A 55,395-nucleotide genomic window follows, 5' to 3' on the forward strand; every position below is an offset into this window, starting at 1 on the left:
GGTCGACCACGCAGGCCGCGAGGTGATCGACCCCCACCTCCGCACCGACCCCGGCCGGGCCGCGCCCGCTGACGGCCAGCGCCGAGCCGGGGCGGCCCACCCGGCCGGGCCGCTCGGGGCCCAGCTCCTCCAGCAGCCCCGAGCGGATGAGCTCGTCGACGAGGGTCGACACCGCCGCACGGGTCAGACCGATGCGGGAGGCGACCGCAGCCCGGGACAGCGGCCCTTCGGCGCTGACGGTGTGCATGACCCGGGCGAGGTTGCGGCGACGCATGCCCTGCTGGGTGTCGGGCAGCGCCCGTCCGGGACGGGCGGGGTGCGGCTCGTGCAGCGGTGCGGTCATGCCTCCGTCGTCCTCGGTCGGTGTCCGGCGGCGGGAGCCCGCCGCCGGTCTGCCGGCGGGTGCCCGCCGGTCCGGTCAGCAGGTCAGCAACCCCGCTCCAGCAGCGGGGCCGCGTCGGAGAGTACCCCGGAGATCCTGGTCAGCGTCTCCTCGTCCCGCTCCACGGCCTCCAGCACCGGTCCGTCGGCGGTGTTCCAGCGGCGGGCGACCGCGGCCGGGGACTCGCCCGTCAGCAGGCCCGCCGCCTGCGCGGCAGCGCCCAGGGCGACCAGTTCCTTGGCCTGCGGGACCTGCACCGGCCGTCCCGACAGCCGCCGCACCGTCTGCTGCCAGGCCGTGCCCCGGGCGCCGCCGCCGATCAGCAGCAGGGGAGTGGTCCGGTCGGCGTCCTGGTCGAGGACCAGGTCCAGCGCGCCGAGCAGGGAGTGGACGGCGCCGTCGTAGGCGGCCTGCAGCAGCTGTCCGGCGGTCGTGTCGTGACGCAGGCCGTGCAGGAGCCCGGAGGCGTCGGGCAGGTTCGGGGTGCGTTCGCCGTCCAGGAAGGGCAGCAGGGTGACGGTGGTGCCGGGCTCGACGGCCTCCCGGTCCCGGCCGAGCAGGGCGGCGACACGGTCGACGGCGAGGGTGCAGTTCAGGGTGCAGGCCAGCGGCAGCCAGTCGCCGTGCGCGTCGGCGAAGCCCGCCACGGTGCCGGAGGGGTCGGCGGGGCGGTGCCGCGACACTGCGTACACCGTGCCGGAGGTGCCGAGGCTCAGCACGGGCGTGCCGGGCCGCAGCCCGAGGCCGAGCGCGGCGGCGGCGTTGTCACCGGTGCCGGACGCGACCAGGGTGCCCTTGGAGAACGGCAGGTCGTGGATGTCGCGCACGGTGCCCGCCACCTCGCCGGGCTGCACCACCCGGGGCAGCAGCGCCGGGTCCAGCCCGACCCGGGCGAGGATCTCCTCGTCGTAGGCCTCGGTCGTCGATGCCCACCAGCCCGTGCCCGAGGCGTCGCCCCGGTCGGTGGTGCCCTGGCCCGTCAGGCGCTCGGTGAGGTAGTCGTGCGGCAGCCGCACCGCCGACACCGACCGCGCCGCCTCCGGTTCGTGCTCGGCCAGCCAGGCCCACTTCGTCACCGTGAAGGAGGCGCCGGGCACGCTGCCCGTGCGCTCCGCCCACGCCTTCGGGCCGCCCAGCTCGGCCACGAGCCGCCGGGCCTGCGGGGCCGAGCGCACGTCGTTCCACAGCAGCGCCGGGCGTACGGGCTCGCCCTCGGCGTCCAGGGTGACGAGGCCGTGCTGCTGGCCGGCGACCGAGACGGCGGCGGCCTCGCGCGCCGCCTCCCCGCACTGGTGCAGCGCCGCGCGCAGGGCGTCCCACCACTGGCGCGGGTCGCTCTCGCGGCCCGCCCCCGAGGACACGGTGTGCGGCGCCTGGCCGCTCGCCACGACCCGACCGGTGGCCGCGTCGACGACGAGCACCTTGGTGGACTGGGTGGACGAGTCCACACCGACGACGAGCGGACCCTCGGCTGCTGACATCGGCTCTCCCTAACTTTTTTCGCGGCTCATGGGATCTGACCTGCGGTTTCAATGTTTTTACGGGGCCCGCGACCCAGGTGTGACATCGGTCGGGACCCCCTGTCCCTTCCCAGGGACGCTCGGGCATACTAATTTGTAAACCGCCATGACGAAATAGTCGCAAGCGAGCAAGGAGCCGCGGCATGAACTACCAGCCCACCCCCGAGGACAGGTTCACCTTCGGCCTGTGGACCGTCGGCTGGCAGGGACGGGACCCGTTCGGCGACGCCACGCGCCGCGCCCTCGACCCGGTCGAGACGGTGCAGCGCCTGGCCGAACTGGGCGCCCACGGAGTGACCTTCCACGACGACGACCTGATCCCCTTCGGGTCCTCCGACACCGAGCGCGAGTCGCACATCAAGCGCTTCCGGCAGGCGCTCGACGCGACCGGCATGACCGTGCCGATGGCCACCACCAACCTCTTCACGCACCCCGTCTTCAAGGACGGCGCGTTCACCGCCAACGACCGCGACGTGCGCCGCTACGCCCTGCGCAAGACGATCCGCAACATCGACCTGGCGGCCGAGCTGGGCGCGAAGACCTATGTGGCCTGGGGCGGCCGCGAGGGCGCCGAGTCGGGCGCCGCCAAGGACGTCCGTGCCGCCCTCGACCGCATGAAGGAGGCCTTCGACCTCCTCGGTGAGTACGTCACCTCCCAGGGCTACGACATCCGCTTCGCCATTGAGCCCAAGCCGAACGAGCCGCGCGGCGACATCCTCCTGCCCACCGTCGGCCACGCCCTGGCGTTCATCGAGCGCCTGGAGCGCCCCGAGCTGTACGGCGTGAACCCGGAGGTGGGCCACGAGCAGATGGCCGGCCTGAACTTCCCGCACGGCATCGCCCAGGCCCTGTGGGCGGGCAAGCTCTTCCACATCGACCTCAACGGCCAGTCCGGCATCAAGTACGACCAGGACCTGCGCTTCGGCGCCGGTGACCTGCGCTCCGCGTTCTGGCTGGTCGACCTGCTGGAGAGCGCCGGCTACGACGGCCCGCGGCACTTCGACTTCAAGCCGCCGCGGACCGAGGACCTCGACGGCGTGTGGGCGTCGGCGGCCGGCTGCATGCGCAACTACCTCATCCTCAAGGAGCGCGCGACCGCCTTCCGCGCCGACCCGGAGGTCCAGGAGGCCCTGCGCGCCTCCCGGCTCGACCAGCTGGCGCAGCCCACGGCGGCCGACGGCCTCCAGGCGCTGCTCGCGGACCGTTCGTCCTTCGAGGACTTCGACGTCGACGCGGCCGCCGCGCGTGGCATGGCCTTCGAGCGGCTGGACCAGCTGGCCATGGACCACCTGCTGGGGGCGCGGGGCTGACCCACAGGTGAGAGGTGTCCGGCACGCGCGCGTGCCGGACACCTGTCGGCCCCTCGGAGACGTTGTGGCGGGCGCCACGTACTTCACCGCCGGCTCTTCACCGTCGGCTCTTCACCGTCGGCTCTTCACTGTCGGCCCGCGCTTCACTGCCGTCTCGCGCAGATGCGGAGCGGCCGGCCGAGTTCCCGGGCACGCCTGCCCGCCGGAGGCGCGCACGCCACCTCTGCCCGCAGAGAGCGTGCGCGGCCATCCGTGCCTGCCGGGTGACGTGCGCCGCGGGCGCACGGTCTCGAACGTCGCCGGCGCCCTCCGCGCCGCTGCTCAGCCGGCCTCCTCGTCCATGGCCGTGGCACCTTCCGCCGCGGCCAGTGCCGTCGCCGGGTCCGGGGCCGGGCCCCCGGCCGGCACCCAGTGGCCGTCCTCCTTCCGGTACGGCCACCAGCGGCCGTCCCGCGCCAGGCGGAGCTGGTGCCCCGTGCCGACGACGGTCCACCGGTTGCCCGCCGCCCGCAGGCAGGGCCGTTCGTCGTCCTCCCACGCCGACTCCAGGGCGGCACGCGCGCGTGCCTGAGCCTCTTCGCCGGGCGTCCACTCCTCCTCGAGCACGGACAGCCCAGCCTGCCCTCCGGCCCGCCAGGCCCGGACGGCGCGCTCGAGCTGCGCCCTGCTGCGCCCCGAGCCCTTGGCCAGCCGGTCCAGCACCGCACCGTCGCAGGGTCGGCCGTCCGGCGCACCCGCGGCGAGGCGTACGGCGTCCTGAGCAACGGTCGGCTCGCCGTCTGTGAGGGGATCCCCCGAGGGTGTCCCGAGCGCCCCGGCGAGCCGGCTGTGAGCGGCCGCGGCGGTCTGCGCGGCCAGGAACTCCAGCGCCGCCGGATCGACTCCGGGCGCGGGGGCCGCCTCGGTGACCAGGGACGGCGGGAGCCCCGGCTCCGCCGGCGGATCGGGCAGCGGAGGCAGCGGAGGCAGGACGCACGCCGCCGCATAGGCCTCAGCGGCGTCCACGCCGTCCGGCGCGGACGGCTCGTCGGCGTCCGCTGCCGTGTCGCGGGCACGCAACTCTCCGAACAGGGCGCGCTCGTCACGACCGCGCATCAACAGCAGCACGAACGGATCCTGGTCCAGCAGCCGCGCCACCAGGTGGCAGAGGGCCGCCGTGTGCCCGCAGTGGTCCCAGGCGTCACAGTCGCACTCCGGTTCCAGATCCCCGATCCCGGGCAGCAGTTCGATCCCGGCCGCCGTGGCGTCCTCGACGAGGTGGGGCGGCAGGTCACGGTCGAGCAGTGCGGCGAGGTGACCGGACCGTTCGACGGCCACGTCCAGGAACCGGGCCCACTCGTCGTCGGACAGCCGCTCCAGCAGGACGTCCGCGCGGTGCGCCGAACCGTCCGGGTCGTGCACCACGGCCGTGATGCGGCCCGGGCGCACCGACACCGCGCCGACGGCTCCCGCACGGGCGAGCCGGCGGCCCGTCCGCACCTGCTGTGCGTCCAGCGCCGTGTCCTCCAGCGCCTTCAGCCAGGCGTGACCCCACCAGGTCCGGGCGAAGCCGCGTCCCGGCGCGGGTGGCAGCGCGGCGAACGTCCGCTCCGTGTCGATGGCGTGGTCGTTCATCGGGTTCCTCCTCGCAGCTCCACCAGGTCGGCCAGTTCCGCGTCCGTCAGTTCGGTGAGCGCCGCCTCGCCCGCCCCCAGGACCGCCTCGGCCAGGTTCCGTTTGCGGTGCAGCAGGTCGGCGATGCGGTCCTCGATCGTGCCCTCGGCGATCAGCCGGTGCACCTGCACGGGACGGTTCTGCCCGATGCGGTACGCGCGGTCGGTGGCCTGCGCCTCGACCGCGGGATTCCACCAGCGGTCGTAGTGCACGACGTGCTCCGCGCGCGTGAGGTTCAGCCCGGTGCCCGCGGCCTTCAGCGACAGCAGGAACACCGGCACGTCACCGTCCTGGAAGCGCCGGACCATCGCCTCCCGCTCCGTGACCGGTGTGCCGCCGTGCAGGAACTGCGTCCGCACCCCGCGTGCCGCCAGGTGCCGTTCGATCAGCCGTGCCATCTGCACGTACTGGGTGAAGACCAGGACACTCGCGCCCTCGGAGAGGATGGTGTCGAGCAGCTCGTCCAGCAGTTCGAGCTTCCCGGAGCGGCCCGCGATCCTCGGCCGCTCCTCCTTGAGGAACTGCGCCGGATGGTTGCAGATCTGCTTCAGGCCGGTCAGCAGCTTCACGATCAGGCCCCGCCGGGCCATGCCGTCCGCACCGGCGATCTCCGCGAGCGTCTCGCGCACCAGGGCCTCGTACAGGCCCGTCTGCTCCCCGGTCAGCGACACGGCCCGGTCGGTCTCGGTCTTCGGCGGCAGCTCGGGTGCGATGCCCGGGTCCGACTTGCGGCGGCGCAGCAGGAAGGGGCCGACCAGCCGGGCGAGCCGCTCGGCCGCCGCCGGGTCCCGGCCGCTCTCCACGGCCTGTGCGTGGCGGGCGCGGAAGGTGCCCAGCCGCCCCAGCAGTCCCGGCGTCGCCCAGTCCAGGATCGCCCACAGCTCGGACAGGTTGTTCTCCACGGGAGTGCCGGTGAGCGCCACGCGCGCGCGTGCGCCGATGGTGCGCAACTGCCGGGCCGTCGCCGAGTACGCGTTCTTCACGTGCTGGGCCTCGTCCGCCACGACCATGCCCCACCCGACGTCGGCGAGCCGCCCCGCGTCCAGGCGCATCGTGCCGTACGTGGTCAGGACGAACCCGTCGTCGGCCAGGTCGGCCAGATCGCGGTGTGCGCCGTGGAAGCGGCGCACCGGCGTGCCGGGCGCGAACCGCTCGATCTCCCGCTGCCAGTTGCCCATCAGCGAGGTGGGGCACACAACCAGCGTCGGTCCGGCGGTCGCCGGGTCGGTCTGCCGGTGTAGATGCAGGGCGATCAGTGTGATCGTCTTGCCGAGTCCCATGTCGTCGGCCAGGCAGCACCCCAGCCCCGACGACGTCATGTGGGCCAGCCACCCCAGACCGCGCAGCTGGTAGTCGCGCAGCCGGGCGTCGAGTGCGGCCGGCTGCTCCACGGGCTCCCGCGCCGCCGGATCCGTCAGCCGGTCCCGCAGGGCCGCCAGCCATCCCGACGGCCGGACCTCGACCCGGTGGCCGGCGACCTCGGTGGAGCCCGTCAGGGCGGCGCCCAGCGCCTCCACCGGCGTGATCTTCCTGTCCTGCCACGACCGGGCCCGGCGCACCTCGCCGGGATCGACCAGGACCCACTGGTTGCGCAGCCGCACCAGGGGCCGGTTCGCTTCCGCCAGGCGGTCCAGCTCAGCGCGCGTGAGCCGCTGGTCGCCAAGCGCGAACCAGGGATCGAAGGCGAGCAGGGCGTCCGCGGACAGGACCGACCGGGTGTCCGCCGGGGCGGCGCCGGAGCCCTCCGTGTCGTCGGGCGGCCCGATGGCCACCCCGGAGACCACCCCGCGCGCCGCCTCCGCGGGCCAGTGCACCTCCACTCCGGCCGTGGCGAGCACCCGGGCGGCCTCTCCGAGGAGCTCGGCGACCTCCTCGTCGGCGAGGTCGACGGAGTCCGGCACTGTCGCCGAGAGCAGTGGCGTCAGCGCCGGCCAGGAGCGGGCCGCGCGGCGCAGGGCGAGCAGGACGTCCGTACGTGCCCGAGGGCCGAACGCGCCGTCCGCGGCGCCGGATCCGGCCCATACCTCGGCGGCGTCGGCGACCCGCGCGGGACCGCTCACGCTGTGCACCTGCAGCACCGCGCGGAACCGCGGCTCCGCGCCGCCGTCCGGCCCGGCGTGGTCCAGTCCCGGCACCTCGACGCGCAGGGAGATCCGCACCCCGGCGTCGTGGCCCGCGGCGACCTCGGCGGCCCACGCCCGCTGCTCCGGGACGTGCTGCGGGTCCGGTGCGGCGTAGGCCGGTCCACTCGTGACCAGGGATGCGGCGGGTGTGCGGGGCAGGGCGTCGGCGGCCGCGTCCAGGAAGGCGCGCAGCAGCCGCTCCTGGTCGGGCAGCAGCAGGCGCTCGGTGTCCTCGAGCGGGACGGCGTGCGCCTCGGGCGGCATCGAGGCGGCCAGCTCCCGGACCCGATCGATGTCCTGGCCGCGCAACGGAGCCGCGCGCCAGGCGTCGTGATCCCCGGCGGACAGTCCCGGCAGCAGCAGGCCGCGCGCCGTGAAGTGCAGGGCCAGCAGGGCCGCCGCACCCCAGAACACACAGGCGCGATGGCCCTGCTCGGTGACACGCGCGCGCGTGAGCACGGGCAGGGCCGCCCGCACGGGAAGCAGGACCGCGGGCACGGTCACCGGCTCGACGCCACCGTCCAGCGGCAGGACGACCGTCAGGTCCTCCACCGGCGCGCCGGGGACGGCCGGGGGAGCGCAGCCGTCGGGACGCCAGAAGGCGACCCGGCCGGCGCGGGCCGGGTCCGCCGGCAGGAACACGGCACAGCAGCGGGCCAGTTCGGAGATCTCGGTCGGTGTTGCCAGGACAGTGCTGTGCACAGCGATACCGATTCCTCAAATTTGACTACTGGGATGGAGTCGCCGAGGGTACAGCACCGCGACGGCGCACCGGGAACGCCGCAGCGGTGACGTATGCCACCGCGCCGAGCCGACGCTGCCACCGTGCGGCCCCATGGTTGCCACCGCGCGGCCCCATGGTTGCCACCGCGCGGCCCCACGGTTGCCGCCGCGCTGTCGTGGGGTGCTGCCAACCCCCCGTGACCGCGCGGGGCTGCCCCCCTAAGCACCCGGGGGCTGGCGCCATGGTCCGCACAGGCCCTCTCTTCGTACGTTTCCTCAGGTCAGGCCGTTGCCGAGAGAGAGCCGGAGACCCCACCATGCCCCAGCCCGCCGCAGCCGTCGCGGACGGTACCGAAGCAAGAACCGGTGGCCCGTCCGCCGGCAGCGAGTTCGCCCCCCTGCTGCGCGCGGTCAAGGACCAGGGCCTCCTGGGACGGCGGTACGCCTGGTACGCGCGTGTCATCGCGGTCAACGCGCTCGCCCTGGCCGGCGTGGTCACGGGCCTCGTCCTGATCGGCGACTCCTGGTGGGCGCTGCTCCTGGCGCCGCCGCTCGCCGTGCTGTTCGCCCGCACGGCATTCATCGGCCACGACGCGGGCCACGCGCAGATCACCGGCGACAAGTCCGTCGGCCGGCTCATCGGACTGGTGCACGGCAACCTGCTGCTCGGCCTGAGCTACTCGTGGTGGAACACCAAGCACAACCGGCATCACGCCAACCCCAACCACATCGACAAGGACCCGGACGTCGCCGCGGACGTGCTGGTCTTCACCGGTGAGCAGGCCGGCGACCGCGAGGGCTGGCGCGGCTGGCTCACCCGTAACCAGGCCTGGCTGTTCTTCCCGCTCACCCTCCTCGAAGGCGTCGCCCTCAAGGTGCACAGCTTCCAGGACCTGCGCCGGCAACCGCCCCGGGAGAGGGCGCTGGAGGGGGCACTGCTCGTGGCCCACGTCGCGGCCTACACCACCCTGCTGCTGACCGTCCTGTCCCCCGGGAAGGCGCTGGTGTTCGCCGCACTCCACCAGGCGCTGTTCGGACTGCACCTGGGCCTGTCCTTCGCGCCCAACCACAAGGGCATGGAGATGCCCGACCCGAACGGCGAACGGTGGGGGCATCTGCGCCGCCAGGTGCTCACCTCACGCAACATCCGCGGCGGAGCCCTGACCGACTGGTTCCTCGGCGGACTCAACTACCAGATCGAGCACCATCTGTTCCCCAGCATGCCCCGCCCGCACCTGCGGCTCGCCCAGCCCCTGGTGCGCGCCCACTGCCGGGAACTGGGCATCGCCTACGCGGAGACCGGCCTCGTCGACTCCTACCGGCAGGCACTGCGCCACCTGCACGAGGTGGGGGAGCCGCTCAGGGCACAGTAGACGCACAGTGGACATGGAGCGGGCCGCGGCCCGTAGGGGTGCGGCTCAGGGATCTCTCAGGGGCGTCTCGGGGCCGCGGGTGGAACCGCGGGGGTCCCGGGGCCGTTTCCACGACAGAGAGCGGCAGCAGTGGCCGCGAAGGAGGCGACAGATGTCGAAGAACGCGAAGATCGCCGCAGGGGGTGTGGCGGTCGGGCTGATCCTGCTGATCTGGCTGCCCTGGTGGGCCGCGCTCCTGATAGTCCTGGGAGTCCCGGCCGCCGCGTACCTCACGCTGGACCCCTCGCAGCGACGCCGGCTGCGCCGCGTCGCCCGCAAGGAGCTCGGCCGCTGAGGCATCACCGACCCGGCGTGTCCCCGTCCAGGGCACACGAGTTGGCCACATCGCCGCCCGCGAGCCTGCCCATGGTCCGGTCCGCGGGCGGCGTGGTGCCGTGCTCCACCACGCCGCCAGTGCGTCGAACGCCGACCGGTAGCAGGGCAGGAGGGGCCGCAGCCGGTCCGGACAGGTGCCGTACCGTCCGTCGACGTGCGCGCCGCCTTGGATCGTGTAGCAGCGGTGCAGCCGGCCCCGTCCGCTCGCGTCGACCATCCGCGTCCACGTCCGAGTCCGCCGCCCTGGGCAGCAGCGCGCCCAGGTCGCCGTGCAGCGTGTTCAGTGGCCTGCCGATCGACCCGGTCGGCCCCACCCGGGCCACCGCCCGGTGGACGGCGGCGGGCCGGGAGGCGTAGTCGTACACCGCGTCGGAGGCGCACGGCGCCAGGTCCACGGACGCGAACCGCGGGGACGGCACGGGGCAGGGGAGCCCGGAGCCGCCCCATCGGCGGATCAGCTGGGGCGTACTGCCAGCCTGTCCAGGGCCTGGAGCAGACCGGGCAGTTCGGCGCCCCGGCCGACCGGCAGCACCTCGCCGGGCTCCTCGTCGAGGAGGACGAAGGCGATGTCGTCGGTGCGGGCCACCATGGACCAGCCGGGGCCGTCGGCCCGCAGGGTCCGTGCGTCACCGGGCGCGAAGGACGAGCGGACGCGGCCGAGCGGCGGCGGCGAGTCCACATACGCGCGGGCTTCTGCCAGGACGCGCCGGACGCCGCGATGCCCCGCGGGCCCGGCCCCGTCGGCCCCCTCCGGCGAGCCGCCGTCCGCCGCGGCTCCCCGGCCCCCACCGGCACCGCCGTCCACCTCTGGTTCCTCGTCCGCCCCGGTTTCCTCGCCCGGGTCACCCGGAGCGGAGAAGGCGTCGTCGCCGATCTGCTCCCGCCATATCGCCCACTGCAGCGCGATCTCGTCGGCGCCCAGCCGGCGCTGTGCCGGCCCCCAGACACTGGTGTCCGGGGGCGACAGCAAGGGGCCGTCCGAGGCATCCGGCTCGGGGTCGTGCGGCGCGGGTACCCCGGGTGCCGCGACGGCGACCGCAAGGGGCCAGCCCGGCAGCGCCGCGACGACCGTGCGCTCGTCCGGCGACAGGTCGTACTCCATGCCGCAGTCCCAGGAGGCAATGGCCACGGCGACCAGCGACACGTCGTCGATGGCGACCGTCCAGCGCGCCCCGGTGCCGTCCTGACCGAGCACCAGACCGTACCCCTCGGCGAGCGGTGCGAGACCCAGCGCCGCGCAGGCCTCCGGGTAGTCGTCGCCCAGCACACTCGGGAACTGCGCCGGTGTCAGCAGTACCGCCGTGAGCACATAGAGCGCGTCGTCCTCGGCGGCGACGGCTTCCTCGTCCGTCCCGGCCATGCCAGCCTCCCTCTTTCGTCCAACGGCGCGCACCCTAGTGCGAGTGGAAGGCTGTTGTCACGACTCGGGTGACCTCTCGGACCTGCAGTTTTCCGCCTGGAGGGGGGCGAAACGGCCCCTGTTCGCGCAGGGTTTCAGGCCGCCGGAAGCCCCAGCAGCGCCCGCGCCACCGCCCGCGGCGACTCGTCCCGCTCCCGGGCCAGCGCGATCACCGCACGGCAGGCCAGCTCGCTCACCCCGAAGGAGAGCGCCTCCGGCGACACCCAGGAGGCGGCCTCGTCCATGCGTTCCTGATCGTCCTCCGCGCACGCCGACACATAGGCGGCAGCGGCCTCGAACAGGTTGTGCGCGCGGTCGTGGCCGCTGCTGCCGCCCTCCGCGCGCACCGAGGAGACCACTCCGGCGAATGACTTGCGGAGTCTGCCGAACATGCGGGCCCCTTCCCCTGAGCGGAAACCGGCACAGATCGTTCATCTGCTGCCACTCACAGTAGAGTTGGAGCTGCGGCGGCAGAAGAGGCACGGCGGGACGAAGCAGAGGCGGGCTTCGGTGTGCCCGCGGCATCGGGGCGCTCGTGCGCCGCGTGCGGACTCCTGGCCGCCACCACTGCGCCTCATGGCACCGATGGTTCAGCCGGCGGCGTCGTCCAGTGCGTCGATCGTGGCGCGCAGCCAGGCGAGTTCCGCCTCCGTGGTGGCGCGCGCGACGGTGAGGATGCCGCGCCGGAACGGGTCGTCGAGCTCCTCGGCGCGCACCGGCCGATCCCCGTCGTAGAAGAAGCTCGAGGGCGTCTCCAGGAAGGCCAGTCTGCGGCGCAGCACGGCGGACTGGGCGCCGGGATCGGCCAAGTGCCTGAGGAAGGCCAGGACGGTGAACCAGCGGTTCTCGTCGGTGATGTCGCGCTGGACGGGTTCGGCGAGCCGACGGTGCAGCTCGCGCCTGCCGTCGTCGGTGAGTGTGAGGACGTGGCGCGGGGCCGCCACGGCCCCCGGTTCCGTGGCCCTCTCGAGCAGACCCGCCTGCTCCAGCCGCTTGATCGCCGGGTAGAGCGTGCTTTCGGCGACCGGCCGCACGTGTCCCGTCAGCGCGGTGATGCGCTTGCGCAGCTCGTACCCGTGCAGGGGGGCGTCGTACAGGAATCCCATGATGGCCAGCTCCAGCATGCCCGCATTGTCTCCCATCCGCGTGGTACGGCGGCTCGGTGGTACACCGATATTGATATACCTCGGAAGCGATGTATTCTCTGGAGACCAGCCGGCAGGCAGGCGACGCCATGAGGGAGGGGCCACATGAGACAGGCCGAGTTCGACGCGAAGGGAAGCCGCATCCGCTGGACGGAGGTGCCCGGAGCGGAACCCGCGCGGGTCTACGTCCACGGGCTGGGGTCGATGTCGTCCGTGTACCACGCGCACATCGCGGCCCGGCCCGAGCTCGCGGGCCGGCGCAGTCTCTTCGTCGATCTGCCCGGACACGGCATCAGCGACCGGCCCGAACACTTCGGCTACACCCTGGAGGAGCACGCGGACGCGCTGGCGGCCGCGCTCGACGCGGCGGGGCTGACCGGCGCCGAGCTGATCGCGCACAGCATGGGCGGCTCCGTGGCGATCGTGCTCGCCCACCGCCGGCCCGAGCTGGTCTCGCGGCTGGTCCTCGCGGAGGCCAACCTCGATCCGTTCCCGCCGGTGACGGCGGGCAGCAGCGGCATCGCCGCCTTCACGGAGGACGCGTTCGTCCACGACGCCTACGCGCGCGTGCTGGGCACTGTCGGGCCCCTGTGGGCGGCGACCATGCGACTGGCCGATCCGCGCGCACTGCATCGCAGCGCGGTGGGGCTCCGGCGCGGCTCGGATCCCACGATGCGCACGATCCTCGAGGGCCTCACCACTCTCGACCGCCTCTACCTCCAGGGCGAAGACAGTGGCGAACTGCCGGGCAGGACCGGTCTGGAGGCGGCCGGAGTACGCGTGGTGACCGTGCCCGGCGCGGGCCACAACATCATGTTCGACAACCCCGACGTGTTCGCGGAGGCCGTCGCCGGACGGCTGTGACGGGTGGCCCGTCGCTCCTGCAGGGGCCCGGCCGCCCCGTCGGCGTCAGTCCTCGCGCACGGCCAGCGTCAGGAAACGGGCGTCCTCGTCGACGTACGACGTCATGCGCCACCCGGCACCGGCCAGCAGCGGCCGGAGATTGGGCTCCGCACGCAGGTCGCCCGGTGTGATCTGCCGCCCCTGACGCGCCGCGAGCGCCGCCCGGCCGATCGGGTGGAACAGCGCCAGCAGGCCACCGCGCCGCACCACGCGCCGCAGCTCCCGCAGATTCTCGGACGGCTGCGGCAGGTGCGCGATGAGACCCGCGGCGAACACGGCGTCGAACGCCCCCGACCTCAGCGCCAGCGCGCCGACGTCGGCGAGCAGCAGGTGCCCGTCCTTGTCCCGGCCGGCCCGTGCGGCGGCCTGGAGCATGGCCGGGGTCAGATCCGCGCCCACGACCGTTCCCGACGCTCCCACGGCGGCGCGCAGTGGCGGCAGGGCGCGGCCGGTGCCGCACCCCGCGTCGAGTACGCGGTCGCCCTCGCGCAGCCCGAGCTCGGCGACCGCGGCCGCGTAGGCGGGGCCGTCGTCGGGGAATCTGCTGTCCCAGTCGGCGGCGCGGGCGGTGAAGAACTCCTGGACGTGTGTGCGGTCCTCACTCATGCTCCGCATGATCCCTCACCCGTTCGCCTCAGGTCGCGGTGCCGGCCGCAAGGCTTTCTCAGTCGGCGAGATCCCGTACCGCCACCACCTTGTCCACCGGCACCCGGACCAGGATCTCGCCCGGGACGCCGTTGCGGGCGCCGAACTCCTCGGCACGCTCCTCGCCCATGTAACGGCCGCCGATCCGGGCGGCCCAGTGCCGCAGCTCGTCCAGGTCCTCCGACAGCCGGGCCCGGCCGGTCAGCACCACGAAGCTGAACGGCGGCCGGTCGTCGTCCACGCACAGCGCGACCCGGCCGTCACGCGCCAGATTGCGCCCCTTCACGGTCTCCTTCCCGGTGTTGAACACCACGTCGTCCCCGTCGAGCACAAACCAGATCGGTGCCACGTGCGGGCTCCCGTCGGCCCGGACGGTCGACAGCTTGCCGGTGCGGGTGCCGTACGAGACGAACGCCCGCCATTCCTCGTCGGACATCTTCTGTGCCATGCCTCCATCCTCCTTGCCGGGGCAGCGGCGGTGGGGAAGGCTTGCGGGAGTCCTCCGGCAAAGGGGGGAGCCATCACAGGGGGAGACCGCATATGGCGCAGAACCCGACACTCGACTGGCTGCTCGACGACCTGACCGAACGGGTGGAGCACGTACGGCACGCCCTGGTCCTGTCCAACGACGGACTGGTCACGGGCTCCAGCACTGGACTGCGACGGGAGGACGCCGAGCATCTGGCGGCCGTCTCGTCCGGACTGCACAGCCTGGCCAAGGGCTCCGGACGCCACTTCGGCGCCGGCGGCGTACGGCAGACGATGGTCGAGTTCGACGAAGCCGTGCTCTTCGTCACGGCCGCCGGCACCGGAAGCTGCCTGTGCGTCCTCAGCGGAGCCGACGCCGACATCGGCCTGATCGCCTACGAGATGACCCTGCTCGTGAACCGGGTCGGCGAACACCTCGACGTGGACGCCCGCCAACCCGAGCGCGCTCCGTCAACTGACCTCTGACCTGCGCATTCGCTGGTTCCCGCGGAGTTATCCACAGGCTCGCACGGAGATGTTCCGCAGCGGCTACGGTTTTTCGCAGCCGAGCGCACACGGCGCCGGCCGCACATTCCACGGGGGCACGAACATGTCCGGTGACACCATCACGCACGAGGTTTTGCCCACGGTCGTACCGGCCGCCGGGAAGCGCGACACACCCTTCACCGCGAGCCGAGCGGCACGTGAACTGGGCCTGAAGCGGAGCGAGTTCGATCTGGCCGTCAGCCTCGGCCGTATCCGCACCCTCCCCGACGAAGGGGGAGGAGGCCGGCGTGTGGCGCGTGCCGAGATCGAGCGGCTGCGCACCCAGGAAGGGTTCCCGGAAGCGCTGCGCGAGCGCGTCATGACCGTCGGCACCAGCGACGCCGCGCGGATCATGAAGGTGACCGCGGCCAGGTTCACGCGTCTGGCGCGTCTGGGCCTGCTGGTACCGGTCGCGTTCTACCTCAACCGGTACCGGGCCGTCGTCTGGCTCTATCTGGCCGGTGAAGTGCGCGACTTCGCCGCCGGCCCGGAGAACGCCTCGCTGCTGAAGCGGCCCCTGCCCGAGGGGCTGCGGGACCAGTTGGAGACCGGTGTCGACCTGCGCCCCCGCAACTGGCGCGGACGGCAACTGGGCTTCCTGCTCCGCCAGGCGGCCGACGACCCCTGGGAGCGGGCGGCCGCCGTGGCCTCGCTGCTGGACCCGCTCCAGGTCTCGGAGATCGTGGGTGACCCCTACGAGCGCGCCCATCTGAACCGCCTTCGCCCTCGGCCGCCCGCCCACGGCGCACCGGGCTCGCCCGCCGCCCACCTGGCCGAGCGGATCACGACGGCCCAGGACCGGACGAGATCGACTGGCTCCGGGCCGACCTGACGCGGGCCGTGGAAGAGGCACGGACCCACCGGCCCGCACCCCGCCCCGCTCCACGGCACACCCAGCGGCCCCCCACCCACGCACAGCCCCCACAGCCGACCGGGTCACATGGGCAGCCGCAGTACCCCGAGCGGCCCGATCATCTCGGCCACCACGGCCACCAGAACCGCCACGGCCGGCAGAACAGCCACGACCGCCAGAATCGCCGTGACCACCAGAAGCACCATGACCACCAGGGGCGCCACGACCGTCTCCGGCGTTCCGAGCGATCGGCGCGGCCCGAGCCGTCCCGGCGACCCGGCCACCGGGACCGGTCGCACGGCCTGCTGGGCCGGCTCTTCCGCAGAGGCGGCGCCTGAAGCACGGCCGAGCGGTGCCTACACCGCGCGGAACAGGCCCTCCTGAACGACCGACACGAGCAGACGTCCCTCCAGGTCGTAGATGCGCCCGCGGGCCAGACCCCGGCCGCCCGTCGCGATCGGTGACTCCTGGTCGTACAGGAACCACTCGTCCGCGCGGAACGGCCGGTGGAACCACATGGCGTGGTCCAGCGACGCCATGTCGAAGCCCCGCGGCCCCCACAGCGGCTCGACCGGGAGGCGCACCGCGTCGAGCAGGGTCATGTCACTGGCGTAGGTCAGTGCGCAGGTGTGCACGAGCGGATCGTCGCCGAGCGGGCCGACCGCGCGCATCCACACGGCACTGCGCGGCTCGGCGTCCTTGACCTCCTCGGCGGTCCAGCGCAGCCGGTCCACATAGCGGATGTCGAAGGGCTGGCGGCGCGCCATGCGCTCCAACTGCTCGGGCAGCGCGCCCAGATGCGTCTGGACCTCCTCGGCGATCGTCGGCAGGGACTCCGGGGACGGGACGGTGCGGGCGGGCGGCAGCTGGTGCTCGAAGCTCCCTGGTTCAGGTTTGTGGAAGGAGGCGGTCAGAGTGAAGATCGTGCGGCCTTGCTGCACCGCGGTGACCCGGCGGGTGGTGAAGGACCTCCCGTCCCGCACCCGCTCGACCTGGTACACGATCGGCACTCCCGGCCGGCCCGGGCGCAGGAAGTACGCGTGCAGCGAGTGCACCGGGCGCTCGCCGTCCGTGGTACGGCCCGCGGCGACCAGGGCCTGGCCCGCCACCTGGCCGCCGAAGACCCGCTGCAGGGACTCGTGGGGGCTGCGGCCGCGGAAGATGTTGACCTCGATCTGCTCCAGGTCGAGCAGGTCGACGAGCCTTTCGGCCGGGTTCGTCATGGGTGGAACTCTCCTGTGCTGGGTCCGGATCGGCGCCTGCTGGTGGCCGGCCGGCAACTGCCCATGGCCGGCCGGCGCCCGTTCACAGCTGTCCGACGTCGGTCACCCGGACCACCGCACGGCCCTCGGCGTCGGACGCGGTGAGGTCGATCTCCGCGCTGATGCCCCAGTCGTGGTCGTCGTTGGGGTCGTCGAAGATCTGGCGCACGCGCCAGAGCCCGTGCTGCGGCTCCTCCTTGATCACCAGCAGCTTGGGGCCGCGGGCGTCGGGACCGGTGCCCAGGTCGTCGTACTCGTCCCAGTACTTGTCCATCGCCTCGCCCCACGCCTCGGCGTCCCACCCGGCCTCGGCGTCCATCTCGCCCAGCTCCTCGACCTGGTCGAGGGCGGCGAGTTCCACCCGGCGGAACATGGCGTTGCGGACCAGCACACGGAAGGCGCGCGCGTTGGCGGTGACCGGCTTGACCTGGTCGGCCTTCTCCTGGGCCTCCTCGGCGGTCATCTCCTCCGGGTTGGCCAGCTGCTCCCACTCGTCCAGCAGGCTGGAGTCGACCTGACGCACCATCTCGCCCAGCCAGGCGATCAGGTCCTGCAGGTCCTCGGACTTCAGGTCGTCCGGGATCGTGTGCTCCAGAGCCTTGTAGGCGCCGGCCAGGTACCGCAGCACGATGCCCTCGGTGCGGGCCAGCTCGTAGAAGGACACCAACTCCGTGAACGACAGCGCCCGTTCGTACATGTCACGGATCACGGACTTCGGCGACAACGGATGGTCGCCGACCCAGGGGTGGCTCTTGCGGTAGGTGTTGTACGCGTGGAAGAGCAGCTCCTCCAGGGGCTTGGGGTAGGTGATGTCCTGGAGGCGCTCCATGCGCTCCTCGTACTCGACGCCGTCCGCCTTCATCGCGGCCACGGCCTCGCCGCGCGCCTTGTTCTGCTGGGCGGCGAGGATCTGCCGCGGGTCGTCCAGCGTGGACTCCACGACGGACACCATGTCCAGCGCGTAGGACGGGGAATCGGGATCCAGCAGTTCGAAGGCGGCCAGCGCGAAGGTCGACAACGGCTGGTTGAGCGCGAAGTCCTGCTGGAGATCGACGGTCAGGCGGACGATCCGGCCCTCGGCGTCCGGCCGGTCGAGCTTCTCGACGATGCCGCCGTCCAGCAGCGAGCGGTAGATGGCGATCGCCCGCCGGATGTGCCGCAGCTGCTGCTTGCGCGGCTCGTGGTTGTCCTCCAGCAGGCGCCGCATCGCCTCGAAGGTATTGCCGGGACGGGCGATCACCGACAGCAGCATCGTGTGCGTGACCCGGAACCGGGACGTCAGCGGCTCCGGCTCGGAGGCGATGAGCTTGTCGAAGGTGGTGTCCGTCCAGCCGACGAAGCCCTCCGGCGCCTTCTTGCGGACGACCTTGCGGCGCTTCTTCGGGTCGTCGCCCGCCTTGGCGAGCGCCTTCTCGTTCTCGATGACGTGCTCGGGGGCCTGGGCGACGACGAAGCCCTCCGTGTCGAAGCCCGCTCGTCCGGCCCGGCCGGCGATCTGGTGGAACTCCCGGGCACGCAGCGTGCGCACACGGCTGCCGTCGTACTTGGTCAGAGCAGTGAAGAGCACGGTGCGGATCGGGACGTTGACGCCCACACCGAGCGTGTCCGTGCCGCAGATCACCTTCAGCAGGCCGGCCTGCGCGAGCTTCTCCACCAGGCGCCGGTACTTGGGCAGCATGCCGGCGTGGTGGACCCCGATCCCGTGCCGGACGTAGCGCGAGAGGTTGCGGCCGAACTTGGTGGTGAAGCGGAAGTTGCCGATCAGCTCGGCGATCTTCTCCTTCTCCTCGCGCGAGCACATGTTGATGCTCATCAGCGCCTGCGCCCGCTCCACGGCCTGCGCCTGGGTGAAGTGCACGATGTACACCGGCGCCTGCCGGGTCTGGAGCAGGTCGGTGAGCGTCTCGGTGAGCGGGGTGCGGCGGTACTCGTAGGACAGCGGCACCGGGCGCGTCGCCGAACGGACCACGGCGGTGGGGCGGCCCGTGCGGCGGGTGAGGTCCTTCTCGAAGAACGAGACGTCGCCGAGCGTCGCCGACATCAGGACGAACTGCGCCTGGGGCAGTTCCAGCAGCGGGATCTGCCAGGCCCAGCCGCGGTCGGGCTCGGCGTAGAAGTGGAACTCGTCCATGACGACCTGGCCGACGTCCGCGTCCTTGCCGTCGCGCAGCGCGATCGACGCCAGCACCTCGGCGGTGCAGCAGATGACGGGGGCGTCGGCGTTGACGGAGGCGTCGCCGGTGAGCATGCCGACGTTCTCGGTGCCGAACAGCTTGCACAGCTCGAAGAACTTCTCCGACACCAGGGCCTTGATCGGCGCGGTGTAGAAGGTGACCTCGTCCCGGGCCAGGGCGGCGAAGTGCGCACCGGCGGCGATCATGCTCTTGCCCGAGCCGGTGGGCGTCGAGACGATCACGTTCGCCCCGGAGACCACCTCGATCAGCGCCTCCTCCTGGTGGGGGTAGAGCGTGAGACCCCGTTCCTCGGCCCACGACTCGAAGGCTTCGTAGAGGGCGTCGGGGTCGGCGGTCGGCGGCAGCTGATCGATGAGGGTCACGCACCCATCTTGCCTGGCGCCCCGCCCGAGGAGGGAATCGGCTGCCGGACCGAAGATCACGACCGCTACGCTGTGGCGCCGACGTGGCAACAGTGCACCAGGACAACTGGACAGCGGCACACGAGGAATGGGGCGGGCAACGGCGATGATGGGACCAGCACACTCACTGTCGGGGGCGGCGGCCTGGCTCGGCGTAGGAGCCGCGGCCGCGGCGGCCGGACACCCGATGCCCTGGCCGGTCCTGCTGTGCGGCGCCCTGATCTGCGCCGGGGCGGCGCTCGCCCCGGACCTCGACCACAAGGCCGCCACCATCTCGCGTGCCTTCGGACCGCTGTCGCGCTGGCTCTGCGAGATCGTCGACAAGCTGTCCTACGCCGTCTACAAGGCGACACGCAAGAAGGGCGACCCGCGCCGCTCCGGCGGCCACCGGACACTGACCCACACGTGGCTGTGGGCGGTGCTGATAGGTGCCGGCGCCTCGGCGGCGGCGATCGCCGGGGGCCGCTGGGCGGTGCTGGCGATTCTCTTCGCGCACATGGTGCTGGCCATCGAGGGTCTGCTGTGGCGCGCGGCCCGCGGCTCCAGCAGCGACATCCTGGTGTGGCTGCTGGCCGCAACCAGCGCCTGGATCCTCGCCGGGATCCTGGACAAGCCGGGCAACGGCTCCGACTGGCTGTTCACCGCTCCCGGCCAGGAGTACCTGTGGCTGGGGCTGCCGATCGTGCTGGGCGCGCTGGTGCACGACATCGGGGACGCGCTGACCGTCTCGGGCTGCCCGATCCTGTGGCCGATACCGGTGGGCCGCAAGCGCTGGTACCCGGTCGGCCCGCCGAAGGCCATACGGTTCCGGGCGGGCAGCTGGGTCGAGCTCAAGGTGCTGATGCCGGTGTTCATGGTCCTGGGCGGAGTGGGCTGCGCCGGCGCGCTGAACTTCATCTGAGGCACGCGCTCGACCCGCTGCGGCACACCACCCTAGGGCGCCTGCTCACCACCCTGCCCCGCGTCCCCGTCCCCGCCGTAGCGGCGTGCGAACCGGGCGATGCGGCCCTCGGAGTCCACCGTGCGGGCTCTGCCCGTGTAGAACGGGTGGCTCTCCGAGGAGATCTCGACATCCACCACCGGGTATGTCTCGCCGTCGTCCCAGTCGATCGTCTGGTCGCTGGTCGCGGTCGACCGGGTGAGGAAGGCGTATCCGGCGGCCCGGTCGCGGAAGACGACGGGACGGTACTCGGGGTGCTTGTCCTGCTGCATGCGTACTCCTCGTGCGGCGGGCACCGGGGACCGGGCCGAGGCGGCGCCGACCGGGCACCGGGTTCAGCCCGACAGGGTGTCCTCGTCGACGACGTGCATCGCGGCCTCCTCGGCGGAGGCCGCCGCGCCGTCGATGCCCACGTCCGTGGCGACCAGCGCGCTCTCCTCGTCCTCGTGCGCGCCTTCGTCGGGTGCGACGAGACGGCCGGAGCGTGCCGCACCGACCTCGTTGTCCAGGACTTCCCCGTCGGTGCCCTCGACGTCGCCGATGCCGTCGCCGTCCGGCGCGGCCAGATCAGGCAGCTCCTCGGCCAGGCGCTGGTCCAGCGTCTCGCCCTGTTGGCGCTCCGCCGCGGTCACACCGCTGTGCTCCACGGCCCATGGCCGCTCCGGAGGGGACCAGCCACGGTCCAGGGGATCGTCGACACCGTCGTACACCAGCGTGTCCTCCGAGTCGAGCACCCCCGTGTCTTCCTTGATCTCGGAGGTCTCATCGGGCTGGTAGACGTCGTCTCCCCATCCGTCGGCGTTGTCCACGGATACCTCCAGGTGGTGGGGAAGGGCCCGTTCTCACCGCGGCCGACGGCCGGCCGCCGGAGCGCGGGGCACGGCTGTCACCCTGCACGAACCGGACGGTTCCCGGGCGCTCCCCGAGCCGCTGCCGCTTTCCAGCCTTCCACCGGTGTTCGGCACCGCGCAACGGCACGGCAGCCGCATCCCGGCCGCACATCGTCCGGTGAGGGCCCGGTACCCGGTATCGCGCCCGGTATCCGGCCCGTCACCAGGGCCGAAGCCGCGGACGCGGGCCGGGCCGATGCGGCGACCGGCCGGCGGGACGGCCTCCGCCCACCGGCCGGCCACAGGGTTTCCGCACGGGGAACCCCCACCCGCGCGCACGTGACCCCCACCACCCGCGCGCACGTGAACCTCAGCCGTGTGGGCCGGGATCTCGCCCGCGTGCACGTGACCTCCACCCGCGTGGGTCGGGACGTCGCCCGCTCAGCCGTGCCAGGACCGCCACAGTGCCGCGTACGCGCCGTCGGCCGCGACGAGCTCGTCATGACTGCCCAGCTCGCTGATGCGGCCGCTCTCGACGACGGCGATCACGTCGGCGTCGTGGGCGGTGTGCAACCGGTGGGCGATGGCGACGACCGTGCGCCCGTCGAGGACCCTGGCCAGGGACCGCTCCAGGTGCCGCGCCGCTCGCGGGTCCAGGAGCGAGGTCGCCTCGTCCAGGACCAGCGTGTGCGGGTCGGCCAGGACCAGGCGGGCCAGCGCGATCTGCTGCGCCTGGGCCGGTGTGAGGGCGAGACCGCCGGAGCCGACCTCCGTGTCCAGGCCGTCGGCGAGGGCACGGGCCCAGGCATCGGCGTCGACCGCGCCCAGCGCGGCCCACAGCTCGGCGTCGGCCGCGTCGGAGCGGGCGAGCAGGAGGTTGTCGCGCAGGGAGCCCACGAAGACGTGGTGCTCCTGGTTGACGAGGGCGACGTGGGAGCGCACGGCCTCGGCGGGCATCCGGGACAGCTCGGCGCCGCCGAGGGTGATCCGGCCGTCGCGGGGTGCGTAGATGCCGGCGAGCAGTCGGCCCAGCGTGGACTTGCCGGCGCCCGAGGGGCCCACCAGCGCCAGCCGGGTGCCCGGTGCCACCCGCAGGGACACCTCGCGCAGCACGTCGACGCCCTCCCGGTAGCCGAAGTGCACCCGGTCCGCGTGGACGTTCCTGCCGTCCGGGGCGAGCGAGTCGTCCCCCGCCTCCGGCTCGATGTCGCGGACACCGACCAACCGGGCCAGCGACACCTGCGCCACCTGCAGCTCGTCGTACCAGCGCAGGATCAGCCCGACCGGGTCGACGAGCATTTGCGCGATCAGCGCGCCCGTGGTCAACTCACCGACCCCGACCCAGCCCTGGAGCACGAACAGGCCGCCGACCATCAGCACCGAGGCGAGCACGGTGACATGGGTGACGTTGATGACAGGGAACAGCACCGAGCGCAGCCACAGCGTGTAGCGCTCCCATGCCGTCCACTCCTTGATCCGGCGCTCCGACAGGCGGATCCGCCGGTCGCCGAGCCGGTGCGCCTCCACGGTGCGTCCGGCGTCGACCGTCTCGGCGAGCGCGGCGGCCACGGCGGCGTAGCCCGCGGCCTCCGACCGGTACGCGGACGGCGCCCGCCGGAAGTACCAGCGGCAGCCGATCACCAGCAGCGGCAGCGCCAGCAGCACGGCGGCGGCGAGCGGGGGTGCCGTGACCACCAGGCCGCCCAGCAGCAGCGCCGCCCAGACCACCCCGATCGCAAGCTGCGGAACGGCCTCGCGCATCGCGTTGGCGAGCCGGTCGATGTCCGTGGTGATGCGGGACAGCAGGTCACCGGTGCCCGCCCGTTCCAGCACGCCCGGCGGCAGCCCGACCGACCGGATGAGGAAGTCCTCGCGCAGATCGGCCAGCATCCGCTCACCGAGCATCGCGCCGCGCAGCCGGACCTCGCGGACGAACACGGCCTGGACGAGCAGAGCCAGCACGAACAGTGTGGCGGTGAGCCCCAGACGGAGTTCCCGTGTGCCGTCCGAGACCCGCTCGACCAGGTCGCCCAGCAGCCAGGGTCCCGCCATGGAGGCGAGCACGGCGACGGTGTTGACGGTGACGAGGAGCAGGAAGGCCCGGCGGTGCCGACGCAGCAGCTCCAGGACGTAGGCGCGTACGGTGGCGGGGGCGCCGACGGGCAGGGTGGTCGCCGTCGTCGGGGCCGCCGGGTCGTACGCCGGTGGGGCCACGCCGATCATGCGGTCTCCTCGATCTCTTCCAGGGCGCCCCGCAGGGCGGCTTCGTCCTCGAGCGGATCCTGCGCCGCACCCCTGGGGGCGGACCCGCCCGCCAGTGGATGCCGCGCGTCGCGCCGCAGTGTTCCGTCGCTGCTGAGCACCTCGTGCACGGCGCGCTCCTCGTCCGTCTCCCGGGTCACCACCGCGCGGTACCGGGGTTCGGTGCGCACCAGGTCGCGGTGCACGCCCACCGCCACCGCCGTCCCCTCGTGGACGAGCACCACCCGGTCGGCGCGGTCCAGGAGAAGCGGCGAGGAGGTGAAGACCACGGTGGTGCGTCCGGTCCGCAGGGCTCGCAGTCCCTCCGCGATCCGCGCCTCGGTATGGGAGTCGACGGCCGAGGTCGGCTCGTCCAGGACGAGCACCTCCGGGTCGGTGATCAGGGACCGGGCCAGAGCCAGACGCTGGCGCTGGCCGCCGGACAGCGACCGGCCGCGCTCGGTGATCCGGACGTCCATCGGATCGCCGGCCACCGGCGACGCCTGGGCCAGCGCGTCCAGGACGTCGGAGCACTGGGCCGCCGCCAGCGCCGCATCGGCCGAGACATCACCGGAGGAGGGGACATCGAGCAGGTCGCGCAGCGAACCGGAGAGCAGCACGGGGTCCTTGTCCTGGACCAGGACGGCCGTGCGGGCCGCGTCGAGCGGCAGTTCGTCCAGCGCCACGCCGCCCAGCAGCACCGAGGCTCCCGGCTCGGGCTCGGCGGGGTGGCCGCCCAGCCGGTCCGCGAGACGTCCCGCCGCGTCCGGATCCCCGCAGACCACGGCGGTCAGGAGGCCGGCGGGCACCCGCAGCCCGGTCTCCGGGTCGTAAAGGTCACCGGAGAGGGCGGACACGGACGCCCCGGCCGGGGCAGAGGAGACCTCCGAGGTCCGCGCCTCGGTCGTCCGCGCCTCGGCTGTCCGCGCCTCGGTCGTCCGCGCCTCGGTCGTCCGCGCCTCGGTCGTCCGCGCCTCGGCCGTCCGCGCCTCGGCCGTCCGCTCCTTGGCGGTCCGCGCCTCGGCCGTCGGGTCCGCGGCCGCCGGTGCCGAGGTCCGCTCCAGCGACAGCACCCGTGCGGCTCGTCTGGCCGACGGGCGGGAGAAGGAGTACGCCATGGCGATCTCCTCGAAGTGCCGCAGCGGATAGGTGAGCACCATCACGGAGCTGTAGACGGTGACGAGTTCGCCCACGGTGATCCGCCCCGTACGGGCCAGGTGCACGCCGTACCAGACGACGGCGATCAGCAGCAGGCCCGGCAGCAGGACCTGGATGGCCGAGATCAGGGACCACATACGGGCACTGCGGACGGCCGCGTGCCGCACCTCCTGGGAGGCGCGGCGATAGCGGTCGAGGAAGAGCTCCTCGCCGCCGATGCCGCGCAGTACCCGCAGGCCGGCGACGGTGTCGGAGGCCAGTTCGGTGGCGCGCCCCGCCTTCTCGCGCTGCAGGTCGGCACGCCGGGTCGCGCGGGGCAGCAGCGGCAGCACCGCGAGTGCCAGCGCGGGCAGACCGGCGGCGACGATCACGCCGAGCGCCGGCTGGTAGACGAGCAGGGCGACACAGACGAGCACGATGGTGACCGCCGCCGCCGTGAACCGGGACACCGCCTCCACGAACCAGCCGATCTTCTCGACGTCACCGGTGGAGACGGCGACCACCTCGCCGGCCGCCACCCGCCGGGTCAGGGCCGAGCCCAACTGGGCGGTCTTGCGGGCCAGCAGCTGTTGCACCCGTGCGGCCGCCGTGATCCAGTTGGTGACCGCGGCGCGGTGCAGGAAGGTGTCGCCGAGCGCGTTGCCGGCGCAGGCCAGCACCAGCAGTCCGCCGGTCAGGGCGAGTCGCCTGCCGGAGCGGTCGACGACCGCCTGGACGGCGAGGCCGACGCAGAACGGCAGCGCGGAGACCGAGGCGAAGTGGAGCAGTCCCCAGGCCAGTGCCCTCAGCTGCCCGCCGAGCTGGTTCCGCCCCAGCCACCACAGGAATCGGGGACCCGAGCGCGCGTCCGGCACACCCGGGTCGGGATACGGAAGGTCTTGAATCTGCATGACGTCCCAGTGGCTCGTGTCAGGGGCGGAAGGCGGAAGGGGCCGCGAAGGGAGGCGACAAGTCGTGACAGCCTCGCTGCGCCCAGTTGTGGAAAGCAAGCGGTTTTCCGTGCGGGGGAACGGGATTGGGTGCCTCGGGCGCACCCCGTGCGCCTGTGCGCCTGCTGTGCTTCCGGGCCGACCGACATGCCCGACACATTCCAGAGAGAGGCAGATAAGGCTATTTGGACCAATGCCAAGTAGATCGCCCGTATTGTGATGGCCACCATGGGTTCATGCGAAGCGGTGGTGCAAGGCGTGTGATGGCCGCGGGCGCGGCCTGCGGTTTCTTTCTGACGGCCCTGGCCGCGTGCGGTGGTGAACGGGCCGAGGTCCGTCACGCGGACGTGCCGAGACCCGGCGGTCCCTCGGGTACCGCCCGGCCCGGCCCGTCCGTGCGACCCGCCCCGGCGCGGGTGCCCGGCATCGGTGAACGGCTGTGGCAGCAGGTGCCCGTGGGCACCCGTCAGGTGGTGGCGGTGTATGGGGAGCACGAGGACTCCCCGGACTCCACGCTCGTCCTCTACGAGAAGCGAGGGTCCGCCTGGCAGCTCGTCCGCAGTTGGCCGGCGCACAACGGCAAGCGGGGCTGGACGACGAACCACAGCGAGGGCGACGAGCGCAGCCCCGTGGGCGTGTTCACGCTCTCCGACGCGGGCGGCATCCTCGACGACCCGGGTTCGATGCTGCCGTACACCCAGGACGAGGAGGCCTTCCAGACCCCGTACTACTGGGACGAGGCGCACTGGCACGACTTCGACTACGTGATCGCCATCGACTACAACCGCCTGCCGGGCACCCGTCCCGACGACCCGACCCGCCCTCTGGGACAGAAGAAGGGCGGGGGCATCTGGCTGCATCTGGACCACGGCGACGGCACCTTGGGCTGCGTCAGCGTGCCGGAGTCCGCGATGGAGTATCTGCTGCGCAGACTCGACCCGGAGGACACCCCGGTCATGGTGATGGGGGACAGGGCCAACCTGCGGGCGTAGTCACCGGTCCACTGCCCACCGCATGTCTGCGCGCCGACGCGGCGGCGTGCCAACACGGCAATACGGCGAACGAGTTGGACCGTGCCGGACATCGGCCCGGTGTCTCAGCAGCCGCGCCCCTGGGCCGGTGCCGCGCCCACCAGTGTGTCCAGCAACCCGCCCAGCGCCTCGCGCTGTTCGCCCGTCAGTGGTGCCAGGATCTCCGCCGCGGCGGCCCGGCGCGCACTGCGCAGCTCTCGCAGGGCCGCTCGCCCGTCGTCGGTGAGTTCGATGCGGATCACCCGGCGGTTGACCGGGTCGGGAACCCGGCGCACCTTGCCGCTCGCCTCCAGCGCGTCCACGAGCGTGGTCACCGCGCGGGGCACGACCTCCAGGGCCGCGGCGAGGTCCGCCATGCGCGGCGGCTCACCGAAGTGCGCGAGGGTGCGCAGCAGCCGGGACTGGGCCGGCGTGATGCCCAGGGCGCGCTCCTCCAGATGGCGCTTCTGGATGCGGTGCACCCTCCGGGTGAGCCGCAGCAACTGCTCGGCGAGGAGGCCGTCGGGGTCGGGGCTGGTCATGCGGGAACAATATCAGGACCAGGTTCATTATGAGCATAGGTAACAATGAGCTAGGATCCGTCAGTCGTCGCCTGCCGCACGCCAGGGCAGGCGCCCGCCCACCCCCGTAGGAGCCCATGCATCCCGACCGCCAACCCACCTGGACCCCGCCCCCCGACGCCAAGGACCAGCCGCGGCAGGTCCGCCGCATCCTGCGGCTGTTCCGCCCCTACCGGGGCCGGCTCGCGATCGTCGGCCTGCTGGTCGGCGCCTCCTCGCTGGTCTCGGTCGCCACGCCCTTCCTGCTCAAGGAGACCCTCGACGTCGCGATCCCGAAGGGCCGTACCGGACTGCTGAGCCTGCTCGCCGCGGGCATGATCCTCAGCGCCGTCCTCACCAGCGTCTTCGGGGTCCTGCAGACCCTGATCTCCACGACCGTCGGCCAGCGCGTCATGCACGACCTGCGCACCGCCGTCTACGGCCGCCTGCAGCGCATGTCGCTCGCCTTCTTCACCCGCACCCGCACCGGCGAGGTGCAGTCCCGCATCGCCAACGACATCGGCGGCATGCAGGCCACCGTCACCTCCACCGCGACCTCCCTGGTCTCCAACGTCACCAGCGTCGTCGCCACGATCATCGCCATGATCGCCCTGGACTGGCGGCTCACGATCGTCTCGCTGCTCCTGCTGCCGGTGTTCGTGTGGATCAGCCGCCGGGTGGGCAACGAGCGCAAGAAGATCACCACCCAGCGCCAGAAGCAGATGGCCGCGATGGCCGCGACGGTCACCGAGTCGCTCTCGGTCAGCGGCATCCTGCTCGGCCGCACGATGGGCCGCTCCGACTCGCTCACGGCGGGCTTCGCCGAGGAGTCCGAACGTCTGGTCGACCTCGAGGTCAGGTCCAACATGGCCGGCCGCTGGCGCATGGCCGTCATCACGATCGTCATGGCCGCGATGCCCGCGGTCATCTACTGGACCGCGGGTCTCGCCCTCCAGTTCGGCGGCCCGCAGGCCTCGCTCGGCACGATCGTCGCCTTCGTCTCGCTCCAGCAGGGCCTGTTCCGCCCCGCCGTGAGCCTGCTGGCGACCGGCGTCCAGATCCAGACCTCCCTCGCGCTCTTCCAGCGCATCTTCGAGTACCTGGACCTGCCCATCGACATCACCGAGCGCGAGCGGCCGGTCCGCCTCGACCGCGTCAAGGGCGAGGTCCGTTTCGAGGACGTGGCCTTCCGCTACGACGACAAGGGCAGCCCCATCCTCGACGGCATCGACGTCACGGTCCCGGCGGGCAGCAGCCTCGCGATCGTCGGCCCGACCGGCGCGGGCAAGTCCACCCTCGGCTACCTGGTGCCCCGGCTGTACGACGTGACCGGCGGCCGCGTCACCCTGGACGGGGTCGACGTGCGCGACCTCGACTTCGACACGCTCGCCCGCGCGGTCGGCGTCGTCTCCCAGGAGACGTACCTCTTCCACGCCTCGGTCGCCGAGAACCTGCGGTTCGCCAAGCCGGACGCCACCGACGAGGAACTCAGGGCCGCGGCGAAGGCGGCCCAGATCCACGACCACATCGCGGCCCTGCCCGACGGCTACGACACCGTCGTCGGCGAGCGCGGCCACCGGTTCTCCGGCGGCGAGAAGCAGCGCCTGGCGATCGCCCGCACCATCCTGCGCGACCCGCCCGTCCTGATCCTCGACGAGGCCACCAGCGCCCTGGACACCCGTACGGAGGCGGCCGTGCAGGAGGCCATCGACGCCCTGTCAGCCAACCGGACCACGCTCACCATCGCGCACCGCCTGTCCACCGTCCAAGGCGCCGACCAGATCGTGGTCCTCGACTCCGGGCGCGTGGCCGAACGCGGCACCCACCAGGAACTGCTCGAGTTCGACGGGCGCTATGCGGGGCTGGTCCGCCGGGACGCCCGGCTGGGGCCGGCGAACGGGGACGCCGAACGGGAGCCCATGAACCAGGACGCCCAACTGGAGCCGTCCGGCTGACGAAGCCGACCGAGGCGCCGGAGCCCCGAGGCCCTCGAGACACTCGCAGGCCTCGGCCTCAGGCCTCCGAGGCGCCCGCAGGCCTCGGCCTCAGGCCTCCGAGACACCGCGTCAGGCGGCAGCGGCCGGTTCCTCCGCCGCGAGCAGCCGCCGGATGTCCCGTACGGCCGCGCGTCCGGCCCGGTTGGCGCCGATGGTGCTCGCCGAGGGGCCGTAGCCGACCAGATGGACCCGGGGATCGCCGACCGCCCGGGTCCCCTCGACGCGGATGCCGCCGCCCGGCTCGCGCAGCCCGAGCGGTGCCAGGTGACCGAGCGCGGCCCGGAACCCGGTCGCCCAGAGGATGACGTCGGCCGTGACGCTCCGCCCGTCCTTCCACTCCACCCCGTCCGGTGTGATCCGGTCGAACATCGGCCGGCGGTCCAGCACCCCGTCCTTCAGCCCCTGCCGGACGGCGTCGTTCAGCGGCAGTCCGGTGACCGAGACGACACTGCGGGGCGGCAGTCCCTGCCGCACCCGTTCCTCGACGAGCGCGACCGCGGCCCGGCCCAGGTTCTCGTCGAACGGACCGTCGCGGAAGACCGGCGGGCGCCGGGTCACCCAGGTGGTGGCGGCCGCGTACGGCGCGATCTCCAGCAGGTGCTGGGTGCCGGACGCGCCGCCGCCGACCACGATCACCCGCTGCCCGGCGAACTCCTCGGGACCGGCGTACTGGGCGGTGTGCAGCTGCCGCCCGCGGAAGCTCTCCTGGCCGGGATACCTCGGCCAGAACGGCCGGTCCCAGGTGCCGGTCGCGTTGATCAGGGCGCGCGTCGACCACACACCGTCCGAGGTCTCCACGAGCAGTCGACCCGCGGTGCCCTCCCGTACGGCCCGTACGTCCACCGGGCGCCGCACCCGCAGGTCGAAGGCGCGCTCGTAGGCGGCGAAGTACTCGGCGATGACCTCGGACGACGGCCGCGCGGGATCGGCGTCCGTCAGCTCCATCCCCGGCAGCGCGTGCATCCCGTGCACCTTGCCGTACGTGAGGGACCGCCACCGGAACTGCCAGGCGCCGCCCGGACCGGGGGAGTGGTCCAGCACCACGAAGTCACGGTCCGGCTCGAACCCGGTGCGCCGCAGGTGATACGCGCCCGACAGCCCGGCCTGACCGGCGCCTACGACGACCACCTCGACCTCGCGTGTACTGTCCACGTCAGCCCTCAACCGTGCCGGGAGCGGGGATCTTCCCGGGATCAAGGAGGATGGGGGCATGTCACATGCCTTCACCACCCGAGTGCTGAACGTCGCCTCCGGCTCACGGGAGACGGTCATCGACCTCACCCGCGACTGCGAGGCGTTCCTGCGGGAGACCGCCGACGGCCGTGACGGCCTGCTGAACCTGTTCGTGCCGCACGCGACCGCCGGGATCGCGCTCATCGAGACCGGCGCGGGCAGCGACGACGACCTCCTCGCCGCCCTGCACACCCTTCTGCCCGCCGACGACCGCTGGCAGCACCGCCACGGCAGCCCCGGCCACGGCCGCGACCACGTCCTGCCCGCCATCGTCCCGCCCCACGCGACCCTCCCCGTCCTCGGCGGCCGACTGGCCCTGGGCACCTGGCAGTCGGTCTGCCTGGTGGACACCAACAAGGACAACCCCAACCGCCAGGTGCGGCTGAGCTTCCTCGGCTGACCGGGATCGTCCTGGGGGTGGCCGCCAAGTCTCCGTACCTTGCGCCCTCGAAACGGAGAAGCCTTGCGCGGTACGGACCTGAACGACGTGATCGAACGCCCCTACGACGGATGCGGCAAGTGCCTGCTCGGCGTCCGGCGGCTCTCGATGACGAACGCGCCGTCCTGACGGCCGACGTGAGGCCGGTGGTGCAACGGCACCCCTCAACGCCGTCGCGCGGCGCGTCCTACCGGCCGTGAGAGGCCGAAACGCACCCGCCGGACTCCTTCCGAGAAGTGCACAAGGGGCTCCGCGTGCGGCCGAGGCAGCCCCGCGGCCGAGGTCACATTCTCCTGGAGATCCACGATTGCGGCCGCGCGCAGCGGCCAGGGCTCGTGTTCGACCGGCGTCTCCCAGATGATGCCGAGGCGCTGTGTGTACGCGCGCCATCGAGAGGTCAGCCACTCGTCCCTCTCAGCTGGGGTGATCGGCTCGCCGAGCCGGACGGCCATCTCGTACGAGGCGCCGCCGCCCCACCGGGAGCCCGCGTACCGGACCAGGTCCTCCTGGCGGGACACGCTCACTGTGCCGGGGTGGTACGGGACTCCGACAGCACGGGCGGCGAGCATCAACGGGCAGCCGACCTCCAGGGAGAGGAACCAGATTCCACGACAGCCGTCCCGGCTCCGGACGTATGTACGCAGATTCGTCTCCGGAAACGCGGGCAGGCCCGGGACCACAGTCGGCAGGGCCGAAGGTCGCAGATCGGTCATGACGAACGGCGTGAAGCTGACCCAGGCCGCGCCGTCGTACTCGTCCAGGACCAGCCCGTCGGGCACCAGTGGCCGGACCTCGTCCGACCGGAAGGGCCAGTGGACAAACGTCTGAGTCACCCAACCGGCTGCCAGCGCCGGAACGCGAATGCGCTGCTCCGGTGCGTACGAGACCACGTGCACCGTGTGCCCGGCCGTCCAACGGCGAAACGCTGCGCTGGAGACAAACGATCAGCCGGGCGTCGGTTGATGGGCGGCTCCCACCGCCTTCTTGTGGTGAGACGGGCAGCCTTCCGGGAGCGGATGACAGCGATGGACCCGGGTACCCACGACCTGTGAGACAGGAGTGAGGAGGACCTATGGGAATGATCAGCACGTCCTCAGCACTGACCGCGGCGACCAAGCCGCTGCTGACCGCGAAGGCCGCGACAAAAGCCGGGAAGGCTCCCGCGTGGCCTCTGACAGTCGCACGAAAGCTGGGCAGCGAGGATGCCGTCGAGGTGCTCACCCGCCAGCACCGGCAGATCAAGATCGGTTTCCTGCGCGCTGCGTTGCCGGGGCCACTGCGCCGCCGGAACTTCGAGCGGCTGATGCGCCTGCTGGCCGTACATGAAGCCGCCGAGGAGGCCCACGTCCACCCGGTCGCGCGCCGGGCGCTGCAGCACGGCCGCGAACTGGCCGCCCGCCGCCGCCATGAGGAGAAGCAGGCGAAGCAGTTGCTGGTGGCTCTGTGGCATACCGGCCCGAATGGCCGCGGGTACCTGCGGCGGCTGAACGAGGCCCGTCGTGCGGTCGCCCGGCATGCGGCGCGGGAGGAACGAGAGGAGTTCGCCGCTCTGCGCACGGCCCTGAGCGCGCCTCGGCTGCGGATGCTGGGCGCAGAGGTCAAGCTCACCCAGGCGTACGCGCCGACCCGGCCGCACCGCTGGGTCAATAATGAGGCAGCGAACAAACTGGCCGCGCCCGTCCTCGGCCCCTTCGACCGAGCCCGGGACGCCCTCCGCCACCGCGTGGCCTCCTGACGGTCAACAGGATCGGACCCTGCCGTAGGCCAGGCCGGTGCTGCGCCCCCTTGGCCGCACGGAGGCGAACCAGCTTCTCCGTCGCGGTACTTCGCTTCTCACCGCGCCGCCCGCAAACAGCCGATGTGTGTCACGGACGTACACGCCGCAGCAGCAGCTCCTTGGGTTCCGCGAAGGTCAACGGTGCCTGGTCTTCGGCAGCATGACGACGAGGGCCACGATCAGAATCGCGAACATGATGACGAACCAGGGGAAGAGATCAATGCGGCGGGCCGTCACCGTCTTCGTGGCGTTCGCCGAGGTGCCGCTGGAAGACATGCACCATGCGGCTGAACGCCTCGCTGGTGGCGTGCGGGGGAGCCCGGCGTCCCACGGCTGACCGAATGGGGTCGCGGGCCCCGGGTCAGGCCAGGTCCGAGCCGCGAAGCAGGAGTTGCGCCACCGCAATGCCGGCCACCGCGATCGCCGACCGGAACGGCCACCGGCTGTAGGCCAGGGACGGCACAGCCGTACCGGCGATCGAGATGATCCCGGCCGCCGCTGCCAAGACCCAATCCGAGGCCGCCACCGCCCCGGGCGGTCCGACGGTGAGCACTCCCACGGCCGCCAGCATCATGAAGGGGGCCAGCCAGCGGCAGGCCGGACGGCCCAGCCGCTGCGGCAGCCCCCGCACACCGGTTGCGAGGTCGGCCTCGATGTCCGGAAGTACGTTGACCAGGTGCGCGCCCACACCCAGCAACGCTCCCGCCGCCACCGCCCACCAGGCGGGCCCGGACGGTGACGGCAGACCGAGGGTGACGAAGGCCGGCAGCGAGCCGAAGCCCGCGGCATAGGGCAGCGGTGAGAGCACTGTGCGCTTCAAGCGCAGGTTGTAGGCCCATCCGCCGCCCACCACGCCCGACAGGTGGGCCGCTGCTGCTGCGGCGCCGCTCAGCAGTGACAGCGGCACGCACAGGGCCAGGGCTGTCCCGGCCGCGGCAGCCGCCATGCGGGGCGGCAGTTCTCCGGTGGCCGCCGGCTTGTCGCGGCGCCCGGAGGCGGTGTCGCGCTGTGCGTCGGCGGCGTCGTTGCACCAGCCGATGGAGAGCTGACCGGTCAGCACGGCCGCGGCGACTGCCGCCGACCCCACCGCCCCGCGGCCCGCCGCGACGGCCAGGGCTGTCACGAACACCGTCACGGCGACCGCCGGCTCCAGATGGCAGGAACGCAGCAGCGCCGGGAGGCGGGTCGTGGTGCGGGAGAGAACCCCAGATGGGTGGAGAGACACCTCTGCAAGGTAATGCGGCGTCCAGGACGAGGAAGGCATGAGCGACATGCGTGTTCCTGTGATCGTCGACCGTGTTCCTTCCACGCCGCCTACCGCGTCGTGCCGGGCAGCCGTGCCCGCCGCGGCGACCACGGTCGCCGCCGTGCGTACGGCGCTGCCGCCCTACCGTTACGCACAGGAGGAGCTCACCGAGGCGATCGGCGACCTGTGCCTGCCGCCGGGGGCGGACCGCGCCCTGCTGCGCCGCCTGCACGCCTCTGCGGGTGTGCGCACGCGTCATCTCGCCCTGCCGATCGAGCGGTACGCCGCTCTCGGCGACTTCGGGCAGTGCAATGACGCCTGGATGGCGGCGGGCCTTGAACTGGGCGAGGAGGCCCTCACCCGTGCGTTGAAGGAGGCGGGGCTGGCGCCTGCCGATGTCGACCTGCTGGTGTGTGCCTCCATCACCGGCGTGGCCGCCCCGTCGCTCGACGCCCGGCTGGCCGGCCGCATGGGGATGCGGCCTGACGTCAAGAGGCTTCCGGTGTTCGGCCTGGGCTGCGTGGCGGGCGCCGCCGGCCTCGCCCGGGTGCACGACTATCTGCGCGGGCATCCCGACGACACCGCTGTGCTGCTCACCGTCGAACTGTGCTCGCTGACGCTGCAACGGCGCGACGACTCCCGCGCCCACCTCGTCGCGGGCGCCCTGTTCGGTGACGGTGCGGCAGCACTCGTGGCACGCGGCGATCGCGGTGGTGGCAACCGCAGCGGCGGCGAGGCGCTGAGGACGGCCGGGCCATCGGTGGTCGCCACGCGCAGCCACCTGTACCCGGACACCGAACGGCTCCTGGGATGGGTCGTCGGCGCCGGGGGGTTCCGCGTGGTGATCGACGCCGGTGTCCCCGATGTCGTGCGGGACCACTTCGGCCGGCACGTGCGTGCCTTTCTGGCCGAGTACGGCCTCACTGCCGACGACATCGGGACCTGGGTGTGCCATCCGGGAGGCCCAAGGGTCCTTTCCGCCGTGGCAGACGCCCTCGGCCTGCGCGGCGATGCCCTCGACTCCGCGTGGTCCTCACTGGCGACAGCAGGGAACATGTCCTCGGTCTCCGTCCTCCACATCCTGCAGACCATCCGGGAAGCCCGCCGTCCCGATCCCGGCACCTGGGGGGTGCTGCTGGCGATGGGGCCGGGATTCTGTTCCGAACTCGTCCTGCTGCGCTGGTGAGTGATCCTCATGCCCTGGTACACGCTTGTCGTCCTGGCCGTCGCGGCCGAACGTGTCGCCGAACTCCTCGTCGCCCGGCGAAACGCGGCCTGGACCCGGGCCCGCGCCGGTGTGGAGCACGGCCGTGGCCACTACCCGGTCATGGTCGCCCTGCACACGAGCCTGCTGGCCTGCTGCCTGCTCGAACCCGTGCTCGCCGCCCGGCCGTTCCTGCCCGCCCTGGGCTGGCCCATGCTCGGGCTCGCCGTGTCGGCCCAAGCCCTGCGGTGGTGGTGCATCACCACACTCGGACCGTACTGGAACACCCGGGTCATCGTCGTCCCCGGGGCACGCCTGGTCGGCGCCGGCCCCTACCGTTTACTGCGCCACCCCAACTACGTCGCGGTCGTCGTGGAGATCGCCGCCCTGCCCCTGGTGCACTCCGCGTGGCTGACCGCCACGGTGTTCACCGTCGCCAACGCGATGCTGCTCGTCGTCCGTGTCCGCTGCGAGAACACGGCCCTCACCCAAGCGGAGCCGGCGTGAGCGGCGGCCACGACCTGGTGATCGTCGGAGGCGGTCCCGCCGGCCTCGCGACCGCCCTCCACGCCGCACGCGCCGGTCTCGACACCGTCATCGCCGAGCCACGTCGGGCGCCCGTCGACAAGGCGTGCGGTGAGGGCCTGATGCCCGGCGCCGTTCGCGCCCTCGCCCGCCTGGGCCTGGACGTCCCGGGTCACCCCATCACCGGCATCCGCTATGTCCAGGGACTCCGCCAGGTCCAGGCCGTGTTCCGGCACGGCCCCGGTCTCGGCGCGCGCCGCACCGACCTCCACAACGCCCTGCACCAGGCCGTGCTGGACGCGGGGGTGCCCGTGCTGCGCATGAGGGTGGAAGACGTACGGCAGGACGCCACCGGCGTGAGCATCCCCGGCACAGGGCTGCGCGCCCGATGGCTGGTCGCCGCCGACGGCCTCCACTCACCCATGCGCCGCTCCCTCGGCCTGCAGGCACAGAGCCGCGGGGTACCGCGGTACGGGCTGCGCCGGCATTACGCGGTGCCGCCCTGGTCGCCGTACGTCGAAGTGCACTGGGGACAGCACGCGGAGGCATATGTCACCCCGCTGGGCCCCGAACTGGTCGGCGTCGCCCTGCTCACGGCCCAGCGAGCCCCCTTCACCACCCAGTTGGAGAGCTTCCGTGCACTGGCGGCCCGCCTTCCTCCGGAAAAGGCCGTAACCGCGGTGCGAGGCGCCGGACCGCTGCGACAAAAAGCCCGCACTCGCGCCCACGGGCGCGTACTGCTCGTCGGTGACGCCGCCGGATACATCGACGCACTGACCGGTGAGGGCCTCTCCCTCGCCCTCACCGGCGCGGAGGCCCTGGTCGCCAACCTGCGCCGCAGTACACCGAGCCGCTACGAGACCGACTGGAGCCGAGCGACCCGGCGCCACCGGCTCCTGACCGAGCTGCTGGTCGGCGCCCGTCAACGGCCCGCACTCGCCCCCCGCATCGTGCCGGCGGCCGCCTGTCTGCCGCGCCTGTTCACGGCGGTAGTCAACGCACTGGCATGAAGCCCGCCATCGCCGCGCAAGGGCCCCCACGGGCCCCTGCCCGCCGTCGCCCGGTCGGGGCGCAAGAGGCGCTGCACGCGGACGCGATGATCTCCGGCGCCGACTGCGTGGGCCGGGGAGGGAGGGATGGAACGTGCAGGCTGATCATCGGCTCAAGGGTGCCTGGTTGCGGCCGCTCATCGTGACGGGGCTCTGGTGCTGTTGTGCCGTGGGGGAGTCACGGGGAGGCGGCGGGACTGAAGCGGACCTGGCCGTCGACCATTCGGGCTGGGGCCCGAGGGCTGGTGGAGCGGCCCCTCGGACGCATCGTGCACCCTTTCCCGTTCCTCGGCATGCCCGTCAGGCGGTGGCTTCGGCGCCGACGGTCACCCGCTCGCCCGGGGCGCACCTCACCAGGCGCGCGTCGTGGCCGCGGCGCCCGGCCTCTGCGAGGAAGTCCTCGAGTGAGGAACGGAAGACCGTGTAGTCGTTGTAGTGAACGGGCAGGGCCCGCCGCGGGCGCAGCAGGTCGAGGAGGTCGGCGCCCTGTTCGGCGTCCATGGTGACCACCAGGCCTCCGGGCAGGGTCGTGCCGCCCAGGTGCAGGACCGCCAGATGGATGTCCCGGTAACGCTCGGCGATCTCGCGCAGGCCGTCGTACATCAGGGTGTCGCCGGAGAGATGGAGAACCAGCCGGATCTCCCCCGAGCGGTCGCCGAACTCCAGCAGGCTGCCCATCACCGGCGGCAGCAGGGCCCGCACCGGGCCGGGTGCGTGGCGGCCGGGCAGCGAGGTGATGCGTACGGAGGAGTCCCCGTGCCGCAGGGTGTGGCTTTGCCAGGTGCGCAGGCCGGTGGCGCCACGGAAGCCGAACAGGCGCTTCAGCAGGAGGGAGCCGTGCGGGGTGGTCACGACCGGCAGGCCCAGGTCCAGCCCGCGCCGGGCCACCCGGTCGAAGTGGTCGCCGTGCAGATGGGAGAGCACCACGGCGTCCAAGTCCTCGTGGGGCAGTTCCGCCACGTCGATGGCCGGTTCGGTCAGCCGGCGCGAGACCAGCCCGTAACCGAGGTGGGCGAACTGTCCGCGGTGCAGGAAGTTCGGATCGGTCAGCAGCGTCAGCTCTCCGTAGCGGATCAGCAGGGTGGCATTGCCGATGAACAAGATCTCCGAGGTCCCCTCGGGCGGGATGCGCTGCACGGCCGACTCCCCTCGTCGCTCATGAATCCCCCATTCCGCCCCGAGTGATCGGCGGCCGCGGGTTCACACCCGACCGAGGGTTCACACCCGGCCGCGGGTTTACACCCGTTCCCGGACCGGAGGAAGCCGGGGTCCTGCCCACAGCGGTTCCCGCGCATCACACGGCCCGCCGCGGGTATTCGCGTAACAGGCAGAACAGCCGAGCGGAGAATCGGGGCGTGATGCTGTCCTACGGGGTCGAGCAGGGGGTGCTCGTCATCACGGTGGACGGTGATCCCGGCAGGGACGACCGGCCCGTACTGGCCCAGGCGATCAGCGACCTGGTCCGCGCGCACAGGCCGACTCCCGTCGTGATCGTTCTGGACGAGCCCGCTCCAGGCGACGCGGCGGTCGGCGTGGCTCTTCAGGCCCACCGTCTGTGCGGTCCTCTCGGCGTCCTGGTGTCTGTGGCCACCCACAGCGCCGCAGCGCGGCGCATCCTCGAGGCGGAGGCGGACACCGACTGCACCCGCTTGGTGGTCCACGCCCGTGTCGACACCGCCATCGCCGCCACGTTTGCCGCGGCCATGTGACGTCCTTCCGATGCACGTGAGGTGCTCGGGCAGCGCTTGGGTCCGTATCGTCACGGCGACCGACCCGGAGCGCCCACGGGCACCGCTGCCGTGCCACACCTCCACGGAGGTCCGCGCGATCCCGGTCGGACGCAGCCCCGGCGGCGGCATCACCTTCTGCCTTCCATCCGCGCGACCAGCTCCGGACGTCGCCCAGGACGAGCGCGTCGAGCCGGTCCGGGGAGGCGTCGGAACCCTGTGTCACGGCAGCGGTGTGCCACCGGTGGCGTTGACGATCTCCGCGGTGATGAAGGATGCCTCCTGGGAGGCCAGGAAGACGTAGGCCGGGGCCATTTCCGCCGGCTGCGCGGGCCGGCCGATCGGCGCCTGCTTGCCGAACTTCACCGTGTCCGGCAGTGTCGCCGGGATCAGCGGCGTCCACACCGGGCCGGGCGCGACCGCGTTCACGCGGATGCCCCGGTCGATCAGCATCTGGGCCAGCCCCTGGGTGAAGGTGACGATGGCGCCCTTGGTCATGGCGTAGTCGAGCAGGTGCGGGCTGGGCTTGTACGCCTGCACGGAGGTGGAGTTGATGATGCTGCTGCCGGCGGGCATGTGCGGCAGGGCGAATTTCGTCAGCCAGAACATGCCGTAGAGGTTGGTGCGAAGCACCCGGTCGAACTGCTCGGTGGAGATGGCCTCGATGCCCTCCGGCTGGGACATCTGATAAGCCGCGTTGTTCACCAGGACGTCGACGCGGCCGAACTCATCTGCGGCCCGATCCATGAGGGACCGGCAGTTGGCTTCCTCGCGGATGTCGCAGGAGACCGGGATCGCACGCCGCCCGGCGTCCTTCACCCAGCGGGCGGTCTCCCTCGCGTCATCCGCTTCCTCGTCCAGGTGCGAGAACAGGACGTCGGCTCCCTCACGTGCGAAGGCCAGGCACACCGCGCGCCCGATGCCGGAGTCCCCACCCGTGACCACGGCTTTGCGTCCTTCGAGCCGACCACTGCCCCGGTAGGACTTCTCACCGTGGTCCGGAGGCGGGTCCATCGGCCCGGTCCACCCCGGATGCGGCTGCTCCTGAGAGGGGAAGTCGGGCTGGGGGTGCTGTTCGGCGGGATGCTGTGGCTGGTTCACGGCTGTGCTTCCTCTTCGGTGTGTCGCGAGGGGATGCCGGGAGCGGTTCGGGGCGCGCCGGGCCCGTCGGCTGCTCTGCCGACGTCCGGGGGAGGTCAGGCTCCGGCTCCGACCGCCACGACGGTGTCGTAGCTACGCTCGGCGATGTCGCGGACGAGCGCGGTCATCACCTTGATGGAGCGGTCTGCAGGGTCAACCGAAAGCCGCCGTCCGTCTGCGCGAACCCGCGCACCTGACGCAGCCGCTCTCGTTGCGCTTGCCGAGCCGGCGACCCGGTCCGACAGCACGGTGGCGACGGTTTCGTCGCCACCGTGCTGTCGATGAGCCGGGCCCGAGACGCGACCTGCTCGGTCACGTGCTGGTGGCTGATCATCTTGCCTCCATGTGCCTGACGCCGAGTGCGTCGATCCCAGCCGGTACGGGCATGCCTGGATGCCCGCGTCCGGCCCCCGGAGTACCCGTACCGGTTACGGACTACACCGAGCGGTTTTCGCGCGAAGCCGCATGATGACGTTGCTTCCTGCCCGCGATCAGGGTGGTGATGCAGACGTCTCGAGGGCCGGCGTGACAGAACTGGCATCGGCACCGGGCGTGTTGCGCAGTCTCGACAGCGGCCGGCCTGCCGGTGATGCCGTGATCGAACGCCCCTACGACGGACGCGGCAGGTGCCTGCTCGGCAGGCCGGCCAGTGCGGTCTGCAGCGGAGACGGCGGCACCGCGAGCACGGGGCAGGGGGCGTGGGCGAGGCAGTAGCGGCTGACCGATGGCGACAGCGCGCGGTGCAGGCGGCTGCGCCGTCCCGCGCCGACCACGAGGATGTCGTTCTCCCGGTCGGCGAACCGGACCAGCGTCGGCCCCGGGACACCCCGTGCGACCAGTGCCTGACCGGAGATGCCGGTGTCCGTGCCGCCGAACACCTCACGCAGCGCCCCCACAAGCCTCTCCGACGCCAGCCGCTCCCACTCCTCCACCATGCCGGCCGCGACCGGGGACCGGCGGGCGGCCAGATCGCCACCGGGCGGCTCCCAGGTCAGCACGGGCCAGAGCTCGGCACCCCGGCAGCGGGCCTCGCGAGCGGCCTGGCCAAGGGCGGTGAGACTGCCCAGCGAGCCACTCACTCCCACCACGACGCGGGCTGCTGAGGGCGGGCGGTAATCGGACATCGGCTTCACCGTTCTGCACACGCCGACCGAGACCTCCCGGCCGGTGATCCTTGTTCGGAACCGCTTCCATCTCACCTCCGTTCCGAGGCTCTCGAACAGGTCGTACAGCAGTTCTTGGCGCCCTTCTGACGGCCCGTTCCCGACCTCGGAGCAACCCTGTCAGCATCCCGTCAAAGTCGTCCGGAACGTCGTCAGCGTCCCGTCAGGGCACACCGGAACCGGGGAAGACCGGGCATAACGTCGAAGGCGAGCCCCGGTCCGCCTCCCCGCGTCCCGGGCATTCCAGATCGCTGCGCCGCGCACGGCACGCAGGTCCTTCGGAAGGCAGCCATGACAGAGCTCCTGTACGACGACGACCCCGAACCCTCCGATCGGTTCCCGGCCGGACCCCTGTACGTCCCGGTCCGGCCGGGTCCCTCCGGATGCGTGGTCCGGCTCTTCCGCACCCCGCTCGGCGACCGTACGGCCGTCGGCTTCACCTCCGCGCACCGGCTCACCGCCACCCTCGGCCCCGGCCAGGCGTGGATCCGCCTCGCCGAGCCCGCCCTGCGCGCGCTGACCGCGCCGCTGGGCGTCTCCACCCTCACGGTGGACCCGCAGTTCACCGCCCCGGCCCCCGCGCCGGTCACCGCGGTCACATCCACGGTCCCCGCTTCGGCACCCACCGCCGCGCTGCGGACCGCCTGAGAGGGGCAGACACCATGACCACGGTTCACGAACCCACCGCCGCCAACTCGGCCGATCTGTCCGTGTGGCCGGCCTCCGCCACCGAGCCCCCACGCGGCGACCTCGCCGTGGGCGGCGTACCGCTCGCCGAGCTGGCCGACCGCTTCGGCACGCCCGTCTACGTCCTCGACGAGGCCGAAGTCCGCGACCGCTGCCGCACCTACCGGGACGCCTTCCCCGACGCCGAAGTCCTCTACGCGGCCAAGGCGTTCCTGTGCCGGGCCATGGCCCACTGGATGGACGAGGAGGGCCTCGGTCTCGACGTCTGCTCCGCGGGCGAGCTCGAACTCGCCGTCACCACCGGCTTCCCGCCCGAGCACATCGTGCTGCACGGCAACGCCAAGTCACCACGCGACCTGGGCGCCGCCCTGCGCCTGGGCGTCGGACGCATCGTCATCGACAGTCCGTCGGAGATCGCACGGCTGGCCGCTGCCGTCGGCCCGCACGGACACCAGAAAGTGATGGTCCGTGTGGTGCCGGGCGTCAGCGCGGGCGGCCACGACAAGATCCGCACCGGCACGGACGACCAGAAGTTCGGCCTGTCGATCAGCGACGGCTACGCCCAGCACGCCATTGCCCGCGTCCTCGACCAGCCGCAACTCGAACTCACCGGCCTGCACTGCCACCTGGGCTCGCAGATAACCAGCGTCAAGCCGTACCTCGTGGCTGTGCGGCGGATGGTCGGCCTGATGGCCCGGCTGCACGAGCAGTACGGGTTGGTCCTGCCCGAACTGGACCTCGGCGGCGGCCACGGCATCGCCTACCGACCCGGCGAGAAGGCCCTGGACCTGACGGCGCTGGCCCGCAGGGTCCGCACGGAACTCGCCGACGCCTGCGCCACGGCCGGCCTGCCGGTGCCCCGCCTGATCATCGAGCCGGGGCGCGCGATCGTCGGCCCCGCCGGGATCGCCCTGTACCGGGTCCTTTCGGTGAAGCGGACGGGCGAGACCGTGTTCGTGGCCGTGGACGGCGGCATGAGCGACAACCCGCGCCCGGCTCTCTACGGCGTCCGGTACGCCCCCCGACTGGTGGGCAGGCACAGCGGCGCGGACCGCGCGCGGGCGACCGTCGTGGGCCGGCACTGCGAGGCAGGCGACGTCCTGGCCACCGACGTGGAACTCCCCGCCGACACACACCCCGGAGACCTGCTCGCCGTGCCCGTCGCCGGCGCGTACCACCTGTCCATGGCCTCCGGGTACAACCTCGTCGGCCGCCCGCCCGTGGTCGCCGTACGCAACGGCCTCGCCCGCCTCCTCGTCCGCCGGGAGTCCCTGGAGGACATCCGCAGCCGCGACGTGGGCCTGTGACGGGTCGTCGAAGCCGGCTCGACCCGCTCCGGCGGTGAGCCTCGGCGGAGACCGTGGGGAACGAGACCGCCGACCGGCTTGCGCACGGCAGGCGGTCCTCAGCCCCCGGGGCGCAGCAGCCCGCGCTCGCAGGCCCTGACCAGGTGCTGCGGTACGGGATGACGCGCCCCGTCGACCGTCACCGACATTCGCGAACGCGCAGGTCCGAGTGTCCTCACGGTGCCCATGCTTGCTGGTGCAGGAGGCGTGGTGTGCGGGGTGCCGCGCGAGCAGTCAGGATGCGTTCAGGTGTCCGGTGGCACGGTCGTCGGCCATGACCTATGAAACGTCTGAGACATCCGCGATCACCGAGGCTGCTGGTCCTGCCGCTGCGGCGCGGCACCGGCTGCGCTGGAACAAGGTGCCCGAGGTCACCCTCTACTTCTGGATCATCAAGGTGCTGTGCACGACGGTCGGCGAGACCGCGGCCGATCTGCTGAACGAGAAGGCCGGTCTGGGTTTGACCGGTGTGTCGGTGCTGATGAGCGCGCTGCTGGCCGTGGTGCTGGTGGTGCAGTTCCGTACGACGGCGTACCGGGCCGGCGTGTACTGGCTTGCCGTGGCTCTGATCAGCGTCGTCGGCACCCTGATCAGTGACAACCTCACCGACAACATGGGGGTGCCGCTGGAGACGAGTACGACGGTGTTCGCGATCGTCCTCGCGGTCGTGTTCGTCGTCTGGTACCGGCGTGAGCGGACGCTGTCCATCCACAGCATCGACACCACCAGCCGCGAGTCCTTCTACTGGCTCGCGGTGCTGTTCACCTTCGCTCTGGGCACCGCGGCCGGCGACCTGGTCTCCGAGCGCATGGATCTCGGCTACTGGCTGTCCGCCGTCCTGTTCGCGGCTGCCATCGCCGCCGTGGGCATCGCGCACTTCGCGCTGGGCTTGGACGCGGTGTGGAGCTTCTGGATCGCCTACATCCTCACGCGTCCCCTCGGCGCTTCGATCGGCGACTACCTTTCCCAGCCCACCGGAGACGGCGGGCTGGGCCTGGGCACCGTGATCACCAGCGCGCTGTTCCTGACCGTCATCCTCGGCCTGGTCGTGTACCTGAGCGTGACGCGCAAGGACGTCAACGAGCCTGAGCCTGCCGGCCGGCACGCGGCCTGAACTGCCGCACGGTACGGGTCCAGGGCGCATTCGGGCACTTCGTGCCACGGGCGGAGATCACGGCCGCTCCGCCGCCCGGCCGGCGAGGGAGGAGCAGGATCAGGTCACCCGGCGGGCAGGCTGACCGTGAACCGGGTTCCCGGCGCGTGCCGGGGGTCGTAGGACACCTCACCGCCGACGGCGCGGGCCAGGCGTCGCGCGAGCGGCAGCCCGAGGCCCGCGCCGTCGTGCCCGTCACCGGGATCGGCGCGCCGGCCGGGCTGGAAGAGTTCGTCCCCGAACGTCTCCGGCACACCGGGGCCGTCGTCGACGACGTCGATCCGTACGGCGCCGGGGACGCGTCGCGCGGACACGGTCACGCGGGAGTGGGCGTATCGGGCGGCATTGGCGAGCAGAGGGCTGAGGATGCGCTCGACGAGAGCGGGCGCAACACCTGCCTCGAGCGCCTGTGCTTCCGTCTCCACCGCGGTCTTCACCTGGTCCGCTCTGTCGAGGCACCGGAGCAGGCGGTCCAGGACGGGCACCACGTCCGTTGTCCCGGGAACCGCTGCCGGATTCAGCGCGTTCTCGCGGGCGTCGTTCAGGAGTGTGTCGCAGATGGTGCGCATGGACCGGGCGGCCTCGGCGATCACCGCTTGGGTGGCGCTGGTCTCGGCGTCCGTGCGGGGGCGTGCCCGCCACCAGTCGAGTTCCATGATGATCCGGGTGAGCGGTGTGCGCAGTTCGTGGGACAGCTCTCCCGTCAGCTGCTGTTCGTGGCGCAGGACGGTGCGTATGCGGTCCAGGAGCGCGTCCAGGGAGGCACCCAGACGGGCGAGTTCGGCGGGGCGGTCCTCCGTACCGAAGCGCTCGTCCGAGCCCACGGCGCTCCACTGCGTGGCCTGGTCGGTCATCGTCCGCACCGGGCGCAGTGCCCGGCCGACGGACAGCCGTGTGAGTACGTAGGTGGAGCCGAGCATCACGGCGTCCAGGATGAGTGACCCCACCAGCAGGGTGTCGGCCGAACTGCGGTACGGAGTCAGGTCCAGGGCGGTGACAACGGTGGCGCCGGTGCGGCGACCGGGGAGGGGCTGGGCGCACAGCCGGACGGGCCCGCGACCGTGGGCATCGACGGTCGCGCAGGCGTGCTTCCGCTGCGCGGCCAGCCGGTCGGCGGCCTGCGTCGGTGGGCTGCCGGCCGTGGCGGACGGCGGCTTCTCCAGGAGACGAGTTCCGGCGTAGATCCACACGTTCGCGTCGAGGAGGCGGTCGTTGACGGTTTCCAGGACGCGCACCCGGGGTCCGGTGGTGTCGACGGTCGTGGCCACCGCTGCCGCCCGGTTGCGCAGTTCGTCGTCCGCCTGGTGCTGCAGGTGCCGGTCCATCACGGCGTTGAACACCACGGTCAGGATCGTCATCAGCAGGGCGGCGGCGGTCAGCGCCACCGGGGAGAGGCGGCCGCGCAGGGTGCGCGGAGCAAGGCACCGCAGGACCGGCAAGGGACGGCTCATGACAGGCGGTGTCCGATTCCGCGCGCCGTGCCGATCGTCAGGCCGCTGCCGGCCTCACGCAGCTTGCGGCGCAGCCGGCTCAGGTACTGGTCCAGGGTGTTGTCGCTGACCTGGGCGCCCTCGGGCCAGCCGGCCCGCACGAGGTCGCGGCGGCGTACCAGGGTCCCGTCCGCGGCGACCAGCGTGGCCAGCAGCCGGAACTCGGTGGGGGACAGGGTGACGCGGATGTCGTGGACGGTCACGCTGTGGTCCACCGCGTCCAGGACCAGGTCACCGGCCGAGGTCACCGTCGTGGTGGCTGTCCGTCTGAGTACGGCTCTCAGCCTGGCGGCGAGTTCGGCGAGGTGGAAGGGCTTGGGCAGGTAGTCGTCGCCCCCGGCGGAGAACCCGGACAGGCGGTCGGTGAGCTGATGCCGGGCGGTCAGGAAGATCACGGGGGCGAGGAAGCCGTTGGCGCGCATGGCCTGGCACACGTCCCGTCCGTCCGCGTCGGGCAGGCCGACGTCCAGCACGGCCGCCGCGATGTCGGCCCTGGCCAGCCGCAGAGCGGTGGCGCCGTCGGCGGCCAGGACCGGTTCGAAGTCCTCGTCGTACAACCCCCGGCGCAGCACGTCCCGCAGGGCGTGATCGTCCTCGACCACCAGGATCTTGGGGCGCATGATCCTCCGCCACCTCTCAAGGACTCATGAGGTCAGCAGCAGAGCACCCAGGCGCCTGGCGGCGAGCCACCGGGCCAGGGTTTCCGACTGCCGCCGCGCTGCGAGCATCGCCACCAGCGCCACCAGGGCACCGACCACGAGACCGGCCAGGACGTCGTGCGGATAGTGCGCGCCGACCCACACCCGGGATGCCCCCATCGCCGACGCGGCCACGACCGCGGCCGAGCCGAGACGGCGCGAGACGAACACCAGGGCGACGGCAGCCGCGGCCGCGATGGCCGCGTGGTTGCTGGGGAAGGACCAGTCACCGGGCGCCGGACACGCCTCCAGTGTCCTCACGTGCAGGCTCTGACACGGCCGGTCCTCGCGCACCGCCAGTTTCACGACGGCGTCGACGCCGTACGCCACGACGACGACCACCGGCACCGCCAGCGCCGTCACCGCGGCGACGGCTCCCGAGCGCCGGGCCCGCCACCAGCCGAAGGCGGCCAGGAGCGCGAACACCACCAGCCCGTACGTCGACCAGGCCGAGACCGTGTCGTCCAGCCAGCCGGGCGAGTGCCGGGCGAGGCGCACCACGTCCGAGTAGGCGGAGCCGTCGATGGAGGACCCGTCGAAGGCGAGGATCACTTGTTTCCTCCTCGTGCGTCGGCGCCCTGACGGGCGCGCAGCATCTCGACGAGAAGGGGAATCAGGGACACGACGACGATCAACGCGACCAGCGGCAACAGGTATCGGTCGACGTTCGGGACCGAGGAGCCCAGTGCGTACCCCGCGAGGGTGAGGCCGACGCTCCAGACCAGGCCGCCGGTCACCTGCCACAGCGTGAAGGTCCGCACGGGGACCTCCAGCGCGCCCGCCATCGGGTTCAGCACCGTCCGCACCACCGGAATGAACCGGGCCAGGACGACGGCCTTGGCGTGCCCGTACCGCTCCAGCAGCTCCTCGGCGCGTTTCACCCCCTCGTGCAGCTGCCGGGAACGGCTGTGGGCGATCAGCGCTCCCCCCGCCTTCCGGCCGAGCAGGTATCCGAACTGCGCCCCGGCCAGCGCGCCGACGGCCGCCGCGATCAGCAGCGGTGCCAGGGACAGTTTCACCGTCTGGTCCCCCGTACCCGTGCACAGCAGGCCCGCCGTGAACAACAGGGAGTCGCCCGGCAGGAAGAACCCGATCAGCAGTCCCGTCTCGGCGAACATCACCACGCCGACGCCCAGCACGCCGAATGCGGCCAGCAGTGAATGGGCGTCGAGCACGTTGACGGCCAGCTGTGCGGCCAGATGCGGTGGACTGGTCATGGGTGCCTTTCCCGCGGCTCAGGTGGAAGTGAATGCCCGGAAGCGAGCGACTACAGCGAAGTAGACGGTCTACAGAACTGTAGACGAATGCCGGTCGGGGAGCGGTTCCCGGCGATGGGCAGCGCGCGAAGGCCACCCGTGGTCGCGCATTCGGCCGACCTCGAAGCCCCGTTCCGCGCAGGTGTCGAGGATGCGGGGCAGTGCGCCGAGGGTCGAGTGCCAGGCACCCGGGGCGGAGGTGCAGTCCGAGTCGTGGAGGAGGATGGTGCCACCGCCGTCCAGGTCGCGGGTGACGGTGCGGTGCACGGAGTCTGCGGTGGCCCTGGCCGTCCAGTCCTCCCCCCAGCAGGTCCACAGTACGGGCGTGAGACCGAGGCGGCGGGCCGCCAGGTGGGCGGCGGTCGACATGACGCCGTACGGGGGCCGGAAGAGTGTGGGCTGCCGCCCGGTGATCGCGGCGACGGTGTCGCGGGCGCGGGCGAAGTCGTCGTAGGTGGCCCGCGGGCCGCGCAGGAGCAGCGGGCGGTGCAGCCAGCCGTGGATGCCGACCTCGTGGCCCGCCGCGGCGATCTCGCGGACCAGTCCGGGTGAGCGGTGCGCCTGCGCACCGAGCAGGAAGAAGGTGGCGCGCACCTCACGCCGGGCGAGCAGGCGAAGGAAGTGGGGCGTGGAGCCCGGGTCGGGTCCGTCGTCGAAGGTCAGGGCGACGTGGTCCGGACGGCCTCGACCGGAGAGGCGGGGCAGGGCGCGGTTGCGCAGCGGCCCAAACGTGGAGACGACGGGCGTGACATGTGCGGCGGCGAGGACGGGCAGGGCGGCCAGGGCGGCCGTGCGGAGAGCGCGGGCGGCGGTCATTCGTGGTCACCTTCCGGGCGGGGGCCGTGCTGCGGCGCGTGGTCGTCCAGGTCGAGGCCGTGGCTGATGGCGCGCGCCAGCCCGGGGCCGTCGTATGCCGTGGCGATGCCCGTACCGACGGCGCACGCCCACACGGCACAGCCGACCGCGACCGTGGTGGTGAGCCGGCGGGAAGCGGGGCGTCGGCGTACGGCGGGCCGCGGGCTCGGTCGCGGGCTTGGTTGCGGGAGCCCCGAGCGGTGCACGCGCCCGATCTCCGCCGCCGGGCCCTCGGCCGGCGATCCGGCGAAGAGGGCGAGGCCCGTCTCGCGCTGACGGGGCCCGAGCGGGCCGTCGATCAGATCGTGAAGGACGGCCTTGAGGTCGCCCCGGTCACGGATCCACACGGCCACGCCGGCTTCGTCCAGGGCGGCGGCGTTGGTCAGGCCGTGGCCCGGTATGCAGCGGTAACTGGCCACGGGCAGGCCCGCCGCGAACGCCTCCAGTGAGGTGAGCCCGCCGGCGTTCTGGATCAGGACGTCGGAGGCGTGCATCAGGCCGGGCATGTCGTCAACCCACCCGTACGCGTGCTCGATGCCGTCGGCGCGCAGCCGCTCGGCCAGGGCCTCGTTCCGGCCGCAGACGACGATGGGTACGGCGGCGCCGCAGTCGCGCACCTCCAGGGCCACCTTCCGGACCGGTCCGACGCCCCAGGACCCGGCCACCAGCAGGGCGAGCGGGCTGTGCGGAGGCAGTCCGAACCTGGCCCGCGCACGATCACGTTCCTCTCTGCCGCAGGGCCTGAACCGAGGATCGGCGACCGGCCCGCACACCCGGACGTCCCGCGCGCCGGCGCCACGCGCCTGGGCGGCGGGCACATCGTGGGCCGCGAGGTGGACGTCCACGCCCCCGGCCACCCAGAGCGGATGCACCGAGAAGTCCGTCAGGTACGTCAGGACCGGGACGGTCAGCCGCCCGGAAAGGCGCAGCTCGCCCAGTACCCGGCTGGCCCCTGGGTAGGTGGAGACGACCGCGCCGGTCCCTGGGGCGAGGGCGCGCAGCACCCGGTCCTCGGCGGAGCGCAGCAGCGCCTGGGCCGCCGGGCCGCCGCCTCCGGCGCGCTCGGTGCCGGCGTAGATCCGCTGGTAGGCCCACGGTGCGCGGACGAGCATCCGGTGGTAGCCCTCCTGGACGGCACGGCCGAGCCGGGCGGGCAGCAGGTCCAGCAGGTCGTGCCGGTCGACGGTGTAGCCGTCCGCGGTGAGCCGGCGGGCGAGTTCGGCGGCGGCGCCGTCGTGTCCCGCACCGACGCTCGCGGAGACGATCGCGATCCGGCCTGAGGGAGCGGCCTCGCCGCGCGGGCGCGGTAGGGCGCCCACGGGCGCGGGCACGGGAAGAGTGCTTCCGGCGTGTGGCATGGGCTGGTCCTCCGGCCATCGGGAAACGCCGATGGCTCTACAAGATGTAGTAGCTCGCGTGTCGAAGCCCGGAGCATACCTCCTACAACTAGTAGGAGGTGGGGTAGCCTGTCCGGACGAAAGCGAGGAAGGGCGGACAGTGGGCGACCCGAGGGACGAGGAGGCTCCTGGCGGATCCGGCCGGCGGGCGCGGGGCGAGCTGGAGAGCGATGTGCTGGCCGCGCTGTGGGCCGCCGACGGCCCGCTGACCGCCCGCCAGGTCCTTGAGCGGCTGCCGGGCGATCTGGCGTACACCACCGTGCTGACGATCCTGTCCCGCCTCCACGACAAGGGCATGCTCGTCCGGCGCCGGGAGGGCCGCGGATACGCCTACGCACCGGTCCGGGACGAGGCGTCGCACACGGCCCGGCGGATGCGTTCGCTGCTGGAGGAAGGCTCCGACCGGGAGGCGGTGCTGACCCGCTTCGTGTCCGAACTCTCCGCGCAGGACGAGCAGTTGCTGCACCAGCTACTGGCCGGGCACGACGAGCGGGGCGAGGGCTCGGACGGGAGGCGGTGAGCCGGTGCTGATCAGCGTCTACGTCCCGTTCGCCGTCACGGCCGTCCTCACTCTGCTCGCACCGCGTCTCGCGCGACGGCTCAGCCCGCGGCCCGCCGCATGGGCTCTGGCCTGCGCCGCACTTGTCACGGCGGGCGGCTGGGCCGGCTCGCTGGCCCTGCTGGCCTTCACCGGGATCGCACAGATTCCGCAGGTGGCGGCTGAGGGCCACTGGTCGGTGGCCGCGCTGCGGGCCGAGGACCCGGTGTACGTCGTCGTCGCGGCCGTCAGTGCGCTCGTCCTCGTCGCGTGTGCCGCCTCGCTGTGCGCGGCCGCCTTCCGCCAGGCCCGCCAAGTGATCCGGGCCCGGCGGGAGTGCGCCGGGCTGCGCGGCGACACCGAGCTGGCCGTGCTCGACGACGACGTCCCGCTGGCGTTCGCCCTGCCCGGAGCACCGGGACGGATCGTGGTCTCCCGGGGCATGCTGACCTGTCTCGGCAGCGGCGAGCGCGCGGCTCTGCTGGCGCACGAGCGGGCCCACCTGCGCGGAAGGCATCACCTCTTCCTCGGCCTGTGGCAGCTCACGGCCGCCGTGAACCCGCTGCTGCGTCCCCTGGCCGACACAGGCGCCTTCGTCCTGGAACGCTGGGCCGACGAGGAAGCAGCCGCGCATGTCGGTGACCGGGCGATCGTCGCCCGCGCGGTCGCACGCGCCGCCCTCGCCTCCGCCGGCGCCTCTCGCCCCGCTCTGCTGGCCGCGACCGGCGGGGAAGTGCCCCAGCGGGTGCGGGCCCTGCTGGCACCGCCCCCCGCCCGCCGAAGCCTGCCCTTCCTCGCCGGCGCCCTCCTGCTGACCGTGTGCTGCGCCAGCCTGGCCAACGCGGCATCCGACAGCGATGACATGGTCGACAGCGCGAAGCGAGCGCAGTGCGCGGTGCGGGTGGGGAGCCCCAGTGCACCGCCGACGGGTGAACACCGACATGGCCTCGACTTCTGCTGCGGCCCTCACCACCGGGGTGAACGCGGGGAAAGCCGTTCCTCTGGCTAGTCACGGCGGTATCTGCCCTTGATTGCCCGTTGGCCTGGGCCTCGGCTGCATCTTGACTGCCGGCTTCTCCGACCTGCGGATCGTGTACGAGGAGGTTGCCGACGGCGGCGATCATCGCGCTGTTGTCCGTGCATGGGTGGAGAGGCGGTACGCGCCACCACGACCAGCGTGCCCACGCCGTGCTCCACGCAGACCGCGGCCGCCTTGCGGGTCAGGACGTCCGCGACCGCCTCCTGGAGGGAGACCGCCCCGTCGGCGACCGGCGATTCGGCGCCCGCGTGCTTCTCGGCCCAGCGTGCCGCCGCCGACTGCCCGTTCACTTCGGTCAATTGCCCGGTGGCCTGCCAGTTGCGCAGGGAGCAGTCACCGGCGGACGGTGCACCCGAGGGAGCGGAACCGGCGCACTCAACCGCGGAGATCCCCTGGCATCACACAGCGGGACGGCATCGTGTGGCAGCCGGATCCGGCGAGGGCGGTTACTTCGATTCCAGTCGTCCCAGCGGGTGGGAGTCACCGGCGAGCGCGGCTTGCGCCGTTTCCCAGTCGGTGTGGTCGATGCCGGTGACGTGGCGGAGGTAGGCGAGGGTGACTTGCCGGACGAGGGCGACGCGGCCGGGATGTTCGTCGGTGGTTTCTGCTGCCTCGTAGCCGGCGATGCCACCGAGGGAGTGCCGGCCGCCGTAGACCGTCAGCAGGCTCTTGCCGCTGGGGCTCAGGGTGTACGGGTCGGTCGTCCAGGACGGTCCCCGGGTGGAGAGCGGGAGTTCGTCCTTGTCCCCGGCGACGACGAGTCCGGGCGCGGTGATGTCGGAGAAGTCCTGGCCGCGCAGCCAGGGAGCGCTCTCGATGGCGAAGGGGGTCAATTCGTCGCCGCCCTTGCCTGCGGTGGCCAGCTGGATGCTGGCCATGATCCGGCGGTCTGACATGTCCTGCGCGATGCCTGTCGTCGGGTCCGTGACGCGCAGGCCGACGAGGATGCCCGCGGTCTGACCGCCGAAGGAATGCCCCGCCGCGACGATGCGACTGCGGTCCACCCGGCCGGCCAGAGCGGGTACGGACTCCTCCAGGTGATCGAGTTCGTCGAGGACCTGCTTCATGTCCTGCACGCGGTAGCGCCACATGTGAGGCCTGCGGGGATCGTCAGCGGGGATACCGAAGCGCTTTGAGTCGAGATGTGTGGCTTGGATCACTACGAAACCATGGGACGCCCAGTGGTCGACCAGCGGCGCGTAGCCATCCAGATGCGAACCGAATCCGTGCGCGAACAGCACGATCGGCAGATTCGTTCCGGTGACCGGTGCGGAAACGCGTACATGCAGGTCCTCGCCGCGATACGGCGCGGGAAGCACGACCGGTCTGACCGACACGGTCGGGGTGGACGGGGGGTCGGTGAGGCCGGTCATGGTCGTCTGGCTCGCGGTCATTCCCGCCTTCTCCTTTCATCGGGGTCTTCGTGCGCCGGGAGACGTACCGGGAGAGAGTCCCCTGGTGAGGTGCACGTCGGTTACGCTAAAACCTGACGTTGACGTCAGAGGCAAGTCGCGTGACGGACGTCGTACAGGAGTCGAGATGCGCGTCGGAGAACTCGCCGCCCGGACCGGCGTCAGTGTCCGGGCCTTGCGCTATTACGAGGAGCAGGATCTGCTCAGCGCCGAGCGCAGCCCCAGCGGCCAGCGCCACTACCCCGAGAGCGCGGTCGATCGGGTCCAGCTCATCCAGCAGCTGTACGCCGCCGGGCTGTCCAGCAGGACCATCGCCGAACTCCTGCCGTGCGTCATCGACGGCCGTGCCACACCCGCCCTGCTCAAGCGGCTGGCGACGGAGCGTGAGCACGTCGACCAGCGCATCACCGATCTCCTGCAAGCCCGGGACCGGCTCGACTCGGTCATCACCGCCGCCACCGGCAACATGCTCACGGGCATGTCCTGCCGGCGGGAGGCCGGGGTTCACGTCCAGCGCTGACGGACGATGAGGGGCGTCTGTTCGGCCGCGAGTCGTGCGTCAGCGGCTTCTCCATCGGAGTTGTCGTTCGAACGTGCGCTGCTGCCTTCGTGCGGCCCCGCACTTCCTCTGTTCCGGGGCCGACTGGCTGGACTGGTACAACTACGGCGATGATGTCCAGATGCCGGGGCGCCTCCCGAAAGGTTCAGTGCGCGACTGAACAGTTCCCCCAGGCTGCGGCCAGGGATCGCGGAATCTGCGGGATGGCCCCACAACCGTGCGCATCACGAGGGAAGGCGTCGCTGGCAGCGTAGATCCATCCTCCGTCGGAGGTGGTGCGGAAGTACTTGACGGCGCTGCCCTCGTCCTGCATGCCTACGAGTTCCTCCTCCGTGGCGCCGGAGGTGGGCTCGAAACGGGTCGCGGCATAACGTACGCCACCGCACTGGCCGTAGAAGAACTGGTGTGGCGCCGGCCGGAGATGGACGAGGCGCGGGAAGCTGCGCTTGTAGGCACCTGTCACCTCGGCCTTCACCTGATTGGTGGCGGTCAGGTTGCGGCAACCGGGGAGGTAGGTGGGCGTACGGCCTGTTTCGGTGGGGGAGGGGGCCTCGGCCCTCACCGGCGTGGCGGAGGTGTGCGACGGCCTGGGCGTGCCGACGGAACTCGAGGGCCCGCTGGGCGCGGAGTCGCTGGAAGGGGTGCCTGCCGCGGCAGTAGCGGAGGGAGAGGGCGAGCGGGTGCCTGAGGCGGAGCCGGGATCCGACGCATCCTGGCAGCCTGTCAACCCCAGGATTCCAGCGATCAGTACCGTCACCGACGCTGCCCTGAAACCAGGCATAGAGGGTCCTCTCTCTCCACGGAAGAAGCCACGGCCACGGGGGCAGCTGTCGTGCGTCCAGCCGACTGATCGTTCTCCAGGACAACACAAGAGGACTCGGCGGTTGCAAGGAGAGGCACAGGAGACGGTCTCGATTCCGCATACCTGAAAGGGCCTTCGTGACGGACGATGGGGGCACACCGTCCAAGGTGTTTTGGGTCCGGGTTCCCCAGCCGCTCTTTGTGGGCGGTTCAGCGCAGTGCGTCGAGGGCGGCGACGATGTCGGAGGGCTCGGCGCGGGTGGTGTAGTCGGTGGTGATGAAGGCCCAACGGCCGCGCTCCAGGGTGCCCGTGTGCGTACCGCACGGTCCTCGACCCGCAGATGACGTCGGCGCCGCAGCCCCATCGGGTGGACGGCCGTCGCCTCGTAGAAGGGCCGCGCCGCGTCCGCTCGCCAGTCGACGAGCAGCGGCAGGTACCGGTCACCCACGTGCAGGCCCAGCCGTCCGATGTGCAGGGCGGTTCCGTCCGCGCCGTCGATCCGGCCGAAGGCCAACCCCTCCTCAGTCGGTCGCCCGGGCCTGGTTCGCCGTCATGTCTGCGGAGGGTTTTGACGAAGTGCTCGCGGTCGGTGAAGGTGACGTCGTGCCACGTGGAGTCGATGGTGTGAGCCGACAGGTGTGGCCCCTCGGCACCCTACTTGTCGGCTCCGGCAGCGTTCTATGAGCGCGTCGCCTCGTAGTCGGGGACTGTGGCCGGGGTGGTCATGGTCCGGGTTGCCGGGCGCATGGTGAGGATCAGTACGGCCAGCCCGGCGAAGACGAGTGCGGCGACGACACCGGTGAGGTGCAGGCCGGCGGTGAACGCCTCCCTCGCGGTGTGGAGCAGGCCGGCGCCCTGGCGGGCGGGAAGGTGTCGGCCGGCGGCGACCGCGTCGGCCAGCGAGTCGGACGTGCCGTCCATCCGGCTGCGGTAGACCACCGCGGCCACCACGCCGAGCAGGGCGAAGCCGAGAGAGCCGCCGAAGTAGTTGCCGGTCTCCGACATCGACGCTGCCGACCCGGCGCGCTCCGGCGGTACGGACCCGACGATCAGCCCGGTGCCCAGCGCGAACAGCGGCCCGGTGCCCAGCGCCAGTACGGCGATGCCGGTCATCACCAGCGGCAGGGCGCGCGAACCGTCGACGCCGACCAGCAGGAGGCCGCCCAGCGCCGAGACCACCAGCCCGCCGGCGATCGCGGTCGTCTGCTTCATCCGCCTGGCCAGCGCCGGTGCTGCCATGGTGCCGGCCGCCACGCCCAGGCCCATGGGTGCGAACAGCACCGCCGCCGCGGCCGGGGAGTGGCCCAGCACGTTTTGCAGGTACTGGGTCACCTGGAGCCCCGTCCCGGCCATGGCGATGCCGGCGAAGACCAGTGAGAGGAGCACGGCCGTGAACGGACGATTGCGCAGCAGTCGCAGGTCCAGCAGCGGCGTGGCCAGCCGCAGCTGCCGCCGTACGAACACGAATCCGATGGCTGCGCCCACGGCGAGGGCGGCGGCCGGCACGAGCGGCGCGCTCTCGGCGGCCAGCTGCTTGATGCCGTAGACCATCAGCAGTACCGCTGCGAGCGACATGCCCACGCTGGCCGGGTCCAGCCGTCCGGCCCGGTCACTGCGGAACTCCGGCAGCAGGACCGGCCCTGCGATCAGCAGCAACGCCATCGCCGGCACCGAGACCAGAAACACCGACCCCCACCAGAAGTACTGGAGCAGGAACCC

53 protein-coding genes and 4 pseudogenes (1 of these 57 cut by a window edge) are annotated in these 55,395 nt (G+C 72.2%); 21 read left to right on the forward strand and 36 right to left on the reverse strand.

The window, feature by feature from the left end; all coding sequences use genetic code 11:
* Positions 1-343 (reverse strand): MarR family transcriptional regulator (locus tag IE318_RS44745; RefSeq protein WP_229903379.1); only part of this gene is annotated, 343 nt, incomplete at its 3' end.
* 83 nt (positions 344-426) lie between these two features.
* Positions 427-1,863, reverse strand: a complete 1,437-nt coding sequence (xylB, locus tag IE318_RS06630) for a xylulokinase (RefSeq protein WP_189897482.1) — start codon at positions 1,861-1,863, stop codon at positions 427-429.
* Between the two features lie 182 nt (positions 1,864-2,045).
* Here xylB and xylA point away from each other — a divergent pair, with 182 nt between their 5' ends.
* Complete coding sequence (xylA, locus tag IE318_RS06635) at positions 2,046-3,212, forward strand: xylose isomerase (RefSeq protein ID WP_030167002.1); 1,167 nt, start codon at positions 2,046-2,048, stop codon at positions 3,210-3,212.
* A gap of 321 nt (positions 3,213-3,533) precedes the next feature.
* Here the strand turns inward: xylA and IE318_RS06640 are convergent, their stop codons facing one another.
* Together IE318_RS06640 and IE318_RS06645 are read right to left on the reverse strand one after the other, a co-directional pair.
* On the reverse strand, positions 3,534-4,826 hold the full coding sequence (locus IE318_RS06640) for an SWF or SNF family helicase (RefSeq protein ID WP_189897484.1): 1,293 nt from the start codon (positions 4,824-4,826) through the stop codon (positions 3,534-3,536).
* Positions 4,823-7,690, reverse strand: a complete 2,868-nt coding sequence (locus tag IE318_RS06645) for an SCO1167/SCO6262 family helicase (RefSeq protein WP_189897486.1) — start codon at positions 7,688-7,690, stop codon at positions 4,823-4,825. Before IE318_RS06645 ends, IE318_RS06640 begins: the two co-directional genes overlap by 4 nt.
* Positions 7,691-8,028: 338 nt before the next feature.
* Here IE318_RS06645 and IE318_RS06650 point away from each other — a divergent pair, with 338 nt between their 5' ends.
* Positions 8,029-9,084: a fatty acid desaturase family protein gene (locus tag IE318_RS06650; protein WP_189897488.1), complete on the forward strand. Its 1,056-nt coding sequence runs from the start codon at positions 8,029-8,031 to the stop codon at positions 9,082-9,084.
* A 151-nt stretch (positions 9,085-9,235) separates the two neighbouring features.
* Positions 9,236-9,418 (forward strand): tail-anchor membrane protein, encoded by a 183-nt coding sequence (locus tag IE318_RS06655; RefSeq protein ID WP_030166994.1) that lies wholly within the window; start codon positions 9,236-9,238, stop codon positions 9,416-9,418.
* 4 nt (positions 9,419-9,422) lie between these two features.
* Here IE318_RS06655 and IE318_RS06660 read toward each other — a convergent pair.
* The 4 genes and pseudogenes from IE318_RS06660 to IE318_RS06675 form a co-directional block, all read right to left on the reverse strand.
* Positions 9,423-9,848 (reverse strand): annotated as a pseudogene (locus IE318_RS06660) (tannase/feruloyl esterase family alpha/beta hydrolase); the annotation flags it as partial.
* 65 nt (positions 9,849-9,913) lie between these two features.
* Positions 9,914-10,819 (reverse strand): hypothetical protein, encoded by a 906-nt coding sequence (locus IE318_RS06665; RefSeq protein WP_189897490.1) that lies wholly within the window; start codon positions 10,817-10,819, stop codon positions 9,914-9,916.
* A gap of 134 nt (positions 10,820-10,953) precedes the next feature.
* A complete protein-coding gene (locus tag IE318_RS06670; RefSeq protein ID WP_030166990.1) occupies positions 10,954-11,250 on the reverse strand; it encodes a hypothetical protein in 297 nt (98 codons plus the stop codon).
* Between the two features lie 198 nt (positions 11,251-11,448).
* Entirely contained in the window at positions 11,449-11,982 is a 534-nt protein-coding gene (locus IE318_RS06675; RefSeq protein WP_189897493.1) for a PadR family transcriptional regulator, read from the reverse strand.
* Between the two features lie 126 nt (positions 11,983-12,108).
* Between IE318_RS06675 and IE318_RS06680 the strand changes: the two genes are divergently transcribed.
* On the forward strand, positions 12,109-12,867 hold the full coding sequence (locus IE318_RS06680) for an alpha/beta fold hydrolase (RefSeq protein ID WP_189897495.1): 759 nt from the start codon (positions 12,109-12,111) through the stop codon (positions 12,865-12,867).
* 45 nt (positions 12,868-12,912) lie between these two features.
* Here IE318_RS06680 and IE318_RS06685 read toward each other — a convergent pair whose 3' ends face one another.
* Complete coding sequence (locus tag IE318_RS06685) at positions 12,913-13,512, reverse strand: class I SAM-dependent methyltransferase (RefSeq protein ID WP_189897497.1); 600 nt, start codon at positions 13,510-13,512, stop codon at positions 12,913-12,915.
* A 58-nt stretch (positions 13,513-13,570) separates the two neighbouring features.
* Complete coding sequence (locus IE318_RS06690) at positions 13,571-13,999, reverse strand: PPOX class F420-dependent oxidoreductase (RefSeq protein ID WP_030166978.1); 429 nt, start codon at positions 13,997-13,999, stop codon at positions 13,571-13,573.
* A gap of 92 nt (positions 14,000-14,091) precedes the next feature.
* On the opposite strand from IE318_RS06690, the gene IE318_RS06695 reads away from it, so the two are divergent.
* Together IE318_RS06695 and IE318_RS06700 are read left to right on the forward strand one after the other, a co-directional pair.
* Positions 14,092-14,505, forward strand: coding sequence for a roadblock/LC7 domain-containing protein (locus tag IE318_RS06695; RefSeq protein WP_189897500.1), 414 nt, complete (start codon positions 14,092-14,094; stop codon positions 14,503-14,505).
* A 124-nt stretch (positions 14,506-14,629) separates the two neighbouring features.
* Positions 14,630-15,537 (forward strand): annotated as a pseudogene (locus tag IE318_RS06700) (DUF6397 family protein); the annotation flags it as partial.
* Here IE318_RS06700 and IE318_RS06705 read toward each other — a convergent pair.
* The 3 genes from IE318_RS06705 to IE318_RS06715 all read right to left on the reverse strand — a co-directional run bounded on the left by IE318_RS06705 (position 15,502) and on the right by IE318_RS06715 (position 19,237).
* Positions 15,502-15,642, reverse strand: a complete 141-nt coding sequence (locus tag IE318_RS06705) for a hypothetical protein (protein ID WP_189897739.1) — start codon at positions 15,640-15,642, stop codon at positions 15,502-15,504. The pseudogene IE318_RS06700 and the gene IE318_RS06705 overlap by 36 nt on opposite strands.
* A gap of 132 nt (positions 15,643-15,774) precedes the next feature.
* On the reverse strand, positions 15,775-16,641 hold the full coding sequence (locus tag IE318_RS06710) for an acyl-CoA thioesterase (protein ID WP_030166970.1): 867 nt from the start codon (positions 16,639-16,641) through the stop codon (positions 15,775-15,777).
* An 82-nt stretch (positions 16,642-16,723) separates the two neighbouring features.
* A complete protein-coding gene (locus tag IE318_RS06715; RefSeq protein WP_189897502.1) occupies positions 16,724-19,237 on the reverse strand; it encodes a DEAD/DEAH box helicase in 2,514 nt (837 codons plus the stop codon).
* A 145-nt stretch (positions 19,238-19,382) separates the two neighbouring features.
* Here IE318_RS06715 and IE318_RS06720 point away from each other — a divergent pair, with 145 nt between their 5' ends.
* Entirely contained in the window at positions 19,383-20,177 is a 795-nt protein-coding gene (locus IE318_RS06720; RefSeq protein WP_030166964.1) for a metal-dependent hydrolase, read from the forward strand.
* A 32-nt stretch (positions 20,178-20,209) separates the two neighbouring features.
* On the opposite strand, the gene IE318_RS06725 is transcribed toward IE318_RS06720, so the two are convergent.
* From IE318_RS06725 to IE318_RS06740, 4 genes are all read right to left on the reverse strand, one after another.
* Positions 20,210-20,488 (reverse strand): type B 50S ribosomal protein L31, encoded by a 279-nt coding sequence (locus tag IE318_RS06725; RefSeq protein ID WP_030166961.1) that lies wholly within the window; start codon positions 20,486-20,488, stop codon positions 20,210-20,212.
* Between the two features lie 63 nt (positions 20,489-20,551).
* Entirely contained in the window at positions 20,552-21,025 is a 474-nt protein-coding gene (locus tag IE318_RS06730) for a DUF5709 domain-containing protein (RefSeq protein ID WP_189897506.1), read from the reverse strand.
* 462 nt (positions 21,026-21,487) lie between these two features.
* A complete protein-coding gene (locus IE318_RS06735) occupies positions 21,488-23,269 on the reverse strand; it encodes an ABC transporter ATP-binding protein (protein ID WP_030166955.1) in 1,782 nt (593 codons plus the stop codon).
* The gene (locus IE318_RS06740) at positions 23,266-25,335 is read right to left on the reverse strand and encodes an ABC transporter transmembrane domain-containing protein (protein WP_189897508.1); all 2,070 of its coding nucleotides are present in this window, start codon (positions 25,333-25,335) and stop codon (positions 23,266-23,268) included. Before IE318_RS06740 ends, IE318_RS06735 begins: the two co-directional genes overlap by 4 nt.
* Before the next feature lie 275 nt (positions 25,336-25,610).
* Here IE318_RS06740 and IE318_RS06745 point away from each other — a divergent pair, with 275 nt between their 5' ends.
* Positions 25,611-26,366, forward strand: a complete 756-nt coding sequence (locus IE318_RS06745; RefSeq protein ID WP_189897511.1) for a L,D-transpeptidase family protein — start codon at positions 25,611-25,613, stop codon at positions 26,364-26,366.
* Positions 26,367-26,470: 104 nt separating this feature from the next.
* On the opposite strand, the gene IE318_RS06750 is transcribed toward IE318_RS06745, so the two are convergent.
* A complete protein-coding gene (locus IE318_RS06750; protein WP_189897514.1) occupies positions 26,471-26,926 on the reverse strand; it encodes a MarR family winged helix-turn-helix transcriptional regulator in 456 nt (151 codons plus the stop codon).
* A 116-nt stretch (positions 26,927-27,042) separates the two neighbouring features.
* Between IE318_RS06750 and IE318_RS06755 the strand changes: the two genes are divergently transcribed.
* Complete coding sequence (locus tag IE318_RS06755) at positions 27,043-28,899, forward strand: ABC transporter ATP-binding protein (RefSeq protein WP_189897516.1); 1,857 nt, start codon at positions 27,043-27,045, stop codon at positions 28,897-28,899.
* A gap of 111 nt (positions 28,900-29,010) precedes the next feature.
* Here the strand turns inward: IE318_RS06755 and IE318_RS06760 are convergent, their stop codons facing one another.
* Entirely contained in the window at positions 29,011-30,093 is a 1,083-nt protein-coding gene (locus IE318_RS06760) for an NAD(P)-binding domain-containing protein (RefSeq protein ID WP_189897518.1), read from the reverse strand.
* A 58-nt stretch (positions 30,094-30,151) separates the two neighbouring features.
* On the opposite strand from IE318_RS06760, the gene IE318_RS06765 reads away from it, so the two are divergent.
* Positions 30,152-30,574 carry a secondary thiamine-phosphate synthase enzyme YjbQ gene (locus IE318_RS06765; RefSeq protein ID WP_189897520.1) on the forward strand — a complete coding sequence of 141 codons (423 nt, stop codon included), beginning with the start codon at positions 30,152-30,154 and terminating at the stop codon, positions 30,572-30,574.
* Between the two features lie 203 nt (positions 30,575-30,777).
* On the opposite strand, the gene IE318_RS06775 is transcribed toward IE318_RS06765, so the two are convergent.
* The gene (locus IE318_RS06775) at positions 30,778-31,476 is read right to left on the reverse strand and encodes a YqjF family protein (RefSeq protein WP_189897712.1); all 699 of its coding nucleotides are present in this window, start codon (positions 31,474-31,476) and stop codon (positions 30,778-30,780) included.
* A 215-nt stretch (positions 31,477-31,691) separates the two neighbouring features.
* On the opposite strand from IE318_RS06775, the gene IE318_RS06780 reads away from it, so the two are divergent.
* Positions 31,692-32,348, forward strand: a complete 657-nt coding sequence (locus IE318_RS06780) for a hemerythrin domain-containing protein (RefSeq protein ID WP_229903380.1) — start codon at positions 31,692-31,694, stop codon at positions 32,346-32,348.
* 177 nt (positions 32,349-32,525) lie between these two features.
* On the opposite strand, the gene IE318_RS06785 is transcribed toward IE318_RS06780, so the two are convergent.
* On the reverse strand, positions 32,526-32,666 hold the full coding sequence (locus IE318_RS06785; RefSeq protein ID WP_189897522.1) for a hypothetical protein: 141 nt from the start codon (positions 32,664-32,666) through the stop codon (positions 32,526-32,528).
* Positions 32,667-32,751: 85 nt separating this feature from the next.
* On the reverse strand, positions 32,752-33,615 hold the full coding sequence (locus IE318_RS06790; RefSeq protein WP_229903381.1) for a UbiA family prenyltransferase: 864 nt from the start codon (positions 33,613-33,615) through the stop codon (positions 32,752-32,754).
* 46 nt (positions 33,616-33,661) lie between these two features.
* Here IE318_RS06790 and IE318_RS06795 point away from each other — a divergent pair, with 46 nt between their 5' ends.
* From IE318_RS06795 to IE318_RS06805, 3 genes are read left to right on the forward strand one after another with little or no spacing between them, the layout of a single operon-like run.
* Positions 33,662-34,822, forward strand: a complete 1,161-nt coding sequence (locus IE318_RS06795; RefSeq protein ID WP_189897719.1) for a type III polyketide synthase — start codon at positions 33,662-33,664, stop codon at positions 34,820-34,822.
* 9 nt (positions 34,823-34,831) lie between these two features.
* Positions 34,832-35,347, forward strand: coding sequence for an isoprenylcysteine carboxyl methyltransferase family protein (locus IE318_RS06800; RefSeq protein WP_189897524.1), 516 nt, complete (start codon positions 34,832-34,834; stop codon positions 35,345-35,347).
* Positions 35,344-36,375, forward strand: coding sequence for an NAD(P)/FAD-dependent oxidoreductase (locus tag IE318_RS06805; RefSeq protein WP_189897527.1), 1,032 nt, complete (start codon positions 35,344-35,346; stop codon positions 36,373-36,375). The genes IE318_RS06800 and IE318_RS06805 overlap by 4 nt, the downstream gene beginning before the upstream one ends.
* A 339-nt stretch (positions 36,376-36,714) precedes the next feature.
* Here IE318_RS06805 and IE318_RS06810 read toward each other — a convergent pair whose 3' ends face one another.
* Positions 36,715-37,551 carry an MBL fold metallo-hydrolase gene (locus tag IE318_RS06810; RefSeq protein ID WP_189897529.1) on the reverse strand — a complete coding sequence of 279 codons (837 nt, stop codon included), beginning with the start codon at positions 37,549-37,551 and terminating at the stop codon, positions 36,715-36,717.
* 221 nt (positions 37,552-37,772) lie between these two features.
* Between IE318_RS06810 and IE318_RS06815 the strand changes: the two genes are divergently transcribed.
* The gene (locus IE318_RS06815) at positions 37,773-38,123 is read left to right on the forward strand and encodes a hypothetical protein (protein WP_189897722.1); all 351 of its coding nucleotides are present in this window, start codon (positions 37,773-37,775) and stop codon (positions 38,121-38,123) included.
* A gap of 240 nt (positions 38,124-38,363) precedes the next feature.
* Here the strand turns inward: IE318_RS06815 and IE318_RS06820 are convergent, their stop codons facing one another.
* Together IE318_RS06820 and IE318_RS06825 are read right to left on the reverse strand one after the other, a co-directional pair.
* A complete protein-coding gene (locus IE318_RS06820) occupies positions 38,364-39,242 on the reverse strand; it encodes an SDR family oxidoreductase (protein ID WP_189897532.1) in 879 nt (292 codons plus the stop codon).
* A 647-nt stretch (positions 39,243-39,889) separates the two neighbouring features.
* Complete coding sequence (locus IE318_RS06825) at positions 39,890-40,405, reverse strand: universal stress protein (RefSeq protein WP_189897534.1); 516 nt, start codon at positions 40,403-40,405, stop codon at positions 39,890-39,892.
* A gap of 330 nt (positions 40,406-40,735) precedes the next feature.
* On the opposite strand from IE318_RS06825, the gene IE318_RS06830 reads away from it, so the two are divergent.
* From IE318_RS06830 to IE318_RS06840, 3 genes are all read left to right on the forward strand, one after another.
* A complete protein-coding gene (locus tag IE318_RS06830; protein WP_189897536.1) occupies positions 40,736-41,092 on the forward strand; it encodes an SAV_915 family protein in 357 nt (118 codons plus the stop codon).
* Positions 41,093-41,106: 14 nt separating this feature from the next.
* Positions 41,107-42,438 carry a diaminopimelate decarboxylase gene (gene lysA / locus IE318_RS06835; RefSeq protein ID WP_189897538.1) on the forward strand — a complete coding sequence of 444 codons (1,332 nt, stop codon included), beginning with the start codon at positions 41,107-41,109 and terminating at the stop codon, positions 42,436-42,438.
* 313 nt (positions 42,439-42,751) lie between these two features.
* Positions 42,752-43,591 carry a COG4705 family protein gene (locus IE318_RS06840; protein WP_189897540.1) on the forward strand — a complete coding sequence of 280 codons (840 nt, stop codon included), beginning with the start codon at positions 42,752-42,754 and terminating at the stop codon, positions 43,589-43,591.
* Between the two features lie 104 nt (positions 43,592-43,695).
* On the opposite strand, the gene IE318_RS06845 is transcribed toward IE318_RS06840, so the two are convergent.
* From IE318_RS06845 to IE318_RS06870, 6 genes are all read right to left on the reverse strand, one after another.
* Positions 43,696-45,081, reverse strand: a complete 1,386-nt coding sequence (locus IE318_RS06845; RefSeq protein WP_189897541.1) for a sensor histidine kinase — start codon at positions 45,079-45,081, stop codon at positions 43,696-43,698.
* A complete protein-coding gene (locus IE318_RS06850) occupies positions 45,078-45,740 on the reverse strand; it encodes a response regulator transcription factor (RefSeq protein ID WP_189897544.1) in 663 nt (220 codons plus the stop codon). The genes IE318_RS06845 and IE318_RS06850 overlap by 4 nt, the downstream gene beginning before the upstream one ends.
* Positions 45,741-45,764: 24 nt before the next feature.
* Positions 45,765-46,370: a phosphatase PAP2 family protein gene (locus IE318_RS06855; protein ID WP_189897547.1), complete on the reverse strand. Its 606-nt coding sequence runs from the start codon at positions 46,368-46,370 to the stop codon at positions 45,765-45,767.
* Positions 46,367-47,035, reverse strand: coding sequence for a DedA family protein (locus IE318_RS06860; protein ID WP_189897549.1), 669 nt, complete (start codon positions 47,033-47,035; stop codon positions 46,367-46,369). Before IE318_RS06860 ends, IE318_RS06855 begins: the two co-directional genes overlap by 4 nt.
* A gap of 69 nt (positions 47,036-47,104) precedes the next feature.
* Positions 47,105-47,890 (reverse strand): polysaccharide deacetylase family protein, encoded by a 786-nt coding sequence (locus IE318_RS06865; protein WP_189897551.1) that lies wholly within the window; start codon positions 47,888-47,890, stop codon positions 47,105-47,107.
* The gene (locus IE318_RS06870; RefSeq protein WP_189897554.1) at positions 47,887-49,287 is read right to left on the reverse strand and encodes an MGDG synthase family glycosyltransferase; all 1,401 of its coding nucleotides are present in this window, start codon (positions 49,285-49,287) and stop codon (positions 47,887-47,889) included. The genes IE318_RS06865 and IE318_RS06870 overlap by 4 nt, the downstream gene beginning before the upstream one ends.
* A 139-nt stretch (positions 49,288-49,426) precedes the next feature.
* Between IE318_RS06870 and IE318_RS06875 the strand changes: the two genes are divergently transcribed.
* Entirely contained in the window at positions 49,427-49,846 is a 420-nt protein-coding gene (locus IE318_RS06875) for a BlaI/MecI/CopY family transcriptional regulator (protein ID WP_229903382.1), read from the forward strand.
* A 4-nt stretch (positions 49,847-49,850) separates the two neighbouring features.
* Positions 49,851-50,873 (forward strand): M56 family metallopeptidase, encoded by a 1,023-nt coding sequence (locus IE318_RS06880; RefSeq protein ID WP_189897556.1) that lies wholly within the window; start codon positions 49,851-49,853, stop codon positions 50,871-50,873.
* Between the two features lie 85 nt (positions 50,874-50,958).
* Here IE318_RS06880 and IE318_RS44750 read toward each other — a convergent pair.
* Both IE318_RS44750 and IE318_RS06885 read right to left on the reverse strand, forming a co-directional pair.
* Positions 50,959-51,184, reverse strand: a pseudogene (locus tag IE318_RS44750) (tRNA (adenosine(37)-N6)-threonylcarbamoyltransferase complex transferase subunit TsaD); the annotation flags it as partial.
* Positions 51,185-51,349: 165 nt separating this feature from the next.
* The gene (locus IE318_RS06885) at positions 51,350-52,297 is read right to left on the reverse strand and encodes an alpha/beta hydrolase family protein (protein WP_189897558.1); all 948 of its coding nucleotides are present in this window, start codon (positions 52,295-52,297) and stop codon (positions 51,350-51,352) included.
* A 145-nt stretch (positions 52,298-52,442) separates the two neighbouring features.
* Between IE318_RS06885 and IE318_RS06890 the strand changes: the two genes are divergently transcribed.
* Positions 52,443-52,835: a MerR family transcriptional regulator gene (locus IE318_RS06890; protein WP_189897561.1), complete on the forward strand. Its 393-nt coding sequence runs from the start codon at positions 52,443-52,445 to the stop codon at positions 52,833-52,835.
* 184 nt (positions 52,836-53,019) lie between these two features.
* Here IE318_RS06890 and IE318_RS06895 read toward each other — a convergent pair whose 3' ends face one another.
* The 3 genes and pseudogenes from IE318_RS06895 to IE318_RS06900 all read right to left on the reverse strand — a co-directional run.
* The gene (locus IE318_RS06895) at positions 53,020-53,436 is read right to left on the reverse strand and encodes a hypothetical protein (protein ID WP_189897563.1); all 417 of its coding nucleotides are present in this window, start codon (positions 53,434-53,436) and stop codon (positions 53,020-53,022) included.
* 556 nt (positions 53,437-53,992) lie between these two features.
* Positions 53,993-54,199: pseudogene (locus IE318_RS44755) on the reverse strand (ATP-dependent DNA helicase); the annotation flags it as partial.
* Between the two features lie 155 nt (positions 54,200-54,354).
* Positions 54,355-55,395 carry the 3' portion of an MFS transporter gene (locus IE318_RS06900; protein ID WP_189897565.1) on the reverse strand. The gene runs 459 nt beyond the window's last position, so only the last 1,041 of its 1,500 coding nucleotides appear in the window; its start codon lies beyond the right edge, outside the window; the stop codon is at positions 54,355-54,357.

It is taken from the genome of Streptomyces spiralis (genome assembly GCF_014654675.1).
In the GTDB taxonomy this organism is placed as follows: Bacteria; Actinomycetota; Actinomycetes; order Streptomycetales; family Streptomycetaceae; genus Streptomyces; species Streptomyces spiralis.

Bases quoted from the DNA above. Each gene is read 5' to 3' on its own strand.
- IE318_RS06785 (WP_189897522.1), bottom strand. From the start codon at position 32,666: ATGTCTTCCAGCGGCACCTCGGCGAACGCCACGAAGACGGTGACGGCC.
- IE318_RS06780 (WP_229903380.1), top strand. From the start codon at position 31,692: ATGATCAGCACGTCCTCAGCACTGACCGCGGCGACCAAGCCGCTGCTG.
- IE318_RS06825 (WP_189897534.1), bottom strand. From the start codon at position 40,405: ATGTCCGATTACCGCCCGCCCTCAGCAGCCCGCGTCGTGGTGGGAGTG.
- IE318_RS06740 (WP_189897508.1), bottom strand. From the start codon at position 25,335: ATGCAGATTCAAGACCTTCCGTATCCCGACCCGGGTGTGCCGGACGCG.
- IE318_RS06690 (WP_030166978.1), bottom strand. From the start codon at position 13,999: ATGGCACAGAAGATGTCCGACGAGGAATGGCGGGCGTTCGTCTCGTAC.
- xylB (WP_189897482.1), bottom strand. From the start codon at position 1,863: ATGTCAGCAGCCGAGGGTCCGCTCGTCGTCGGTGTGGACTCGTCCACC.
- xylA (WP_030167002.1), top strand. From the start codon at position 2,046: ATGAACTACCAGCCCACCCCCGAGGACAGGTTCACCTTCGGCCTGTGG.
- IE318_RS06830 (WP_189897536.1), top strand. From the start codon at position 40,736: ATGACAGAGCTCCTGTACGACGACGACCCCGAACCCTCCGATCGGTTC.
- IE318_RS06850 (WP_189897544.1), bottom strand. From the start codon at position 45,740: ATGCGCCCCAAGATCCTGGTGGTCGAGGACGATCACGCCCTGCGGGAC.
- IE318_RS06800 (WP_189897524.1), top strand. From the start codon at position 34,832: ATGCCCTGGTACACGCTTGTCGTCCTGGCCGTCGCGGCCGAACGTGTC.
- IE318_RS06670 (WP_030166990.1), bottom strand. From the start codon at position 11,250: ATGTTCGGCAGACTCCGCAAGTCATTCGCCGGAGTGGTCTCCTCGGTG.
- IE318_RS06655 (WP_030166994.1), top strand. From the start codon at position 9,236: ATGTCGAAGAACGCGAAGATCGCCGCAGGGGGTGTGGCGGTCGGGCTG.
- IE318_RS06695 (WP_189897500.1), top strand. From the start codon at position 14,092: ATGGCGCAGAACCCGACACTCGACTGGCTGCTCGACGACCTGACCGAA.
- IE318_RS06795 (WP_189897719.1), top strand. From the start codon at position 33,662: ATGCGTGTTCCTGTGATCGTCGACCGTGTTCCTTCCACGCCGCCTACC.
- IE318_RS06735 (WP_030166955.1), bottom strand. From the start codon at position 23,269: ATGATCGGCGTGGCCCCACCGGCGTACGACCCGGCGGCCCCGACGACG.
- IE318_RS06720 (WP_030166964.1), top strand. From the start codon at position 19,383: ATGATGGGACCAGCACACTCACTGTCGGGGGCGGCGGCCTGGCTCGGC.
- IE318_RS06680 (WP_189897495.1), top strand. From the start codon at position 12,109: ATGAGACAGGCCGAGTTCGACGCGAAGGGAAGCCGCATCCGCTGGACG.
- IE318_RS06755 (WP_189897516.1), top strand. From the start codon at position 27,043: ATGCATCCCGACCGCCAACCCACCTGGACCCCGCCCCCCGACGCCAAG.
- IE318_RS06675 (WP_189897493.1), bottom strand. From the start codon at position 11,982: ATGCTGGAGCTGGCCATCATGGGATTCCTGTACGACGCCCCCCTGCAC.
- IE318_RS06890 (WP_189897561.1), top strand. From the start codon at position 52,443: ATGCGCGTCGGAGAACTCGCCGCCCGGACCGGCGTCAGTGTCCGGGCC.
- IE318_RS06685 (WP_189897497.1), bottom strand. From the start codon at position 13,512: ATGAGTGAGGACCGCACACACGTCCAGGAGTTCTTCACCGCCCGCGCC.
- IE318_RS06665 (WP_189897490.1), bottom strand. From the start codon at position 10,819: ATGGCCGGGACGGACGAGGAAGCCGTCGCCGCCGAGGACGACGCGCTC.
- IE318_RS06710 (WP_030166970.1), bottom strand. From the start codon at position 16,641: ATGACGAACCCGGCCGAAAGGCTCGTCGACCTGCTCGACCTGGAGCAG.
- IE318_RS06750 (WP_189897514.1), bottom strand. From the start codon at position 26,926: ATGACCAGCCCCGACCCCGACGGCCTCCTCGCCGAGCAGTTGCTGCGG.
- IE318_RS06845 (WP_189897541.1), bottom strand. From the start codon at position 45,081: ATGAGCCGTCCCTTGCCGGTCCTGCGGTGCCTTGCTCCGCGCACCCTG.
- IE318_RS06650 (WP_189897488.1), top strand. From the start codon at position 8,029: ATGCCCCAGCCCGCCGCAGCCGTCGCGGACGGTACCGAAGCAAGAACC.
- IE318_RS06860 (WP_189897549.1), bottom strand. From the start codon at position 47,035: ATGACCAGTCCACCGCATCTGGCCGCACAGCTGGCCGTCAACGTGCTC.
- IE318_RS06815 (WP_189897722.1), top strand. From the start codon at position 37,773: ATGCTGTCCTACGGGGTCGAGCAGGGGGTGCTCGTCATCACGGTGGAC.
- IE318_RS06765 (WP_189897520.1), top strand. From the start codon at position 30,152: ATGTCACATGCCTTCACCACCCGAGTGCTGAACGTCGCCTCCGGCTCA.
- IE318_RS06885 (WP_189897558.1), bottom strand. From the start codon at position 52,297: ATGACCGCGAGCCAGACGACCATGACCGGCCTCACCGACCCCCCGTCC.
- IE318_RS06725 (WP_030166961.1), bottom strand. From the start codon at position 20,488: ATGCAGCAGGACAAGCACCCCGAGTACCGTCCCGTCGTCTTCCGCGAC.
- IE318_RS06870 (WP_189897554.1), bottom strand. From the start codon at position 49,287: ATGCCACACGCCGGAAGCACTCTTCCCGTGCCCGCGCCCGTGGGCGCC.
- IE318_RS06865 (WP_189897551.1), bottom strand. From the start codon at position 47,890: ATGACCGCCGCCCGCGCTCTCCGCACGGCCGCCCTGGCCGCCCTGCCC.
- IE318_RS06840 (WP_189897540.1), top strand. From the start codon at position 42,752: ATGACCTATGAAACGTCTGAGACATCCGCGATCACCGAGGCTGCTGGT.
- IE318_RS06745 (WP_189897511.1), top strand. From the start codon at position 25,611: ATGCGAAGCGGTGGTGCAAGGCGTGTGATGGCCGCGGGCGCGGCCTGC.
- IE318_RS06640 (WP_189897484.1), bottom strand. From the start codon at position 4,826: ATGAACGACCACGCCATCGACACGGAGCGGACGTTCGCCGCGCTGCCA.
- lysA (WP_189897538.1), top strand. From the start codon at position 41,107: ATGACCACGGTTCACGAACCCACCGCCGCCAACTCGGCCGATCTGTCC.